At 59.8% G+C, this 46,282-nt stretch carries 45 protein-coding genes and 3 pseudogenes; 27 read left to right on the forward strand and 21 right to left on the reverse strand.

Annotated elements, in window-relative coordinates; translation table 11 throughout:
- Positions 1–113 precede the first annotated feature (113 nt).
- Positions 114–1,313: a hypothetical protein gene (locus NKJ91_RS26665; protein WP_352457904.1), complete on the forward strand. Its 1,200-nt coding sequence runs from the start codon at positions 114–116 to the stop codon at positions 1,311–1,313.
- A 106-nt stretch (positions 1,314–1,419) separates the two neighbouring features.
- Here the strand turns inward: NKJ91_RS26665 and NKJ91_RS26670 are convergent, their stop codons facing one another.
- The gene (locus tag NKJ91_RS26670) at positions 1,420–2,847 is read right to left on the reverse strand and encodes a Shedu immune nuclease family protein (protein WP_352457905.1); all 1,428 of its coding nucleotides are present in this window, start codon (positions 2,845–2,847) and stop codon (positions 1,420–1,422) included.
- A 105-nt stretch (positions 2,848–2,952) separates the two neighbouring features.
- On the opposite strand from NKJ91_RS26670, the gene NKJ91_RS26675 reads away from it, so the two are divergent.
- The 3 genes from NKJ91_RS26675 to NKJ91_RS26685 all read left to right on the forward strand — a co-directional run bounded on the left by NKJ91_RS26675 (position 2,953) and on the right by NKJ91_RS26685 (position 8,602).
- On the forward strand, positions 2,953–3,933 hold the full coding sequence (locus NKJ91_RS26675; protein ID WP_352457906.1) for a DUF4238 domain-containing protein: 981 nt from the start codon (positions 2,953–2,955) through the stop codon (positions 3,931–3,933).
- Positions 3,934–4,224: 291 nt separating this feature from the next.
- Entirely contained in the window at positions 4,225–7,968 is a 3,744-nt protein-coding gene (locus NKJ91_RS26680) for an anti-phage protein Upx-like protein (protein ID WP_352457907.1), read from the forward strand.
- A 352-nt stretch (positions 7,969–8,320) separates the two neighbouring features.
- The gene (locus NKJ91_RS26685) at positions 8,321–8,602 is read left to right on the forward strand and encodes a hypothetical protein (protein WP_352457908.1); all 282 of its coding nucleotides are present in this window, start codon (positions 8,321–8,323) and stop codon (positions 8,600–8,602) included.
- A 7-nt stretch (positions 8,603–8,609) separates the two neighbouring features.
- Here NKJ91_RS26685 and NKJ91_RS26690 read toward each other — a convergent pair whose 3' ends face one another.
- Complete coding sequence (locus NKJ91_RS26690) at positions 8,610–8,861, reverse strand: DUF6074 family protein (protein ID WP_352457909.1); 252 nt, start codon at positions 8,859–8,861, stop codon at positions 8,610–8,612.
- Positions 8,862–8,936: 75 nt separating this feature from the next.
- Here NKJ91_RS26690 and NKJ91_RS26695 point away from each other — a divergent pair.
- From NKJ91_RS26695 to NKJ91_RS26740, 10 genes and pseudogenes are all read left to right on the forward strand, one after another.
- Positions 8,937–9,134, forward strand: a pseudogene (locus tag NKJ91_RS26695) (transposase); the annotation flags it as partial.
- Between the two features lie 641 nt (positions 9,135–9,775).
- On the forward strand, positions 9,776–10,135 hold the full coding sequence (locus NKJ91_RS26700; protein ID WP_352457910.1) for a hypothetical protein: 360 nt from the start codon (positions 9,776–9,778) through the stop codon (positions 10,133–10,135).
- Positions 10,136–10,638: 503 nt separating this feature from the next.
- Entirely contained in the window at positions 10,639–10,866 is a 228-nt protein-coding gene (locus NKJ91_RS26705; protein ID WP_352457911.1) for a hypothetical protein, read from the forward strand.
- 274 nt (positions 10,867–11,140) lie between these two features.
- A complete protein-coding gene (locus NKJ91_RS26710; RefSeq protein ID WP_352457912.1) occupies positions 11,141–11,359 on the forward strand; it encodes a hypothetical protein in 219 nt (72 codons plus the stop codon).
- A 192-nt stretch (positions 11,360–11,551) separates the two neighbouring features.
- A complete protein-coding gene (locus NKJ91_RS26715; protein ID WP_352450353.1) occupies positions 11,552–11,794 on the forward strand; it encodes a DUF982 domain-containing protein in 243 nt (80 codons plus the stop codon).
- A 230-nt stretch (positions 11,795–12,024) separates the two neighbouring features.
- On the forward strand, positions 12,025–12,270 hold the full coding sequence (locus tag NKJ91_RS26720) for a DUF982 domain-containing protein (RefSeq protein WP_352457913.1): 246 nt from the start codon (positions 12,025–12,027) through the stop codon (positions 12,268–12,270).
- An 8-nt stretch (positions 12,271–12,278) separates the two neighbouring features.
- Positions 12,279–12,524 (forward strand): DUF982 domain-containing protein, encoded by a 246-nt coding sequence (locus tag NKJ91_RS26725; RefSeq protein ID WP_352457914.1) that lies wholly within the window; start codon positions 12,279–12,281, stop codon positions 12,522–12,524.
- 35 nt (positions 12,525–12,559) lie between these two features.
- Positions 12,560–12,772, forward strand: a complete 213-nt coding sequence (locus NKJ91_RS26730; RefSeq protein ID WP_352457942.1) for a DUF982 domain-containing protein — start codon at positions 12,560–12,562, stop codon at positions 12,770–12,772.
- A gap of 536 nt (positions 12,773–13,308) precedes the next feature.
- A complete protein-coding gene (ligD, locus tag NKJ91_RS26735; RefSeq protein ID WP_352457915.1) occupies positions 13,309–15,207 on the forward strand; it encodes a DNA ligase D in 1,899 nt (632 codons plus the stop codon).
- A 107-nt stretch (positions 15,208–15,314) separates the two neighbouring features.
- Positions 15,315–16,976 (forward strand): DNA polymerase/3'-5' exonuclease PolX, encoded by a 1,662-nt coding sequence (locus NKJ91_RS26740; RefSeq protein WP_352457943.1) that lies wholly within the window; start codon positions 15,315–15,317, stop codon positions 16,974–16,976.
- 21 nt (positions 16,977–16,997) lie between these two features.
- Here the strand turns inward: NKJ91_RS26740 and NKJ91_RS26745 are convergent, their stop codons facing one another.
- Positions 16,998–17,636, reverse strand: a complete 639-nt coding sequence (locus tag NKJ91_RS26745; protein WP_352457916.1) for a hypothetical protein — start codon at positions 17,634–17,636, stop codon at positions 16,998–17,000.
- A 1,861-nt stretch (positions 17,637–19,497) separates the two neighbouring features.
- Between NKJ91_RS26745 and NKJ91_RS26750 the strand changes: the two genes are divergently transcribed.
- A complete protein-coding gene (locus NKJ91_RS26750; RefSeq protein WP_352457917.1) occupies positions 19,498–20,367 on the forward strand; it encodes an MBL fold metallo-hydrolase in 870 nt (289 codons plus the stop codon).
- Positions 20,368–20,722: 355 nt separating this feature from the next.
- A complete protein-coding gene (locus tag NKJ91_RS26755) occupies positions 20,723–21,175 on the forward strand; it encodes a YidB family protein (protein ID WP_352457918.1) in 453 nt (150 codons plus the stop codon).
- An 83-nt stretch (positions 21,176–21,258) separates the two neighbouring features.
- Here the strand turns inward: NKJ91_RS26755 and NKJ91_RS26760 are convergent, their stop codons facing one another.
- Complete coding sequence (locus tag NKJ91_RS26760) at positions 21,259–21,585, reverse strand: hypothetical protein (RefSeq protein ID WP_352457919.1); 327 nt, start codon at positions 21,583–21,585, stop codon at positions 21,259–21,261.
- 241 nt (positions 21,586–21,826) lie between these two features.
- On the opposite strand from NKJ91_RS26760, the gene NKJ91_RS26765 reads away from it, so the two are divergent.
- Positions 21,827–22,414 carry an alpha/beta fold hydrolase gene (locus tag NKJ91_RS26765; RefSeq protein ID WP_352457920.1) on the forward strand — a complete coding sequence of 196 codons (588 nt, stop codon included), beginning with the start codon at positions 21,827–21,829 and terminating at the stop codon, positions 22,412–22,414.
- A 430-nt stretch (positions 22,415–22,844) separates the two neighbouring features.
- Entirely contained in the window at positions 22,845–23,765 is a 921-nt protein-coding gene (locus NKJ91_RS26770) for an ArsR/SmtB family transcription factor (RefSeq protein ID WP_352457921.1), read from the forward strand.
- Positions 23,766–23,999: 234 nt separating this feature from the next.
- On the opposite strand, the gene NKJ91_RS26775 is transcribed toward NKJ91_RS26770, so the two are convergent.
- The gene (locus NKJ91_RS26775; protein ID WP_352457922.1) at positions 24,000–24,923 is read right to left on the reverse strand and encodes a glycoside hydrolase family protein; all 924 of its coding nucleotides are present in this window, start codon (positions 24,921–24,923) and stop codon (positions 24,000–24,002) included.
- 399 nt (positions 24,924–25,322) lie between these two features.
- Here NKJ91_RS26775 and NKJ91_RS26780 point away from each other — a divergent pair, with 399 nt between their 5' ends.
- Positions 25,323–26,495 carry a glycosyltransferase family protein gene (locus NKJ91_RS26780; RefSeq protein ID WP_352457923.1) on the forward strand — a complete coding sequence of 391 codons (1,173 nt, stop codon included), beginning with the start codon at positions 25,323–25,325 and terminating at the stop codon, positions 26,493–26,495.
- Between the two features lie 2 nt (positions 26,496–26,497).
- Complete coding sequence (gene glf / locus NKJ91_RS26785; RefSeq protein WP_352457944.1) at positions 26,498–27,640, forward strand: UDP-galactopyranose mutase; 1,143 nt, start codon at positions 26,498–26,500, stop codon at positions 27,638–27,640.
- Positions 27,641–27,779: 139 nt separating this feature from the next.
- Here the strand turns inward: glf and NKJ91_RS26790 are convergent, their stop codons facing one another.
- From NKJ91_RS26790 to NKJ91_RS26800, 3 genes are all read right to left on the reverse strand, one after another.
- A complete protein-coding gene (locus NKJ91_RS26790) occupies positions 27,780–28,946 on the reverse strand; it encodes a glycoside hydrolase family 1 protein (RefSeq protein WP_352457924.1) in 1,167 nt (388 codons plus the stop codon).
- A gap of 206 nt (positions 28,947–29,152) precedes the next feature.
- Positions 29,153–29,614, reverse strand: coding sequence for a YciE/YciF ferroxidase family protein (locus NKJ91_RS26795; RefSeq protein ID WP_352457945.1), 462 nt, complete (start codon positions 29,612–29,614; stop codon positions 29,153–29,155).
- A 4-nt stretch (positions 29,615–29,618) separates the two neighbouring features.
- Entirely contained in the window at positions 29,619–29,834 is a 216-nt protein-coding gene (locus tag NKJ91_RS26800; RefSeq protein WP_352457925.1) for a hypothetical protein, read from the reverse strand.
- A 572-nt stretch (positions 29,835–30,406) separates the two neighbouring features.
- Between NKJ91_RS26800 and NKJ91_RS26805 the strand changes: the two genes are divergently transcribed.
- Positions 30,407–30,976 (forward strand): DUF2231 domain-containing protein, encoded by a 570-nt coding sequence (locus NKJ91_RS26805; protein ID WP_352457926.1) that lies wholly within the window; start codon positions 30,407–30,409, stop codon positions 30,974–30,976.
- Between the two features lie 13 nt (positions 30,977–30,989).
- On the opposite strand, the gene NKJ91_RS26810 is transcribed toward NKJ91_RS26805, so the two are convergent.
- From NKJ91_RS26810 to NKJ91_RS26820, 3 genes are all read right to left on the reverse strand, one after another.
- Entirely contained in the window at positions 30,990–31,373 is a 384-nt protein-coding gene (locus tag NKJ91_RS26810; protein ID WP_352457927.1) for a hypothetical protein, read from the reverse strand.
- Positions 31,374–32,372: 999 nt separating this feature from the next.
- Entirely contained in the window at positions 32,373–32,726 is a 354-nt protein-coding gene (locus tag NKJ91_RS26815) for a hypothetical protein (protein WP_023680319.1), read from the reverse strand.
- Positions 32,727–33,046: 320 nt separating this feature from the next.
- Positions 33,047–33,238 (reverse strand): hypothetical protein, encoded by a 192-nt coding sequence (locus NKJ91_RS26820; protein WP_023680339.1) that lies wholly within the window; start codon positions 33,236–33,238, stop codon positions 33,047–33,049.
- A 143-nt stretch (positions 33,239–33,381) separates the two neighbouring features.
- Between NKJ91_RS26820 and NKJ91_RS26825 the strand changes: the two genes are divergently transcribed.
- Positions 33,382–33,891, forward strand: coding sequence for a ferritin-like domain-containing protein (locus NKJ91_RS26825; protein WP_352457928.1), 510 nt, complete (start codon positions 33,382–33,384; stop codon positions 33,889–33,891).
- Between the two features lie 705 nt (positions 33,892–34,596).
- Here NKJ91_RS26825 and NKJ91_RS26830 read toward each other — a convergent pair.
- The 6 genes and pseudogenes from NKJ91_RS26830 to NKJ91_RS26855 all read right to left on the reverse strand — a co-directional run bounded on the left by NKJ91_RS26830 (position 34,597) and on the right by NKJ91_RS26855 (position 38,867).
- Positions 34,597–35,361, reverse strand: a complete 765-nt coding sequence (locus NKJ91_RS26830) for a hypothetical protein (protein ID WP_352457929.1) — start codon at positions 35,359–35,361, stop codon at positions 34,597–34,599.
- Entirely contained in the window at positions 35,358–36,242 is an 885-nt protein-coding gene (locus NKJ91_RS26835; RefSeq protein ID WP_352457930.1) for a hypothetical protein, read from the reverse strand. Before NKJ91_RS26835 ends, NKJ91_RS26830 begins: the two co-directional genes overlap by 4 nt.
- On the reverse strand, positions 36,239–36,634 hold the full coding sequence (locus tag NKJ91_RS26840; protein ID WP_352457931.1) for a phage holin family protein: 396 nt from the start codon (positions 36,632–36,634) through the stop codon (positions 36,239–36,241). The genes NKJ91_RS26835 and NKJ91_RS26840 overlap by 4 nt, the downstream gene beginning before the upstream one ends.
- A 4-nt stretch (positions 36,635–36,638) precedes the next feature.
- Positions 36,639–36,986 carry a hypothetical protein gene (locus NKJ91_RS26845; protein ID WP_352457932.1) on the reverse strand — a complete coding sequence of 116 codons (348 nt, stop codon included), beginning with the start codon at positions 36,984–36,986 and terminating at the stop codon, positions 36,639–36,641.
- A gap of 237 nt (positions 36,987–37,223) precedes the next feature.
- Positions 37,224–37,769: pseudogene (locus tag NKJ91_RS33885) on the reverse strand (transposase); the annotation flags it as partial.
- Positions 37,770–37,817: 48 nt separating this feature from the next.
- Entirely contained in the window at positions 37,818–38,867 is a 1,050-nt protein-coding gene (locus NKJ91_RS26855) for a YihY/virulence factor BrkB family protein (RefSeq protein ID WP_352457934.1), read from the reverse strand.
- 237 nt (positions 38,868–39,104) lie between these two features.
- Between NKJ91_RS26855 and NKJ91_RS26860 the strand changes: the two genes are divergently transcribed.
- On the forward strand, positions 39,105–39,962 hold the full coding sequence (locus NKJ91_RS26860) for an alpha/beta fold hydrolase (RefSeq protein WP_352457935.1): 858 nt from the start codon (positions 39,105–39,107) through the stop codon (positions 39,960–39,962).
- Positions 39,963–40,812: 850 nt separating this feature from the next.
- Here NKJ91_RS26860 and NKJ91_RS26865 read toward each other — a convergent pair.
- The 3 genes from NKJ91_RS26865 to NKJ91_RS26875 all read right to left on the reverse strand — a co-directional run bounded on the left by NKJ91_RS26865 (position 40,813) and on the right by NKJ91_RS26875 (position 43,324).
- Positions 40,813–41,292, reverse strand: coding sequence for a DUF982 domain-containing protein (locus NKJ91_RS26865; protein ID WP_352457936.1), 480 nt, complete (start codon positions 41,290–41,292; stop codon positions 40,813–40,815).
- A 114-nt stretch (positions 41,293–41,406) separates the two neighbouring features.
- Entirely contained in the window at positions 41,407–41,619 is a 213-nt protein-coding gene (locus tag NKJ91_RS33890) for a hypothetical protein (RefSeq protein WP_502895030.1), read from the reverse strand.
- A 1,366-nt stretch (positions 41,620–42,985) separates the two neighbouring features.
- On the reverse strand, positions 42,986–43,324 hold the full coding sequence (locus NKJ91_RS26875; protein ID WP_352457937.1) for a hypothetical protein: 339 nt from the start codon (positions 43,322–43,324) through the stop codon (positions 42,986–42,988).
- 176 nt (positions 43,325–43,500) lie between these two features.
- Here NKJ91_RS26875 and NKJ91_RS26880 point away from each other — a divergent pair, with 176 nt between their 5' ends.
- On the forward strand, positions 43,501–43,977 hold the full coding sequence (locus NKJ91_RS26880) for a hypothetical protein (protein ID WP_352457938.1): 477 nt from the start codon (positions 43,501–43,503) through the stop codon (positions 43,975–43,977).
- 313 nt (positions 43,978–44,290) lie between these two features.
- On the opposite strand, the gene NKJ91_RS26885 is transcribed toward NKJ91_RS26880, so the two are convergent.
- Positions 44,291–44,761 (reverse strand): KTSC domain-containing protein, encoded by a 471-nt coding sequence (locus NKJ91_RS26885; protein WP_352457939.1) that lies wholly within the window; start codon positions 44,759–44,761, stop codon positions 44,291–44,293.
- A gap of 20 nt (positions 44,762–44,781) precedes the next feature.
- Between NKJ91_RS26885 and NKJ91_RS26890 the strand changes: the two genes are divergently transcribed.
- The 3 genes and pseudogenes from NKJ91_RS26890 to NKJ91_RS26900 all read left to right on the forward strand — a co-directional run.
- A complete protein-coding gene (locus tag NKJ91_RS26890) occupies positions 44,782–45,015 on the forward strand; it encodes a hypothetical protein (protein ID WP_352457940.1) in 234 nt (77 codons plus the stop codon).
- Positions 45,016–45,306: 291 nt separating this feature from the next.
- Positions 45,307–45,540, forward strand: coding sequence for a GcrA family cell cycle regulator (locus tag NKJ91_RS26895; RefSeq protein ID WP_352457941.1), 234 nt, complete (start codon positions 45,307–45,309; stop codon positions 45,538–45,540).
- Positions 45,541–45,966: 426 nt separating this feature from the next.
- Positions 45,967–46,179: pseudogene (locus NKJ91_RS26900) on the forward strand (conjugal transfer protein TraG); the annotation flags it as partial.
- Positions 46,180–46,282 lie beyond the last annotated feature (103 nt).

Here is a 46,282-nt window from a genome sequence, read left to right on the forward strand (position 1 = left end):
CAGCTCCGCCTGATCGGGCGCTCCAAGTCGTGCCTCTCACAAGCCTCAAACCGGGGTCCCTTTTACGCGAAAATATGGGGTCCCGATTCCACGGTCATTGACACGCGCAGGATGTGCTGGCGGCCCGCGACGTCTTTGGCGCCTCACATTCTGCGCTCTACGGGGCCGATATCGGCGCGACCGCCAGGAGCGCTCGTGAGGCACTGCTAGGAACGGGTCCACATGACCTGCCGGTGGCGACCGGGGCCTACGAAGTTTCGCGAACGGCCCTCGCGCATATCGCGGATCTCGGCCTTCCCAGCAGCGCGGCGGCGCGCAATCTCGGAACGACGGCACGCGACATCGCACTGCTCGCTGCGGGAGGCGGGGTGTATGAGGTCGCGCTGCCATCGCATTCATTGCTTTCCGGTCGCTTCCTTCGGCCCGAACTCGACATGCTGTCGCAGATCGGCCGCACGCTTCAGGAGGACATCAAGGCGATCTACGGGCTGAGCGGGCCGGACCTGTTCGCATCCCTTCATGGCATTCAGCAGCCCTGGCTGGATGTACGGGACACGGCGAACTCGACGATGGGGTTCGCCAGGCTGCAAGGCATCGGCCATCTCATTGACCATACGCCGACCTTCGATGTGTCCGTCGCCTCGATCCTGCGCTCCGATCTGGGTGACTGGCGCGATCCGATCACTTGGCCGAGCGGGCTGGGCAGCGATGTCAGCCTTCGCGCCGGGCTGTATCTCGAGCGCGGGTTCAATCCCGCCCTCACCGAGTTCCCCGTCGAGGCGTTCGATGAGGGGCTCGAGGCGGCAGGGCTGCAGGATGATCGCCCCGCGCTCGTTATCGCGTACGGCGAGCTAGCGCCTGTCTCGGCCGATCCGGAGACCGAAACGGCGTTCGCGCGCAACAATCAGGTCCATGACTGGCTGCAGCGCTTCGAATCCCAGATCCGCCGATTCATCGATGATGCGATGACGCTGCTTTATGGCAGCGACTGGCCGCGCCACCGCTTGCCGAACGGCATGTATGACAAGTGGCTGGATAAGAAGCGCCGCGACAGCACCGGACGCGACTGGCCACTGATCAACTATGCCGATTTCACCGACTATGAGCTGCTAATCTGCCGCACCGACAACTGGCGAGGAATCTTCCACGCGCATTTCACCCGCCCCGAGCTGGTGCGCGAGTCGCTGCAGCGCTTGTACCCCACCCGCCTTGCGACGATGCACGCGCGGCCCCTGCTGCCGGAAGATGAGCTCTTCGCTTATGCGGAGATCAAGCGCCTTGTCGGCTGCTTCATCCTGAAGGGCACGGCGTAAGCGCTGCCGTTCGATCAAATGTCGGCCGAATGCATTGCGCAGGAATCTTTCGCAGGATTCTATGAGGAACAGGACGGCGAGCGGCGCCGGCCCTGCAGCATTGACGTCATCGCCGAGAACGGAGCAGCGCCCGCAGCGACAGCAGCTTGGCCAGGAGCTCGTCGAAGGTGATGACGGCGACCCCCGATAAGGTGCTGCGGAACAGCTCGAAGGATCGCTTCAGCTCGGGCGCGTCCGGAATCACGCCGACGACCAGCACGGCCTTGATGCCGTAGGATTCGAGACGGTGCTCGCAATTGAGGGACTGCAGCTGGAAGATCTGGCTTTGCAGCCTCTGGACCTGATCGAGCACCTGGGTGACGGCCCCTACCAACTCGAAAGACGGCCCATAGACTGCATCCCGGTACGAGCGCTTGCTCAGCAACGGGGTTGAGGGCGTCTTGATCTCGAGTACGGCCATGTTGTCGGTAAGCTGGTTGGCGAACAGGAAATCGGTGATCTTGTCGCCGGAGCCGTCCAGCTTCTTCCCCCCAACATGCGCCTGTCCCTGCAGGAAAAGCACCGGCACGCTGAAGGCCATGTCGAGGATGAACGGGTTTGCCTCGAACAGCGCCTGCCACCTGGCTTCGCTGAGGGATTTTGGCAAGTAGCTTTCGAGCTGGGCGATCAACTCGTCGAGCGAGGCCAGCTCGATCTCCTCATGCAGTTTCACGATCGCGCTACGCTGGGTCTTTAGCGAACTGCGCACGCTCGCCTGGGCGAGTTTTACGACCGCGCCGCGGTCGCGATCGGACAGTCGCGCATCGATGACAACCTCGCCGATCGCGTCGGCAACATCATCGGGGCTGCGGTCGATCGGCTTAGGTGGGAAGCGGGCTGCATCGAGCTTCGTGAGCAGGTTCACATAGGCCGATTGCTGTTTCTTCTTCAGCGACGACGTCTGCGCTTTCACATCCAGCCGGTTCGCGCCGCGGCGAAGTGCGTCGAAGAGGCTGTAGCTCATCTCGAAGGTGGAACCGCCTTCCGTCACCGCGACATCGAGATCGCGCTGTTCGGTCAGCCGCAAGGTCTTGACGCCCTCGATCTGAGCGAGGGCGCGCGGGATGAATCCGAGACGCCGTTCCAGCCCAAGCCCGTAGTTCGAGTCCTTGGTAAAGCCCGCCGGCACGCACTCCGCGAGATAGAGTTCGACATCCTCTACGGTGTTCGGGAGGACCTGGAAGGGCGTCTGATCGAAATCATCGACATCCTCGAAGATCCCGTTATCCGACAGCTCGATCGCAAGGATCGGGGAATGCTTGGGTCGCAGGAACCGGCTGGTCGGCATGGTATGGATCGGAAAGATGGTCGTCGTCTGGCTGCTGGTATCGAACCGAAGCAGCAGCCGGCGCGCCGTGGGATCATCTAGCCTGCCCGCCGCCGTGAGGCGAGCGTCCGATGGGCGGAAATAGACCTCGGCCAGCCCCGGACGGATGCGCTCGATCGACAGCGTTCCTTTGTCGTCCTCGCCGAACTGTGGTCCGAATGTTGTCATATCCTCCACCAGCAATGATGCGAAATCCTCTTTTCGCAAGAACATAATTGGACGCCGGACATATGTGTGCGAGTCTTGCGCGTATCAATCCGCGATGAAGCCTCTATGGCGCTCGATCACTATGTCTCGCAGGTACATCTTCGCAACTTCTACAGCGATGATGCGCGCGGCCGGCTGGTCGCGGTGCGCAAGGACGACCTCAAGCGTTTCTATCCCTGGTCGGAGGATGTATGCCGCATCGAGGATGGAAGCACCAACGCCTATCTCAACGAGCCGCGGGCGATCGAAGCGTTCCTGAAGCGGATCGAGCCGAACTATAACCGGGCACTCGCCGCTGTGCGGGAGCGGCGCATAGATGCCGAAGACGTCAATGTGGTCGCCGGATTCGTGGCCTATGTCGCGTCCTGCTCGCCGGCGGCGATGCGGCTGCATTCGGCGCCGATCACTGCCTCCACTGAAGCCGGAATGCAAATCCTCGACGCGCAGGGCCTGATGCCGCCGGCACCGAAGGAACTTGGCGAGCGCAGCATGAGTGAGCTGCTTGCGGATGGGGCAGTTACCATCAACATCGACGGGAAATACCCACAGGCGATCGGCATTTCGCAGATCGAGCAGCGAGTGCATGTGTTTGGCAATGCGCTATGGGACGTCATGCGAGCGGATCCCGGCGACGGCGCCTTCCTCACCAGTGATTTCCCGATCGCGCTTGGGGCCTCTTACGACAACCGCGTCGTCAGCAAGACCGTCACGCTCGCTCCGGATTTGGCGATCTGCATCCATCCGCAATTAAGCGAGCGGAGCAGAGAGCCGGACTTCACCTTCCCGTCCTTTCGCGCGAGGTTTCGCCGCCTGAAGCCCAGTGGGATCCGGGCGGTGAACCGCGAACTGGTGCGCAGCGCCGAGAATCTCGTGTTCGCAAGCCGCGATGAGCCATGGCTCACGCGCTTTGTCCGCCGCCACCGCGATTTCCGCGCCGATGCAGTCATTTCCACGCTGCCCATGCCGAACGGGGGAAGCATGATCGTCGCGCGACAGGCGATCGTTCCGTTCGCGCGTCCTGCGACGGTTTATGGCCTAGCACGCTGAACAGGGCCCCCTTCCTCGACCTCGCGCAGCCGCTTTATGTCGAAGCCATGATTCTGTCCTAATAGATTGAACCGCTACAGCAACGAAGTGATACAGGCGAGTCGATACTTCCAGCGCTCTCGCATGAGGAACGGTGAGAAATCTTAGTCGGAATCGTCAAAGCTCTTTGCGATACGAACGGATCTAACGATGCTACGGCGGAGTCGCATCACTTCTCAACGCAAACAATACACGAGCCTCGTCTTATCGCACAGGTGCGATTCAGCGGTTCGAGTGTTGAAGGATTAGATCATGGTCGCCAATGTCCCCATGATGGACGCACTGTCATCCTTGTTCGCCGCTGCGCGAGCGGGCGATATGTTTAGGTTGGACGAACTAGCTAAGCGTCAGGCGAAACTGTGCGCTCGGCTGGCGAAATTCAATCAGCGCCATGTCGTTGAAATCTTGGCGGGACTTCTTACCCAGCCAGAAAACCATGCAGCAACTTTACGCATCGAGGCTGTCATCCACCTCGCGGTCCTCCACTGCAAAGGCTCTGCGAAGCCCACGCTCCTGCAGATTAGGGAGTGGGTGAACGAGATTCTTCTTGCGGACGGCATAGGCGCTGGGGAAGACCCAGTCGAGGACGTGTTCAGTTCGGTAGTGCCGTCATCGTTCGGTAGCGCCACGATCCTCGAAGGAGCATGGCCGGATAATGGCTATCATCTGACGCGGATCATGGGTGCGCTGTTGCCGTTGCGCGAGGACGCCTGGGCGGGGGAGGCGATGCACTCCGTGATGTCACTGCTTCGACTGGGCAACGCAATGGCGCAGAAGGCCGGAGTGGCGCGCTACACCGTAGCGGACTCCCAGCCCGGCTCGCCGGTCAAAGTTGCACCCAGGAACGTCGAGGCAGGGGTGAAGGCTGTCACTTTCAACCTGCAAGAAATATTTGGGATGGGACTTATCGCCCGCGATATCGCGCCTTTCGTTGGCCACACGAATGACCTGGCCAATTTGGCAAGCGAGTCCCTGACCAATAGCTCGCTCGAACGGTTTCCACTGCTTAGACATGAAGACGGCTGGATGGTCATGCTTCCAACGGCAATAGGTGCGGCGGCGCGGCGCCTGATCCTGGACAGGGCGGCTGCCGCTGGCGCCTTCCCTAAGCTGCAGGCGGAGCTTAGGCGGGCCGAGTTGCAGGACTTGCGGGCGATACTGGCTGGAAACATGGGATTGTCCGGTCTCGCCATTCTGCCTCTTCCGGCCGAACCGAAGCTGATGGTCGTCAAGACGGAGTTCGACCTGGGCGGCCATGCATTGATCGTGCTCGTTGCCGATGAGCTTTCGGAGGCGATGGCGACCGGCCTCCAAGGAATGAACGACAAGGACCTGGATCGCGGCGCCTCGGCCGTCTCAAAGCTCGAAAAGCAGCTGGCGACCTCTCCCGACTATCGCCGGGGCTTGACGTTGATCGTCCATGGCGGCGTCGGGCGAGGCATCGCCATAGGGTTCGATGAAAGCCCTGCAGAATGGCACCGTGTCAGCATCGGGCTCGGCGATGCGCTTCGCATGAGTTGGGACGCAGATTTCGACGCCAAGCGCGTGTGGAAAATCCTCTCCCAGCAAGAACGGCTGCATGAGCGGGGATACGAGATCCATGGCGTCGGCGACTTCGTGAACCTTTACGGCTACCTCGAAACGCAGGGATTCGATCCCGTGCAGCCGGAGATATCCAAGGGGGCGTTGGCAATGTTGGCGACGGATTATGCGGCGGCGGTGCGCCATCGCATCCGCAGCGCACTGGACTACCATCTCGTCATCGATCCGACCGTTAGCCGGTTCGTAGAGGTGCAGCGGCGCTCCACGAGCTCGTACTTCAAGGAGATCAGCAATCTGCCGCTATACGTCGCGCCGCTCGAGGCGCTCAACGGCGAGTTCCTCGCGGTAGTGGAAACCCCTAGCCGCGCTTGGTGGGTCGAGCTGCTTATCGTCGATGGACCATACAGGGCGTTCTCTGCGAGGATCTGGGACGCGGCGCAGCGCTGGCTCGTACGGCTCGCTCCGAGGCTCGAGGAGCTCCTGCCCGGCCTGCCTGAACGGCCCATCCATTTCCGGCTAGAATTTCCTGAAATAGATCAGTTGACGGACGAGGCGATGATGGATGCAACTCCGCCAGAGCGCCCACAGTTCGAGCTGGTCAATGGCGTGATTGCCATTCGGTCTGGCGTCGCTTCACTGCGCGGCTATATGGACGCTACAAATATTGCGGAGAGGCAGCTGCTCGCCTCCATGGCGCTCGCGGGCTCGGAACTAGCCGGGACACCGCAAGACGCGGGGTGGGCGGACAGCCTCGCCACGGAGGTGACCCGTTCGGCCGATGCCCGTTTCGCGCATGCGATTCCGGCGAGAGATGCAACGGATATCGTCAGATCGTATCTGGACTTGCCGCCACCTCGTTTCGTCTGTGACGAGAACCGTGGTTGGGCTCATCTCGGACTGGCGTTCGACGCTGGAGCGAAGGCGGCAGGGAAGGTTCTTTCGAACGACGTCGGACCACTGCTTCGGACGGCGGTGGAGATGGTCTGGGAGCGGATCAAGGACAGGCTGGAGAAACTAGACCGGCGTTCGATCGTCCTCAGGGCGATGTTGAACCACGAGGCGATCGACAGGGATCGCCGGGAATGGCAGCAGACCGCCGCCGCCTTAAGGGCACTCCATCACGACCAGACGGATGTACTGGACGCGAGCAACACGGCCGAACTCAGAAGATCGGCTGCCGGCGTTGCGAGCCGTGCACTGGCCGAGATGGCGATCTGCACCTCACCGACGATGGGCGGCCGTTCGTGCACCGACATCGATCTCGATGACCTGATCGGCGAGGTCGCGGCGATGTTGGACTGTGCGGGTCAATGTGATGCCCATTTCTATGGGCTTGCCACTAGCCCACTCGGCGTTGCGCCGAACGGTGACTTCCAGTTCGACAGGGGCTTTGGGGAAATCACCCTGGTGCCCTACATGTTTGCCCAGGGCGACATCGCCTTCCACGAGGCCGCTGACTCATACGCAATGTCATTCGAGATTCCCGCTCCCGGCGCACCTCTGCCACCGGCGCCCGTGATCGATGCGGACCTAAAGATTGCGGTGAGGGCCGAGTTCGGGATGGATCTTGAACATCTCGTTGCAATCTCGCATGGCCTCGCCGAAACGGCGATTGACGCAGGACAAGCCTGTTTCTGCATGCGCAAGAGCGAGTTACTCGAATTCTTCCGCAAGATGGATGGCGCCGTTGACGCAGAGCGGGCGTTTGCCGCTCTCACGCTGGTGCCACGAGCGGAGTGGGGTGAACGAAATCCGAAAGGCGCGTTGGCGCGAGACTGGCAGCCTTGGCGAATGAACCGAAAGCTGTCGCTAACGCGGCGTCCGCTCATCCAAATCGACGAGGCCGACGACCCGGAAGTTCTTGTAGCCTCTGCGCTTGTCTCCAAGGTCATCTTTCGCCTTTTCAGTCTTGTCGACGGGCGGCTGGGTGCGGAGATGTTCGACACCAAGGAGGTTGATCGCTGGCTCGGCAAGATCGTCAACGAGCTTGGCCATGCCTTCAACCATTCCGTCGCGACGAAGCTGCAGGAAGTTGGTCTTAATGCAGAACCCGACCAACTGATGACGCTGTTTGGTGGTAAGAAGGAACTGGGCGACGTCGACGTGCTGGCCTGGGACAAAAACACCGGGGCAGTCTGGGCCATCGAATGCAAAAGGCTGCTTCTCGATCGGACAATCGGTGAGATTGGTGAGCGCCTCCTCGACTACACGACCAAGGGCAACCGCCACAAGAAACGCACTCCGATCCAGAAGCACCTCGATCGTGTCAACTTCCTCAGAGCCAACCGTTCGGCCGTAGCGGCGATAACCAAAATACCTGTCGCAGACATCAAGTTGAAAGCCGCACTTGTGACCGACGGGATCGTACCCATGCAGTTCACCAAGACGATGTCGACCTTGGTGGACCGAACGTGCACTTTCCGCGACCTCGCCAAGCAGTTTGGTTCGTCGTGAGGCGACGGCAGCCGAGGCGAGACAATGTCTCAGTGGATGGAAGCGCCTACTCCGCCGCACCACGGGTATGGGGTTCCTGACCCCTTTGGGTCAACATGCGGCCATCCTCGGCAAGAAGATTGGCCGCAAGGGCTCGAAAACTTACCACGCGAACTTCGCCCAATGATACAGAGTTAGAATGGCACCTTAGCGCCGAGCTTTGCCAGAACCGGACAGTCAGCAGACGGCCCCCTTCCGGTCATTCACAAGCTGGCCAATAGCCTAAGTGAGCCAGTGCTGGCTAAGTCGAAAACACATAGGCCGCCACTACATGTTCGCCTTTTGTGCTTCGAAAGTCGCATAAAAAGGCAGTGTGGAACTCAACGGCGGCTCATTGGTTTTGCGGGTTCAGCTCGTGGAAAAGGTCCGTCGGCCTTCCGTGAATGCGGGTTTCCGCATCGCCTACCTCGATTTGGTCGATGACTGCCGGACAGGCGAGGCGGAGCCGTATCTCGCCCGAGAGCACATTCGCGCGCATGATTTCGACGAACGCGCCTATCTTTTCATCCGCAGTGAGAAACCTGCGTTTGACGGATGCAGTGGTGCTACGCTTGTGGAGCCCGGGGCGTCTCTATGCGGCAATCCTTCATCGTGAGCCGATGCTATTGTGCAAGTTTCGCAGCACTGCGGGTGGCGATATCGCCCAAGACAGCATGAAGAAGCGTTCCAACTTCCTGTTCGGCGACCCCGGGTGCAATTCCTGATTCGGACAGTTGAACGAGAATTGCCTTGGCGGTGTTGCGCCAGAAGGCGTTCGCGTCCTTCCCGTTCTTGGATTCCAGGACCCGGGCGATCCCTTCGACCAACTTCCGCCGCCGATGCAGCGGAAACGCGCTTATGTTTGAATCACACATCGATCACCTCACCCCTTCAGTCGCGCGAATAAGCATTGGCGGGTGAGAAAATTTGGTTAACAGCGCTTTTGGACAATGGTCAGCAATGGAATAAAGCGTCTACCCAACAAGCCAAGAGGTGTGCCACGTGTTGATGATCGGCGCGTGCTGAACGGCATCTTCTGGGTGCTGCGCTCCGGTGCTCCATGGCGCGACCTGCCTCAACGCTATGGCCCGCGCACCACCTGTTGCAACCGCTTCGTCCGATGGCGAAAAGCAGGTGTGTGGCTGCGCAGTAACGAGTCTACGGCCTAAGGTTTGCGGAGCCTCACGCCGGCGCGGCTGCCGTTCTCCGGGATGAACTCGACGCCGGCGGCCTAGAGGGCGATGCGCAAGGCAGCAACGGTTCGCTCTTGTGTGGAGCCCTGTCGGGCCGCGACATCTACTTAATGTCTATTTTAGACAGTCGCCGCGACCATCATTGATAACAGGTCAGGGTCGCGGGATGCCGAGCCGCTTGAAATACCGGGTTACGTCCGGATGCTCGCGATCGTCCCGCCTCAACCGCGCAAGCGCGTCATCATCGCCGGCGAGCGCCATAGCCAAACCGGGAGCGCTTATTCTCCACGGAGCACCGGGCATTGTCTGGTTGTGAAGACGGTGCTTGATCACCAGCCGCCTGAGTGTGTCTTCGCTTACGTTGTAGTCGTACCTGAACAGATCAATGGCCCTCTGGACCGTGATCGCCTCTGCCCGTGGGATCTAGAGCGGCCGAAGCCGTTCGCCTGTTGCCGGCGCTGTTTTGACACGGCGCGCATTGGTCATTCGGCCCATCGCGCTTTTCTGCGGCCCGCCGTTTCGCCCGACATCAGGGAACGATATCGCCCCCCATGTATTAGAAACCCATGGACACTATGGAACCCCACGGCCACGGGATGGCGGCCGATCTTTTGACATCGGAAGTTGCCAATGCCAGGCAGCGCATCCACCAGACCGAGCTCGCGCTTCAACGCACTGAAGAAATGCTGGCCGAAAATCTCGCGCTGTGCAGCAGGATACGAACTGCGGTCGAGGCCGCAGACCGCTTGATGGAGATCGATCCCCCAGCTTTGAACGACGTCGCGCGGGTTGAACTGGGCCGGCGTTTCATTTTCGCGGCCTTGCGGCACCGTCCCGCAAGAGCCTGCCCTACATCACAGCGTGAGCAAACATCGGACAGAAGCATTCCAACATTCACGATGTGCAACACCGACGCTAGATCGACACGAATCTTCAGTTCAAAGAGCGAGGATTAATGCTGCGGCAAACGAAGGGGGCAGGGGGGTCTTCGCGCGAGCCAGTTATCCGATCTCCCGCTCAGAAATTTCTACCAAATATTCCGACCTCCTGATGGAACCCATTCGTTGCGGGCGAGTTGCGGCTCATTGGGACGGACTTCCCGAATATGACAACGGGCAACAAAGCAGACCATCAGTCTGTCTCCGAAGCGTTTCGGAAACTGATCCGTTCCGAAGGCTATCGTCATCACGTACAAACGTTCTTAAATCTGGAGATCGAACCAGACCTGCCGCCAACCCTACAGTCATTACTTGCGGCTATTGATGGGGCCAAACAGGGGCCGACGGAAGAAGGTCCCTAGCCGGCTGGCTGAGCGCCAAAGCGGAAGAGTACAGAGGCTCGCTCCGTACTTGTTTCTCTGGTTCCCGCTCAGAAATTCCGGCAAACATTTCTTCTTGATTTTTCCCGACAGAGGATCATGAATGTCCCCTTGGGTTCTCGCTGAGGTGGGAGGCCTTGTATGAACGTTTGGACGAACTGCCGACCCGACAAAGTGACTGCCAAACACCTTGTTCACGAGCTGATCCTACAAGCCCGTCGCGGCCAAATCATCTCCGTCAAAGAGACTATCGCAGCGGTGCGCCGAGACGGGCCACATCTGGCGGAAACTGACTGCGAGCTGGTGGAGTTTATTGTCAATGTTGCCCCAGCCTTTGGCCTGTTCGTCGGGTTCGATCTTCGCGAATAACCTCATGGCAACCCATTGGTTCTCGCCTGCGGTGTACGTCAGGACAGACCGACCTGGGATTGTGGGAGAAAGGCGGCTCGAGGCGCGTCAATAGGATCGAGGAGGAGCATGAGGGTCTTCGCGAGCTGGTGTCCGATTCCCACCACAGAAATTCTACAAACATTCCTGACTGTCGCGGCCTAGCACCGTGCCAATTTGTACGATTCGTACATGGCGTTGATGTCCGTCAGGAAGTGAGTAGATTCCCCTTCGGCGTGTCCCTGGGGAGGGCTGGATGAGCGTCGCGCAAAGGGTCGGTCCGCTTCTAGAGCAAGCAATCACTGTACTCCTCAACAGGGCGGACCGTCGCGATACGGTCTCGATCAAAGCGGCACTACGCGAAGCGCGGGAGGCTGCGCCTTATTTGGTGGCCTCCGACGAAGAACTAACCGAGGCAATCGTCGAGGCAGCAACTGCCATGGGCCTCTGCGTGGCTTTCGACGCCCAGGAGTAGCTGTCAGCCAACTTCAGTCACTGTGGCATCGCAACGGAAGCGCGCCGTCCTGCGTCATTTTCAATAGTCAGAGGTAATCCGCAATTACCGTCGCAAGCTGCTAAATCTGCCTGTAGAACTGTAGAAGGGAAGCTCCCGGCTGAGCAAAGGTATTTGCTGGAGAAACTTGATCGGGCCGACAAAGAGTGACGTATGGCTCTCCACTGGTTCAACCCTCCGGTCCCGGTCAAGACCGAGCGTCCCGGGATCATCCACAATGTCAACAACGCCGAGACAGCCGGCGAGGAGCTGATGAAGTGGACCAAGCGTGGCCCTTGCTGGGACCTCGCGGTGCGCGTTTGCATGGCTGTGATTTTCGACGAGATGGAACCTGAGGAGGCCCGCAAGGCATTCCTGGCTGCTGCAAAAGAGGAGGGGACATTACTCCCCCAATGAGAACTAGCTAAATTGGATGCGGTATAAGGTTCTAGGTGTCTATTACCAACACCGCCTTCGCGAAAGGAGCCCGCCGCCGGTGAGGGAGAGGCGACGGACCCCCCACAGCGGCTGCACATCCACGAAGAATCCCGCTGCCACCTCTAAACCCGCGAGGGCCTACATCGTTCCCTTAGCTGCGGCTAAAGCGGGGTTGGTCGGCGGGCTCTTGCCGCTCTAAGTTCCCCCTTATGGGTCCTCTCTGGTTCTCTCCACCGGTCTACGTGAAGACGAAACGTCCGGGCATTCGCAATGGGGTCAGCCACGTCGAGGGAGCCGCCGAGGAACTCATGGGGTGGGACACAAACGGCCCGAAGTGGACCAAGGCGGTCCAATCCTGCGTCGATGCGTTCGAGGGCAGAGCCTCCCCCCAAGAGGTCCGTGAAGCCTTTGAGGCGGCTGCCAAGGAGGCCAACATGTATCTCTCCCCTGAGTAGGAGGTATCATGGCAACCCATTGGTTCGTCCCTCCGGTGTTCGTGAAGACTGAAACCGGCGTCAGGCATGGCTGCAACAATGCGAGGGTAGCCCTTGAGCAGCTCAAGACGTGGACCCGGCGAGGGCCTCGCTGGCACAAGGCGGCGACCCTCTGCCTGTCAGATCTGGAGGGCGATCCGATTGACCCTCAGGTCGTCCGAAAGGCCTTTGAGGCTGCCGCCAAGGAAGCCAAGATGTATCTCTCCCCTGAGTAGGAGGTGTTGTGGCAACCCATTGGTTCTCCTCTCCGGTGTACGTCAAGACTGACCGACCTGGGGTCACCTACGGGTGCAACAATGTCGAGGGTGCCGCCGAGGAACTCATGAAGTGGACCAAGATGGGACCTAAGTGGAGGAAGGCTGTGCAACTGTGCGCCGACGCCCTTCAGGACCGTGTGACTCCGGAAGAGGTCCGTCAGGCTTTCGAGGCTGCTGCCAAGGAGGAGAGGGTGCTGCGTGAGTAGCAGGCCGGTGCCCATGGCTATGTTGGGAAGGACCCGTTAGGCTGTCTAATGCTGACCAAGTCCGCGCTGCTCGAAATAGACCCGGATACGAGAGCATTCACTCTGGTCGGCGCATTCATGGGCATTTTGCACTTCTTGAAACTGGCATCGGAGCTGCTCTGGGCGAGGTACTTGGCCTCAATGGGGCACGTCGAGTAATCATCAATCGTAACATGGGGTTCGACGAGAAGATCAAACCGTACCCACAGGGGACCGGAACCGGAATGTCAGGCTTCTAAAGCCGATGCCAGAAACCGGATACGCTGTGGCGGCATTTGAGGGCACGTTCCTGCTCTTGATTATTGCCTGTGAGCTGTGCGCGAAAATCGGGAATGGAAGGGCCGGAGGCAGGAAGCACGGCCTCAGGCCGAGGCGATAATCAAGCGGGTCGGCAATGATCGCGAAAGCTCAACTCGGCCGACAGCGAAACTAAAGAAGTAGTCGCGCGTTGGACGGCGGATAACGCTGTTTCGTCTCTGAGCATGGTTTAAGTCAGAGTGGTCAAGCCAACATCGCATAAGGCAATCAATGCGTCGAGCGCTAGTCAAGCGAAGTCGCCCGCTCGTGACGAGGTCACTTTAGCGACGCCCGCTTTCCGGCCGGTCCAACTCGCAACGCTCGTGGACACGGTCCCTGCCGGCGATCGTTGGATCCATGAAATGAAATACGACGGCTATCGTATTCTCGTTGCCGTCGGCGGTGGCGAGGCGCGAGCCTACACACGATCTGGTCTGGACTGGTCTAGCCGTTTTCCCTCGGTCCTCTCCGAGGCTCGCAACCTCAAGGTGCGCTCCGCCCTGATTGACGGCGAGGCCGTGGTTGTCGATGCGGAAGGAAGATCTAACTTCCAGGCGCTTCAGAATGCATTGAAGGGTGCCCCGGCGACTATCGACTTTTATGCGTTCGATCTGCTGCAGCTCGACGGCGAAGATCTGACAAGGCTTCCTCTTGTTGAGCGCAAGGCGAAGCTGGAGGCGATCTTGCCTGCGAAAAATCCGGTCCTTCGTTACTCCGACCATATCCTCGGCCGCGGAGAAGAGCTGCTTGATCGCTTCTGCGCTGCCGGCCTTGAGGGCGTCATCTCAAAGCTCGCGGATTCGAATTATGTGGCGGGCCGCGGCGCAAGCTGGCTGAAGATCAAATGCATCAGGCGGCAGGAATTTGTGATTGTCGGCTGGACGCCGTCCGACAAGGTCCGCGCGTTTCGGTCCTTGATCCTTGGCGTTCATGACGGCGGCAAGCTGCGTTACGCCGGGAAAGTCGGCACCGGCTTCGATACCGCTGAACTTCTTCGTCTCTTGAAGATCATGGCGCCTCTCGAGCAGAAGGCCGCCACCGTCGACGCACCACGCGCCGAAGTGCGCGGCGCACACTGGCTCCGTCCGAAACTGGTCGCTGAGATTGCCTTCACCGAAATGACAAATGAAGGGACGTTACGACATCCGAGCTATCTTGGTCTCCGTGAAGACAAGAAGCCGGAGGCGGTCGTGCTCGAGACGGAACGTCATGCAGCCGATCTCGCCGCGTCTGGGACAACCACCAACGCCATAAGTAACCGTGACCGCGTCATCTATCCGGAGTCCAACATCACCAAGGGACAGCTCGCCGACCATTACGCAGCGGTCGCGGCGATCATGCTTCCTTGGGTTGGCAGCCGGCCGATCAGTCTGGTTCGATGCCCACAGGGCCGCGCGAAGAAGTGCTTCTTCCAGAAACACGACGCCGGCAGCTTTGGCGACAAAGTCCACCACGTCGGCATCACAGAGAAAGACGGGCACGAGGAACCATATCTCTATGTCGACGATGCCGACGGACTGATGACTTGCGTCCAGATGGGAACGATCGAGCTGCATGGATGGGGGGCTCGGATCGAGGATGTCGAAAAGGCCGACCGCCTCGTGTTCGACCTCGACCCCGATGAAGGCCTCGATTTTGAGGCCGTCCGCGCCGCTGCCTTTCAGTTCCGCGCTATCTTTAAATCGCTGGGACTTACGACTTTCCCGATGCTGACGGGAGGCAAAGGAGTGCACGTCATCGCGCCGCTCACCCCTGGCGCCGAGTGGCCACAGGTTAAGGACTTCGCGTCTCGCCTGGCGCAGGCGGTCGCCCGGAGCGATCCGGCCCATTTCACGGCCGTGTTGTCAAAGGCGCGCCGCAAGGGTCGCATCTTTGTGGACTATCTACGCAATCAGCGCGGGGCGACCGCGATCATGCCTTACAGCGCGAGATCACGTCCGGGCGCTCCTGTCGCGGCACCGATCACGTGGGCGGAGATGAAGACAATAGACGCGCCCTCTCATTTCCACGTGGGCGATGCTCCTGAATTAAAGAAACGCGCAGTCTCCAAAACTCTGGCTGGATGGGGTCGCGCTGACCAATCCTTGCCCAATCTGTAGCGTCCGACGCGGGAAGAGGCAGTAAAGCCGGGATTCAAAGGGCAACGCGGCGCTCATGGCCTTGCCTGATTGGAACCTGCGGAGATCGGCCTCGTTTGGCTGAAGCCATGGCAAAAATCGATCCGAGGACCGCCGCCAGTCTTTTGAGGGAATACGCGCAACGGGCGTCCATGCGCGGCGACAATCCCTATCGCATAAAGGCATACTTGCGCGCGGCAGACAGTCTGACGGCGCTGTCGCAGCCGCTTGATCGGATCATCGCCGCCGGCGCCCTCACCAAGATCCCGGGGATCGGTGACGCGATCGCCGACATCGTGACCAAGCTTTACCAAACCGGCACGCACCCAAGCCTTGAGAAGCTACGCGAGGATGTTCCAGCGGGCGTGATGGAGCTGTTTGCCATACCCGGCCTTCGTCCCGATAAGATACTGAAGCTTCATCAGGCGCTCGGCGTGAACTCGCTGGCGGAGCTCGAGGCCGCAGCAAAAGAAGACCGGATACGTCCAGTCAAGGGCCTCGGCGCCGCGCTTCAGACAAAGCTCCTGCAGAACCTGGCCATCGTGCGAAGCGGCGAAACGCAACTTCACCTGCACAAGGCCGCCGCTCTTCTCGAACATGCGGTCAAATCGGTAAAGCAACAGCATCCAGAGTTTTCGCGCGTGGAAATTGCAGGTGACTTCCGACGCGGTTGCGAGCTCGTTTCCGACTTCGCCCTGGTAGCGCAGGCCAGAAAGTCGACTGGAATCGAGGATATGGCCCTCAGGCTTGTTGTCACGGACAGGAAGCACTTTGGCGCGAGCCTGCTCGAGGCAACCGGTTCGGCAGACCACCTTGAGCAACTGAAGACGTTCGCGGCCGACAAGGGGTTCACCCTAGACGCCGACGGGCTTCATCGCGGGAGAAAGCTGATCGCGTCAGCGACAGAAGAAGAAATCTACCAAGCTCTAGACTTGCAGTTTATCGAGCCTGAATTGCGCGAAGGCAGCGACGAGATTGAGCGAGCGGCAAAGCAGAAGCTACCCGCCCTCATTCGGGATGAAGATCTGCATGGCATCCTGCATTCTCACACGACCGCATCCGATGGCACCGAAACGCTTGAGGCAATGGCTGAAGCCACGCGCAAGCGCGGTTTCGACTACTATGGTGTCGCCGATCATTCGCAGTCCGCTCACTACGCAGGCGGGCTTTCGTTGCAGGAGATTGCTGAACAGCACCGCGAAGCTGACCGGCTGAACAAGGCATACAATGGAAAATTTCGCATACTGAAGGGCATCGAGGCGGACATCCTGGCGGATGGCTCGCTCGATTACCCGAATGATATCTTGGAGACGTTCGATTTCGTCGTCGCGAGCGTGCACAGCCGCTTCAAGTTGCCCAAGAAGGAACAGACGGAGCGTATCATTGAGGCGATCGGAAATCCTCGGACGACAATCATCGGGCACATGACCGGTCGCCAGCTGTTGCGCCGGCCCGGTTATGATCTCGACGTCGACAAAGTCCTCAAAGCGTGTGCGAAACACGGCGTCGCTGTCGAAATCAACGCACATCCTTGGCGACTCGACCTCGATTGGCGCTGGCATCAAAAGGCACTCGATCAGGGCTGCATCTTCAGCATCAATCCGGACGCTCATTCGATCCGCGAGCTCGACCACATGCATTGGGGTGTCGAGATGGCGCGCAAGGGCGGTGTTCCTGCGAAGCGGGTCCTGAACGCGATGCGTTTGACGGCTCTCCTTGCGCATCTCGCACGGCGCAGCCAAACGGCCTAACCTGCTTGTGCGCCCGGCCTATCAGTGCAGGAGTCCGTCCTTCTCAAAATCTTCCCAGCCGCGCAAACTGGAGTGCGAGTTCTCATCGTGGCCATAGCCACCTGAAGCTGCAGTTTCGCGACCGCTTCTTTGAGCACGTTTCATAGCGGCCTTCCCCGCGGCTCGCCGCCTATTCTCTGCAGCTGTCGCTGCGTCCTGTTCGCGCCAGACCGTTACCAGGTCGCGGTCAAGCACATCCTCCACGTGCTGCGGGTCGAACACGTGAAAGGTGATGTTCCTTGCCCGCCCGCGGAGTTTCACCGTTTTCGTCCCGGCGCTCTGCAAGCGACCATCTTTCAGCCAGCGGTGCCGTTCGGCCGTCGAGATCGTCAGAATGTCCTCGATTTCACGGGGGATTACGGGCAGGTCTTCGATATTCTGCAGTGCTTTGGATACGATCCCGAATACCACCTGCACATCATTCTCGGCGCCCTGAGACACGCGCAGGGTAAGCACGCGGGACTCGATATGGAGCAGTTTCCTGAAGTCCGTTGGAAGGCGGGCGCGTATTTCGAGAAAAATACCCCTCGCTCTGACGGACGATCCAACCGTTGCAGCCGGGGTTAAAGGCCACTCTCCAATCAGCTTCGCTGTTGCATTGATTTTACGGCGCGTGGACATGCCCCTTTATATAGGTCCCCGATAGTCGGCAGCGATGAGCCGATCGCAAAGCCAACAGAGTTCTAATCCGCCAGCGGTCTGAACCACGATGCCCAAAGGCGCAACCACGATTGTGAGCGGGGCCGTTTGCAACTTCGGCTAACAGGAAACGGCAGAGTTGATCTCGAAGTGCGATATCAGGCGCGTCGCCGCCTGGCGGCTTTTTGGGGGCCGTTTGCTGTCCGTCCGGTTATTGCCGAGGGACCAGTTAAAGCCGCCGTTCGGCTCACGACCTCTTCGCGGAATACAAGGCAAGTTCAGATCCCGCGGAAGCCGACATTGAACTGCCTCTCCGTTTACACGTTTGGCAAATGTTGCGAATGGAGGGAGTTGCATGTTTTGAAGGTTTCTCGCTGGAGCAGATCAAACTTCCGGAAGCGACGCTCAGAGTGCGGGTTGGTGGAAGGGGCCACCGCTTCCTGATGCTGCACGGTCATCCTCGCACCCATGCCACTTGGCATCGCGTGGCGCCGATTTTGGCTGAGGAATACACCGTAATTTGCCCTGGTCTTCGGTGCTCGCCCTTGCGGTGTGTCGCAACACAATCAGCGCGTCCGGTTTGCCGTGAACAGATCTTGCTGATGCACCAGTTCGTCCGCGACGGGCTGACGGAGGCGGCGTGTGCCATTCGGGTGGATGGCCGAAAATAACCCCACCTCTGCATGACGCGAATTGTCCCAGCCCGGGTAGGCCGTTATCGGGTACAGGCAAATACCCTCGGATCGATGCTCCGACACCCATAGCGGCACGCACCTCGTCGCGGCATACATAGTGGAGCCAAGCCGGCCCGCCGGATCCCTCTGAGCCGGTCTGGGCAATGAACATCGGCTTACCGTACCGATGAGCAACCTCGAGCAACATTTCCGACAAAGCGCGGTACTCATGGTGTCCCATCGATATCGTCGGCCCGTTTATTTACCATTGATTGTGCGGCTAGAAATTCAGGCCCACGACATCGACAACATCTTCGCTCCCGCCCAACTCAGGTTCGACGCGGCCCAGCAACATGTCGTAAGCTTCGAACTGCCCCTGACGGGCGTTTTCGGCCCGACCCCGTTCGCTGCGGGTCCGGTCACGAGGAGCGATTTGGATAAGGGGCTCGGCCCAGACAAATCTGCAGGCGGGGTCGATCTCCCGCATTGCACGAACACCCGCGATGGCAGCCTTCACGAGATGCCGCTTGAACCATCCACGTTTGTTCGGCCCCACGCGGGAAATAGCCGATCTCAACAGCCCATGCGAAAAAGGAGATCTAGTCGATGGGACACAACAGAGGCGGTGTTCCGGCGATCGAACGCTGTACGCTCACGGCTTCTGCCGCGAACGAGGCATAGGCATCGATGAAATGCAGCGATCGCTGATCGACATGGTCTGGAGATCCGCAATGGAAGATGTCCCAGATAACCTGGACACCTGCCGATCGGGCCGCCTCGACCATTGGCGCCCAACTTGACCAGTCATAGGCGAAGCTTGCGGAACCGGAGCCTCCACCTGGTGCTCGTCCATACGCCCCACTTCGCTCATTCGAAGTCTTCTTTCAGCAGTCGGCTTCGAACTCGGCCGCCTTGTTAGGACCGGGAACCGCGTTGGCGAAATACCGCATCCAATGGGGCGCGCGCCATCTTCGTTGCTCAGTCCAGCTCGTCCTGGCGCGACCGGGTAATGCCGAACCGATTTGGTCGAGCCTTTGTTCCTGTGGTGGACTGTCCGGAGCTGGGTGGCGAAGGAGGAACAAGGAGGGCCGTGCCAAGTTCGGGGCGATATACCACCGCCGCCGATCGACTCGAGCGGCTGCTCAGCAACAAGAGAGGCACGGGATCACATGACCGTTCAGATTCGACTTTCCGAGATCGACCACGCCAGGCGCGAGGATCGTGGCGACGGCGCTTGGAGCATCGCACCGGACTTGGGCTATTTGCGCCTAGCAATCGTCAATGTCGTGTTCTTCGGCGCACCGGGCAGCGGAGATCGGAACTGGATGCTGATCGATACCGGGTTGCCGACGTCCCGCGGCAGCATTCTTGCGGTCGCGGAAAAGCGGTTTGGCACGAACGCACGGCCGGCCGCGATCATCCTGACCCACGGCCATTTCGACCATGTGGGAACGGTTCTAGACCTCGCGAATAGGTGGGACGTGCCTGTCTTCGCGCATGCACTCGAGCGCCCCTATCTGGACGGAACCGCGTCCTATCCGCCACCGGATCCCTGGGTCGGGGGTGGACTGATGGCGCTGCTTTCGCCGCTTTTTCCACGGGGGCCAATTGATCTTGGCAACCGTTTGGAACTCTTACCTGCCGACGGATCGATCCCCGGAATGCCCGGATGGCGATGGGTACACACACCCGGGCACGCTCCTGGGCATATCTCGCTCTGGCGCGAGGAGGACCGCTCGCTGATCGTAGGGGACGCTTTCATCACCACCGGTCAGGAGTCAGTCTACGAGGTCGCCGTTCAGGATCTTGAGATGCACGGTCCGCCGCGCTACTTCACGCCGGACTGGGATGCGGCGGAAAGATCCGTGAAGCACCTGGCAGCCCTGAACCCGCAGATGGTCATCAGTGGACACGGTGCGGCTGCTGCGGGAGTGGGCATGCGTCAAGCTCTTGATAGCCTGGCTGAGCGGTTCACGGTGTTCGCCGTCCCGCCGAAATTGAAATTCGTGCGCGAGCCGGCGGCAGTCCTAGGTAGCTGAGGCTAACTGAGCCGCCGTCGTTCTGAAGTATGATCAAGTTGGGCAGACTCTATCTCTCGAGCCGGTAGAGTTACCCGTCGGGTCGCGCTCTCCATCGTCGCCGACAAACTCTGACAAGCGGAACAAACCCGGGAGGCGCCGGGTTAGGGTCGCTCGATCGGTGCAGGGCGACTGCGGCCAAGCGCCCCGAAGTTCTGCGTCAGGAGAAGACGTCAGATGGAAAACGAGTACCCCGAAGGACGCGTCCTCTCCGCCGGTGAGCCGACCGGCAAGAAGTTGTTCGAGCACACACGCGTCGGCATCCGCCAAGACTTGGCTTCGTTTCGCTCATCGGCCAAACCGTGGAGGAGACCAAATGGCAAATCTGGGAAGATTGGCGATCGCGATGCTTGGCGTTCTGGCATACCAAAATCGCGACAAGCTCTGTGAATTGATTCCGGGAGCGGGGTATCTTAACCCAAACGACCCGCAACGCAGAATTCTGGCTCAGATAACGAATGGCGTGTCGAGGGCTGACCTTGGTGAGATCCTCGACCGGTTCAGGGAGGTGGGGGCAGGATCGAAGGTCGACTCGTGGGTTGGCAGCGGGCCAAACCAACCGATCGAGCCAAGGGACGTCGAAGCGGCAATGGACGAAGGTACACTCACGTCCATTTCGATGCAGACGGGCCTTTCGCGCGAGGAGCTAATCAGAAGGATTGCGCGGGATCTACCCGAGGCAGTCAACGAGATGACGCCGAATGGTGAATGGCCGCCTGAGCCGAGACAAGGCTTGGATGAGTCGACCCTGCTCGACAATGTATCCTAGGAGACACAGCCAGGAATGCAGCCGGCCAAGGCGAGATCCGGGGTGGCAACTCTACACTCGGGGACGCTCCTGCGCGATCGCCTTCATCCGCTCGGGAACCAAGGATCTGGTTCGAGCGCGCCGAACGCGCAACTGGCCGCCATCCTGAAAATGCGGCACCGCTGCATCGCGGCGCCCTCGCGCTCGCGTATATCGGTGAGCGGAAGAAGGGCGCGTTCCTGGCTGGCCAGAGCGCTGGCGATCGATCCGGACGACTTCGTGACGCAGTACAACGCCGCTTGCATGTATTCCGTGCTCGGGGAAGTGGAGCAGCGGTGCGGTACCTGGAAAGAGCCGTCGGAGGAAGCATGAGTCAGAACGTATTGGAACGAATCCGTCACGAAGTCGATTTCGACGCCATTCGCGATCACCCGCGGTTCGTGCAGCTTCTTGGTTCACTTGGCTTGTGACGCACAGCTGTACTTGCACAGGCTTCGGCCTGCCTAGCAGCCGCGTTCGCGGCGCGTCCGCTTTGGGTGGCGGATTCAACGGATCGCAGCAACACACGCTCTTTTCTGAAAGTGGAGTGTGAGCCATGAAGCAGCGAAGTCACATCTACTACTCGGCCGCTCAGCGGCCTGAGTTTGGGTTCGATGGCAGGCGGGCGAGTCGATGAGCTCGATCGGACGACGATTCGATCGGAAGTCTTCATCGGTGCCGCCGCGCCTGGGCCTTGCACTGGCGGGCTGCCACCCTTGCCTGTCGCCGGTGGTGTTTTCCCCCACATTTTGCTGCCGCTGCTTGTGCTGCTCACCTGGCCGCTCGCCATGGGCAAGTATTTCGCCCCGGCATCGTCTCTGCGGGGTTTGCTTCGTCGGCAAAGGACATCGCCAGCTGGCCTCACAGCTGCGGTCGATCGCGGCCGAATCGGGATTGATGCTGGCCGACGCGCTGGCCGGCGGCCGCTTCACCCGCTACAATGATCTGTTGATGCCTGCCGGCATTATTGCCGGGGCCGGCGACCGGTTGTTCGATGCGAAAGCCGAGGCTCTTAGACTACAATCGGAGATTCCTGGTTCCTTTGTCGATATCATCCCGCAGGCCGGCCACATGGTCCACCACACCGCACCGCTAGCTGTTCTCGCCATGGTGGACAGGGTCGCTGCCGCGGCCAGCAGTGAAGTAGGCCGGCACTGGCGCGATCCCGAAGAAGTGGAATCGCGATTTTCGGAAAAGATCATGCTCAAAAGCAATAGGTAGAACCCCGTCCCGACTCTATCGGGTGGCGAATCCGATGATTTACTTCACGGAGGCACGCACTTCAGCGAACCGCATCCTGTGCATCCATCCGCGCCGGTTCGGCTAACATCGACGTCGAGGTCCCGTATCTTGGGGATTTGGCCAGGGGAACGGCCCCAATTCCGTGTTCGGCTTCTGCCTCTCTTTGTGGCTGCCAGTATCTAGTCGTCTGCAAATCGAGGCCACGGACTGACAAGCACCCCCGCACTACAAGGAGCTGGCGGTCGGAGAACAAATGTAGACATGTCGCACCATCCTTGCGGGTACGGCTTGCGATGCATACTGACGGTCGAGGGCTTAATGTAACCAAATCAACGGCTCGGCGTTTCGGTCAGCGCCGTTGCAATGAGCGAAGCCATAAACTCTGTCACGAGCATAGACTGGCGATTTCATGAGTCGCAATTTTCTGGTGATTGAACCTGAGGAAGGCATTGCCGTGCTCAAGGGGCTTGCCTCCTCGGCGCGGATCTCGATGCTGAAACTGCTGCATGAGAAGGGGCCGATGAATGTCAACGAAATCGCCGCCGTGCTGTCGCTACCGCAGTCGACCGTCTCGACCAACATCCAGGTGCTGGAGGATGCGGGGCTGATCCGCACCGAGAGAGCGAAGAAAGGCAACCGGAAAATCTGCTATCCGACCGCCGAAAAAGTGCTCGTCGTGTTCAAGAGCGAATATCGTGCGGTCAAGAACGACGCGATCGAAGTGTCGATGCCGATCGGGCTTTATACCGGCTTCGAGGTTACCGCGCCCTGCGGCCTTTGTTCGCCGGACGGCATAATCGGTCTGCTCGATGTGCCGAACACTTTCCTCGATCCGGACCGCATGAAAGCCGGGCTTCTATGGTTCACCCGCGGTTTTGTCGAATACCAGTTTCCCAATAATGCCAAGCTCGCTAATGCCGAGATCACCGAGCTCGAAGTGGCGATAGAGCTGTCTTCGGAAGTGCCGGGCACCAGCGCCGATTGGCCGTCGGACATCACGCTGACGATCAATGGCGTCGATGTCGGCACCTGGACGTCGCCGGGGGATTTCGGTGACAAACGCGGCGTCTTCACGCCCTCCTGGTGGAAGCTCAAGGGCTCGCAATACGGTAAGCTGAAGAACTGGCGAATTGCCAATGACGGCACCCATGTCGACGGCCTCAGGATTTCCAAAACCGGCCTCGCCGCACTCGATCTGAAGAGCCATCATTCAATCCGCGTCCGTATCGGCGTCAAGGACGACGCCAAGCGCCCCGGCGGGATCAATATTTTCGGCAAGGGCTTTGGAAATTACGATCAGGACATTGTGCTCAGGATCAAAACCGCGTGAATCGACTGGCCGCGTTGCTGCGCTCAGTTACAGTTCATTGCTAGGCTAGGCTTGCAGCTGGCACCGCCGTCCATGAGGCGACCGGCTTGCCTGACGTGTATAGATCTCTCGTCGCAAGCTTTGCCCACTGGCTGCGAATCCCCTGCTACCCTCAATCACCAGTACAAAGGGATCCGTCCCACCAACCAACAGCCAGAGCATCCTCCGTTCCGGCAAAATGCCGGAACTTACCATCTAGGCAACTCTCGAAAGTATATGCCGATCCAGGTCACACTTAGCCAACCCGAACCGCCAGCGATGGTTCGTAGCCTCACGCCTGCTCTGGTAGAACAAGGTCAGTTGCCGGCCGTCGATCATCACCGTCGAATGGCCATTCTCGCCGGGCTCACCAGGGTCGAGAACGGGGCCAACGGAGACGTAGGGACCCTTGACGTCATCGGCGATGGCGAAGAAGACGCGCTGCCGGCTGCCGCGCGGACCTTCGGGGAGGAAGCAGGTGGCGTTGAGAAGCACACGACCGTCCGGCAGCGCGACGAGCTGCGCGCCTTCGATCCCCCATTCGTAATCGGGGTGCTCGCGCGCATTGTGATGTGGCACGTCGAGATGATCGAGTATCTTGCCGAGACGTTTCCATGGCCCGAACCAGGAATCGGATTGGCTGCGCGCCAGATAGACATCAGGCTGGGGCACCCTGGTGAATTTGGGCATGCCTGAATAGACGATATAGCGCTTGCCTCCGACGATTGCGGGGTGGGGATCGTAGATGCCGTCCTCATCGGTGTCGGGCAGCGACAATATCGCCGGATTGAGCACCACCCAATGAAAGCCGTCATTGGACACCGCGTGCTCGCAACGTCCGCCGGACTTCATGAATTCGGTCTGGATAAACATGTGGAAGACGCCGCACTCATGAATGACGCCGGGCGCCGCAATGCCAGATCCGGTTACCGGCAAAACGATCGCCTCGTGCTCTGTCCAGGGTCCATAAAGATCCGGCGCTGTGGCGTGGAGGATTTTCCAGCTCTCTGTTGTGACGGTGCCGCTGGAGCCGAAGACGTGCCAGAGCGTGCCGTCGAACACCGGACAAGGGTCCTTCAGATCATCCACAACCTGCGGGTGAAACAATGGAAAGACGTTGGTTTCAAAGTCGATCTTCATTCGCCAGCCATCCCTCGATTCGTCTCGGTCTCCATTCAAATGAACCACCGGCGCGACTCAGATGAATCGATTCCAAGCGTATTTATAGCTCCGCTGATGAACGGTTGTTGAACGATTGAAGGATTTGAACCGCTCTGTGGCAAAGGGCCACATTTGGGGAGCCCGACCTGACGCGAGGGGCTTCATCATGTGGATCGAATGGGGGCGGCCGGCTCGCCCCTTCTCTGTCGAGCCGTCGCAAGTGGAGCGGACGGCTGGTCTCGCCCGAGACAGTTTGGAGCTATGGAACAACTTATCGGGATGGAAGTTATATAGAAGGCTGCGAACTTCATGTCAAAGCTGCCTCGATTGACTTTTGTTAGTCGAGGCATTTTGTAACTATATCGAAGGATAATCTACATGGAAATGGCGGCGGGCCGGGCCAAAACACCAAAAAACCCTGTACAACCGTCTATTTTAATTTGCTTTTCACACCTCCGATGGAACTTCGTATATCAGAGACCACAACACATTCTGACCCTGGCGTCAAAACAGCAACAGCTAATTTACTTCGAAGAGCCGATCTTCGATGAGAGGCGCCACCCTTCGATGCGGGTGCACAATATTACCCCCAAGATCAGAATAGTGACGCCGCTGATCCCAGTTGGTACTTCCGCGACCAGGGCGGACGCAATCCAGCGCAGGTTCGTCGATCAGATCCTCGCCTCCACGCCGCATGACCGATTGACGACCTGGTATTACACGCCCATGGCGCTACGCTTCAGCGATCATCTCGCCTGTGACGTCTGCGTCTACGACTGCATGGATGAACTCTCCGCGTTCAAAGACGCTCCCGCAGAGTTGACGCAGTTGGAAAAGGCGCTGTTGCAACGTGCCGATGTCGTCTTCACGGGCGGGCAGAGCCTCTACGAGGCCAAGCGCAGCTTGCATCGGGCGATCTTTCCCTTCCCGAGCAGCATCGACGTTACCCATTTCCATCAGGCTAGGGCGCCAGGTGAAGACCCGTTCGATCAGGCCGACATACCTCACCCGAGGGTGGGGTACTTCGGGGTCATCGACGAACGGCTCGACCTTGAACTTATCGCGCATGCGGCTGCGGCAATGCCAGACGTGCATTTTGTCATGCTCGGCCCTGTCGTCAAGATCGATCGGGCGAGCCTTCCCACGGCAGGCAACCTGCATTGGCTGGGCGGCAAGTCCTATGCAGACCTGCCGAACTATCTCAGGCATTGGAGTGCCGGCTGGATGCCGTTCGCGCTCAACGATGCGACCCGCTACATCAGCCCGACCAAGACTCCCGAGTTTCTTGCGGCAGGACTGCCGGTGTTGTCCACGGCGATCGTCGACGTTGTGCGTACCTACGGCGTCGAAGGCCTTGTCGAGATTGTCGAGGCGGAGGACATCGAGGCCAAGCTTCGCTCGATCCTGGCCCACCCCCGCGATTTCCTGGTGAAGAAGGCCGACGCCTACCTCGCCGACATGTCCTGGGAGAAGACCTGGAGCGCGATGGCTGCCCACATCGAGCGCGCCCATGCGATGAAGAGCGTCGTCCCATTCCTGAGGAGGGCGTGAGCGTGTTCGACTGGTTGATCGTAGGGGCCGGTTTCGCCGGCAGTGTGCTGGCCGAGCGTATCGCATCGCAACGGCAGGAAAGCGTCCTGATCATAGACCGACGAAATCACGTCGGCGGCAATGCCTATGACTGCTACGACGAGGCGGGAATACTAATTCACCGTTACGGGCCTCACATCTTTCACACCAACGCCCAATCGATCGTCGACTATCTGTCGCAATTCACGCAATGGCGGCCTTACGAACATCGTGTGCTGTCGCTTGTCGATGGAAAGCTGCTGCCGATACCGATTAATCTCGACACCATAAACCGCCTCTACGGCCTTGAATTGACGTCCGAGCAGCTGCAGGACTTCTTCGCTTTCCGACGCGAAACGGTCAAAGAAGTCCGCACCGCCGAGGACGTCGTGGTGAGCACAGTAGGCAGAGAGCTCTACGAGAAATTCTTCCGCGGCTACACGAGGAAGCAGTGGGGTGTTGACCCTTCCCAGCTGAGCAAGTCGGTGACGGCGCGAGTCCCAACCCGGACCGATCGGGATGATCGCTACTTTGGCGACACTTTCCAGAAAATGCCGGCAGGCGGGTATACGCGCATGTTCCAGCGCATGCTGGATAATCCCAAGATCAAGATCATGCTGCAGACCGACTACCGCGAAATTCGCGACAAGATCCCCTTCCAGCAGATGATCTATACCGGTCCGATCGACGAGTATTTCGACTGGAAGCTTGGTCGCTTGCCCTACCGTTCGCTGCGCTTTGAGCACACGACGCTTGATTGCGAGCAGTTTCAACCGGTCGCCGTCGTCAACTATCCGCAGACGGAAAAATACACACGGATCACCGAGTACAAGCATCTGACCGGTCAGCAGAGTCCGAAGACCAGCCTCACCTACGAATACCCCACCGACGTCGGAGATCCTTATTACCCGGTGCCGCGGGCCGAAAACGAGGCTTTGTACAAACGATACGAAGCTTTGGCCGCGGCGTGCCCGGAGGTCTGGTTCGTCGGACGTCTTGCAACATATCGCTATTACAATATGGATCAGGTGGTCGGCCAGGCATTGGCTACGTTCGGGCGCATTCAGACACGCCTGCCAGCAAACGGGATGCTCGTCACGCCGACGCAGCGCGAGGCGGCCGAGTGAATGATGCGCCGGCCTGACCGGCGTCGGGCGACCCACGGCCAAAGAGACCAACGATGTTTCTCGGCTTCTCGGCGAACAGCTCTAGATATGCTGTGCTGTTGATGCAGCTGAAAAGCGCGCACTGTTCGTATCAGCGAGGCTATAGCGCGCTTGCTTGTTGTTCCTCAAACGCCAAGAACGATTGGCGCTGGCGCTCCAACTCGTCCGCAAGTGGCTTGCGAACAGTGCGCGAGCCGTCCGCATGAATGGTGGAGAACAAGCCGACTTCGGCGTGGCGCGAATTGTCCCAACCTGGGTAGGCCGTCACCGGGTACAGGCATATACCCTGAACAGGTGCACCGAGGCTCGTCGCATCGCGCACTTCGTCGCAAACGTAGTGAAGCCAGGCTGGCCGCCCTGAACCTTCGGCGCCGGTCTCGGCGATGAACATTGGCTTCTTGTATCGTTCGGCGACCTCGACCAGCAATTCCGAAAGTGCACGGTATTCGTGGTGCCCCATCGGTATCGTTGGGCCATTCAAGTACCATTGGTTGTGCGGATAGAAGTTGAGGCCGATGACGTCGACAAGGTCCTCGCTGCCGCCCAACTCCGGTTCCACGCGCCCGATCAGCATGTCATACGCCTCGAATTGGCCCTGGCGAGCATTTTCGGCGCGCCGCCGCTCGGGGTGAGTACGGTCACGAGGAGCAATATGGATCAGCGGTTCAGCCCAGATGAACCTGCAGCCGGGTTCGGCCTCCCGCATGGCCCTCACGCCGGCGACCGCTGCCCTGACAAGGTGTCGTTTGAACCATCCACGCTTGTTCGGCCCGACGCGGGGGAAATAGCCGACCTCCACAGCCCATGCAAAAAACGAAATCTCGTTGATCGGGCACACCAGGGGAGCCACCCCGGTAGCGGAGCGATGAACCCGAACAGCTTCCGCGGCGAAACGGACGTAGGCCTTGATAAACCCCGGGCCACCTTGGTCGATATGGTCTGGCGAGCCATAGTGGAAGATATCCCAGATAATCTGCACCCCGGCCGCCTGGGCTGCTTCGATCGCCGACGTCCAACTCGACCAGTCGAAGACTCCGGGCGCTGTTTCAATCAGGTGCCAGCGCAAGCCGTCGCGGATCGTGCGAAGCCCAAGCTCGGCACAACGGCGATAGTCGGCATGTGCATGGATGTCATGTGAGGTCGCGCGGATCAGATCAAGACGGGCCCCGTCGGCGCGCCTGTGGGAGGAACACTCGAAACCAGCCATGAAAAAGCTGTCGAACCCGGAAGAGCCTGCCGTGGGCCGACGAGCGGTATCCTCGTTCATACCAACATCCTGTCGCCCAAGGCGTGGGCAAGTAATCGCATTCGCAGTCCCCCATTGTCAGTTCCGGTGGCCTAGTCGAAACCGGTCGGCCACCACCACGTCGACGGCTCGGCGGCTGCGGTGTACACGTGTGCCTGGATTGGCGAATACAACCAAGCTCCAATCCAGTCTGCCGGGGGCCGCGGTCGCGTCGATTCGATCCGAAGTTATGCGGCCTGTTGCATCGCCCGTTCGTTGACGCCTGTTTCGCCTAGTCGGGTGAGCGCCTCATCGGTTGCTTTTTCTTCCTTGAGCGTCTGTTCGAGTAGCGGGACGGCGTCTTTCAAGCCAAGTAACCCGGCCCATGTGACAAGAGTCCCGTAGCGCGCTATTTCATAATGTTCGACGGACTGGGCTGCAGCCACGAGACCCGCGTCCAATGCCGGAGCCTCCTCGAATTCCTCCAAAATCTCCTGTCCTTCTTCGATGATGCCGTCGATCGCCGGGCACGTTTTCCCTTGGGCTCTCTTGCCAAAGGCGTCGAAAACTTGCTGCAGGCGCTCGATCTGCCCTTCCGTCTCGTCACGATGTTTTTCGAACGCCGCTTTCAACTCTTCGGACTCCGCGCCCTTTGCCATTTTCCGGAGCGCCGTCAGAATCTTGCGTTCGGCGTAGTAGATGTCTTTCAGACCATCATAGAAAAAGGTCTTCCAAGCCCTTGGAGCTGCCCTGAGAGCTTTTTTTCGTCGCCATTGTCATCTCCTCTTTCATTTCTATCGACGCATGCATGGCTCTAACTGGACCAGTCTCTTGTTGTTCCTTCGGCGACGGCACACCGGCAGCCAACAGCGAGCGACGGTCGGGTTGACCGCTGATTTCAGTCCGCCGCGCCAGCAGCGGCTTGAGCATCTCGGCTGCGCTCCATTGCGGAAGTTCCGGAATGAGGATCGTCTGCCTGAAGGGTTTCCGCTGTCATCGAGTCCTTGCGGCCGCATTTTTCGCAACGGACCTTTGCCCGCACCTGATCAAGGTTCCCGATCTCTTCTCGGAGTCCGAGAGGGTTGGAGAAGCGCTTAAGGCGTTGGCGTCCCGGATCATTGCAAATTACATGGCCGGACTAGTGGACGAGGAAGAACTACTGTCGGCTTCCCGGCAGGCGCTTGGACGGCAAGTGCAGACCTGAGCGAATCCCCTGGCTAGAATTGGTCCGGAACCGTACAATAGCAAATCGTCAGCAATACAACATGGCCGCTGACGCTTGGGAGCGACTGTCGCACTCTTGGCCCAATACGAGGCATTGGTGTAATGGCGGAAGAACAAGGGCGGCTCGGCCCGAAATCTGAAATCGTCAGCGAGCTCGCGCGAGAGTCAGGCGTATCCGAACACCACATACGCGAGATAATGTCGCTGGTCGGCTTCGATCGCGGCTCAATCCTGAGGGAAGCTCGTCTCCTCAAAAAGAACAAGTAGGGCCGGCGGTTTTGCACGGCGTCGGCGGCATCTGGTCCACCGGAAATGCATTCTGGGCCGAAGCATCCTTCTGGTTGCTCGGCTTTGTCCTGTTGATGAGCGCTGCCGCGGCGCTGGCCGGCTTTACCGATTTTCTTGGAAATTCAAGGGTGCGGTCCATCAATGCAGCGAGGCACCATATGGTCGGCAATGTCGTGGCCATGGTGCTGGCGCTGGCCAGCTTCATGCTGCGCCTAAGCGCCGGTGCCGCCGAGGGCGCCTTGCCCTGGGGCCTGGCGCTATCAACGATTGTCGTTCTGCTGCTCGTCTACACCGGCTGGAAAGGCGGAACGCTTGTCTACGAACACAGGGTAGGCCTCCATCCCGAAGAGGGTGAGGATCTCAACTCCCGCCCGGAACGTTGCCTTCGCAATCTGGTGTGCGTCTTTTTTCGAAGCATACGGCCCCAAACTGATTCATCCTGTGGGGAAGCCAAGCGGTATCGACGCTGCCTGAAAACTTACGCGCAAGCGCTCCACACTTTCGGGGCGGCGCTTTGTCGATCGCCCAGAGTAGCTAAGCACCCCTTCTTTATCCCATAGTATTCGTCTTCGCCTATTGCTCCGGAACGGCAGAGGTTTGCGGACGATTTCGTGCTGCTTCGGCAATTTCCGGGATGTATTTCGTCGCGGTGCAGCTTCGGTTCACATTGGCGCGTGCGTGGAATACCTCTTTCTCGCAGACCCGCTTGGCGAGCTCGATAGGCACATGAACTGCCAGAGGCACTTCCACCTCGGAGATTCCAAGCTCCCGTGCGATCTGCTGTTTCACTTCGTGCCTGCCAAGCGAAACGTCGACGCCGACATCCTCGGCATCTTCGGTTGTCGATGATGCGCCTTGCCCCGGAAGATCTTGCTGCTCGGTCTGAGCAAATGACTGCACGGCAAAGAGTTGCAACGCGAACACGGCGAGCGGCAAAATTCGTTGGAATACTCTCATGCCTGGCTCCTGCAGGTGCCTTTAACAACGGCAAAGTGTTTGAAGCGTTCCAGAGGCGGGGATGCGCGCGCTTAGCGGCAGTCGAGGCGGGTTTTTTCTGTTGGCGTGGAATACGATATGGCGACCATGGTTGGGTGCCGACAGCCGACTGTGCTGGCACATCGGAGTGTAGGAAGTTGCCTACCGAGAAAGAAAGACAAGCCAGGAGACGAGCGCGCCTCGGATGCTGCACGAGGATTGACCGACATTGAGCCTGCGGCACGAGACGCAAAGACCGCGGCTTCGGGAGCAGCGCCTGAAGGCCGCACTTGCTGTGACGTCGGCCCGCGGCATCTAAACCGAAGAGGACACCAAAACCGCGAAAGCCTAGCAGTCACTTGCACCACACGGGAGCTTGCATTCAACCCCACGGTGCTCAAGATCCAAGTAGGCTCTGCAGCTCTCTAGGCTCAGAACGTCGTGCACCCAAGTTAGATCCTGCTGCAGCAGTCAGGACTACCCCAGAACGAATATGGCCAGCAGGGCAACAAAGAGAACAAGGGCGATCGCGGCGCCCCAGATGAGGACCTTTCCGGTGCCGCGTTGCTCTTCCTCGCGAGAAACGTCTTTCGCCATTCCATGCATCCTTTGCGAAGGTCCAAACTGAGCAACGTGCCGTGCCAGGCTGTTCCCAACGCTCTCGGAGCCAACTTGGTGTCAGTCCAACTGCCGGTTGCCGTAGGGCTTCTTCGCTCCAGCGCTATCGGCAATACAGCGCGGCTCTCCTCTGAGCGCGACCGCAGCTCCCTTCAGGCAAGATGCGCGAGCAGACGGACATCTATCTGACCGAAAGCAAAAGAAACCACGCGTGCCCCACTGAAAGCACAAGCAAGCGCAAAGGTTCCTGAACTGATGCTCGGCTGGCGGGAACTTGCTCGCCAGCCGAGTTGAGTTCAGGCGGTGGTCGGGGGAGATCAGCCAGCCACACGCTGGTGATTCCAACCTGAGCCGATGTGCCAATCAGCAACCTTCGTCGGTCTTTTTCACCTGGCCCGGCGCGGCGGTGTTGGCTGCCGTGTCCTGCTGACCAGGCGCCGCCTGCTGAGCGCTGCCAGTCTGCTGGCCGGGCGCGCAGTCCCTGGCCGAGTTCGGATTCGTGGTGCCGCTGGTGGTCGTCGTGTCGGTGCCTTGATCGCCGGACATGTTGGTCCCGCTGCTCGTCGTGCCGGTGCCCTGATCCGTCGTGCTGGGCATGGTCGTCGTGGTCGAGGTTCCGCTCGTCGAGGTTCCGCTCGAAGTTCCGCTGGTCGTCTGGGCAAAGGAAAGCCCGGCCGACACCGCCAGCACGGCCGAAGCCAAAAGGATGCGTTTCATCTTCTTTCTCCTGTCTGAATGCGCGGGATGCGCCTGGCAAATTGAACAGGCAGACAGAAGGAGTGTTCCCCGATGACGTTCAACTTTTGTAACTCTGGTCGTAGGTCAGCCTTAGGATGGCCGGCGTATATTAGAACCTCATGACGGCGGCTCGAGTCGAAAAGCAATCAACGAGCGGAGAGGCCGTCGCGTTCCTTGTGACTGCGGTGGCGCGGTGAGGCACAAGGCTCAATGCGGAGCGCCAGCGGCCGCGATCAGCGCCTCGTCGAGAATCCACTTCAGCTTCGCCGAGCGCTGGTAGCTTCATCTGCTTGCCGTTCTTACTTGCCGGGAACGACATGCAGCGGTCGCAGTATGCCATGCGGGACCTTCAATATGTCGCCGTATGTCGCCGCGTCGGATGGCCAGGAAGCGGCCAGTGCCAGTTGGACTTTGTGATGGAGCGGCGCAGCGGCGAGCGTCCACGGGCCGTTTTCCTTGCGCCGATCTTCCGCGATCTTGGCCTTTTCCACGCATCGCTGCAGGATTTTTCGCGAGGTGAATTGAGACCCGCCACGACGCTGATCTCTGCGACGGTCAAGGCCCGTTCGGCGGGCTCTACTCCGGAACAATGTCCTCTTCTGAAAGTTTCCTTAGATCGCAAAGGAGATTCGAGATGTCAGAAAGCCGCGAATGGTTTGTCCAATGGCTTAGAGATGCCCATGCCATGGAAGAGCAGGCCGAAACGATGTTGAACGGGCAGTTGGGTCGCATCGAGAACTATCCCGAGCTGAGCGACCGGATCCGACAGCACCTCGACGAGACGAAGCAGCAGGCTGCCCGGCTGAAGACTTGTCTCGATCAGATGGACGAGGGTTCATCCACGATGAAGGACGCTGGCGGTAAGCTGACGGCGATGGCGCAATCGCTGAGCGGCGTCTTCGCTGGAGACGAGGTGATGAAAGGATCGCTCGCGAGCTACACGTTCGAGCACATGGAAATCGCCTCCTACACGATCCTGATTGCCGCTGCTCGATCGCTCGGCGAAACGGAGGCTCTTCGGGTTTGCGAAGAGAATCTGCGAGAGGAAGTCGCGATGGCGGATTGGCTGAAAACCCGTCTTCCCTCGACGACCGAGCAGTTCCTTGCGCGGGCCGAAGCGGACAGCGACAGCGCCAAGCGGTGATCGGGTAGGAACGTAGTGACCGTGAACTGGGTGATCGGGATTCGTCCGCTAGCGCGTCCCCTTCGTGAACGCTGGGCAACGAACACGCCTAGCAGGCGGTCCCGAGCTGCGCATTTCGAGAAATTGCAACGACGAGCGATGCTAATATTGCGGCGTCGTCACTTAGAGAGTTGAAGCGTTCGTCTGCGCAAGCCTGGTCGAATACGCATTGGCACTAGCCAAGATCGGAAGGGCTAGCGCAGCGCTCGGCGAGATCAAGCTTGAGGGGGCGTGTTAAAACGTTCGAAACGAGGTCGCGATAGCGGAATGCCCGAGAACACTCGTCCCTGATCACTGAGCAGTGCGTGCGCGGGCACCGGCAGCGCCAAGCCGGATCGAAGAAAGTTCGTCCTGACAGCGGACAGAGCGCGCCGTTGCGCTCACGTTATGGGGTCGGCAGCACTTGCACGGTTCGGGGTGAATTCCGCTTCAGCCGGTCGCTGGCGGTTTCGCTGAAGGCCGTGACCGACCGGCCGACGATCATCATGCTCGAAGGGGTTGACCGCTTTGTCCGATCTTCTCCGCCGTGCGCATCGTCATCGCGCCGTCCGTGGTTCCAGAATATGCAATCCGATGGCTGAACTCGTCGGGACTCGATAAATGTGAGCGCGGCATCATACTTTGCCTTCAGGACGACTGTTTCTCTGCAATGACCTCTGTCTACGCTCATCCAGTTCGGTCGGTGTCCATCCGGTCATTCAGACGTCGTTGATAGGCAAAGCCGACAGCCGCGGCGACTGCCAAACCCGCCGCCGCCAGAAGGAGTTTGTCCTCGGTATGCTCATTGCCCGATGCGTCTTGAACAGCTAACGAAGCTTCATCGAAGGGTGCGGATGCTTTTGCGACAGTCTCGCCCTGGTGCGGCCCAACGCCGCTATGGCGGATACCCGCAGCCAGACGTTCTGTCTTCTCTTTAACAGTTTCCTTGGCCACGCCGGTCAACTCGGCAGCTTCGCGTTTTATTTTGCCAGCCGTTTCAAGAGCGAAATCACTGACGCTTTCCGCCAAATCGCTAGATTGCTCCTTCAGGCGCTCCTTGGCGTACGATAGGTGATCAATCTGCTGCTCGCCGGGTGGCCGGGCTGAATTGGTCCGCAATAAGCTGATCAATCCCGCTCCGACGAGTGCGGTTGCGATCGGCGGATGGCGGAGGAAACGCCACCCCAAACCGGCCCCTATCGCCAAAGCAGCGCTCGGATTGGCAGCCGCCTTGGCCTTGAGATCGTCAATAATCGCCTGCGCCACCGATTGCATTGAGGATCTTGCTTTCTCCACCAGCGCATCCTTTGTCTCAAGCGCTTCGTGTTTCAAATCATCGGTAAACTCGGACAGCATGTTTGGCGACCGAAGTGTCGACAAGTCGTCGGCGAGCTTAGCCCGGGCAGCCTCAACTTCGTATTCAAGATGCTCAAGTTGCGGATCCGCCATCATAAATCTCTCTTGCCACCGGGGCGGGCAGGTTTGCTCGACCGAGCGTTGCCCGCCCGCTGCGATTTGGCCGTTATTCCTTCCGAAGGGGTGGCGCTGCCCGGGTGCAGCTTGGCGGCCGGACTGGATGGACCGCTAGATCCACGTGGGCTTGGCGAAGACGGCTGCACGGATTCACTTGATTGCTGTTCTGATAAGGCGCTTCCAAAGGTGCCCGCAACGTCCTTTGCGACCTCCTTGAGGCCGTCCGAATTCAGCCCATGTTCCTCGGCGGCGCTTTTGAGCCGTTCGCCCGCCTTTGCTGTCGAGGACTTCAAGCGTTCCCCAGCTTTTTCAGCAGCATCCGTCAATCGCTCTCCTGCTGGGCCGAGCGTGCGCCTCTCGACATCGCTGGCCGGCAAAGCAGCAGCTATAGCGGCACCAGCTGCGAAGCCGGCCAGAACAAAAGCCAATGGCTGTTCTTCCACCATGCGGCCAATCGTGTCTTGCAACGTTGATTGGGCTTGCTGCACCACGCGCCCTGACTTCTCGGATACGGAGCGACCGGCCTGTTCTGCGTATGACGCGGCGGATGATGCGTACTGACTTGCGGTTTCACTCACCTTCTCCCCAATGCCGGCTAAATTGTCGCGCATGGCCTCTGCTGTCTCGCTAGCCTCTTCCTGCGCTTTGGACGCCCCGCCGCTGGCGGTGCGTACGTGCGGAGCATTTTGGCGCCCGTCGGTTGCACGGGATTGCTCGCGATGCCCGGCACTTGAACTGCGGCTGCGCATTAGCAGCGCGCACCCTGCTGCGACGAGCAGAAGGCCTTCGGGATTGTTCCTAGCGGAGCTGAGAAGCCATTCTTTCGTTCCAAAATCCTGGACCTGTGAATTGCGGCTCATGTTAATTGCTCCTTGGTTGTCGCAATATCCTGCTTTATTTGGCTTATGGAGTGTGTCGGCAGAAGTTCTTTTTGCGCATCAGCGCGGCCCCGATAGTAGGCGAAAGCAGCGGCGAGGGCCGTTGCGGCCGCGACGATCAGACACGACCAGTGCAGGGCCATCCCTAAGCTGGCTATTCCAAGTACGAGGGCTTGCACTAGAAGCAGAGCGGCGACCACTCCCAGCACGCCAGCAGCAGACATCCACACACCTGCTTGGAGCTTCGTTGAGACGTTGGCGGACAGCTCCGCATGCGCCAGGCGCAACTCTTTTTGAAAGAGGTCCGCGACGTCCGCCAACACTGCCGACAGTGCTTGAGGGAGAGGCGAATTCTTCAGTTGTTCCTGTGCCATCAGATCAGTTCGCTCCCTGCCGCCTTCCCTTGTTGGACTCTGGTGCGGGAGGCGCGCTCTTCAGTGTGCGGAACGTCAAAAAGCCCGCTACGGCGGCCAGCCCAAACACCAAACCCGGCTTGCGCCTCGCCAAATCGGACGCTGCAAGAACCAGCTGATCGACGGACCTGTCTCGCAGGTCGTCTGCGTATCCATCAAGCCTATTCGCGAAGGTGCGCACGACCCCAGCGACTATCGGTGCGTTTGCGTCGAGGTCCTCGGCCGCACGCTTGGTCGAACTCGCCAGTTGGCCCATCACCTCGGCGCCGCTGCCGACCTGACGGTCCAACATCTCCTTCACCTGATTGGTCACGGTGGACGCGCCACCAACGGCCGCCCGTTTGGCGGTTTCCGCTGCCCCTTGCGCTATGTCGGACGCTTTGGATAACGTGCCGCTTACGGTCGCTCCTATGTCTTCCGAGGTACCGTCACCAGCTCTTACCGCAGTCGGGGGACGCCGTTCAGAATTCCGGTTGTTCATGGTTTCCTCCATTCGAGGAGCAAACGGAGGTAAGGCCCGTTGGTTCCCAATGAGTGACTATCTGGGGTGTCAAGTTGCGTTTGCGAACTCGTGGCGCGCATCGCGTGCTTTTGCATTGGGAATGATGGGTAGCTTGCGGGCGGGCGCAATGCGAATAGTCATCTTTTCCTTTCCTGTCTGAAGGCGCGGGGGGATCATATCTGGCGACGGTGAGCGCGATGAGGAAGAGGCTGGAGCGCGGACCTTTACGGCCGCCGCGCACCGGTCTTCGACCGCTGCGTCTGCCGCTGTCATTGGCGATCGGCGCCAAGCCCACGAGTTTGGCGATGGCCTTATTGGAAAGGTGTCAATCTCGGACAACTCGGCCATCAGGAGTACGCGGGGCCCTTGACCGAACCGAAGGCCTGATCGAGACAGGCCCACAGCGGATCGTCGTCGAGTAGCGAGGCGATCTCGCCCTTCAAGTCGGCGGCTCTGACGCTTGAGCAGAACAATGAACCTCGTCGAGGCTGGCGAGGTTTCGGCATCGGCGACGATGCTTTTGCGTTGCTTCTGGATGGTGAGATCGCCAGTCACCTGGGCAAGCCGGGCGACCAGCGCCTTGAGCCGTTGCTCACGCTCGGCTGCAGCCGCTTGACGATGGCGTGCAAATTGATCTGCGCGCTACGCGTTGCGCTCGTCCAAACGCGACTGCTGGTCGGCGGCATCGGCCGGTCCGCCCAGTGTGTCGGCGACCGTGGCACCTCGCGCACCCATCGGCTGCTGCGCACCTGTGGTGGTGTCCATCGCTGTCTGATGCTCCATCTCGGAATTCAGCTCCGCACCTACAACCAGGATAATCACAGAAATCCAAGTCCACATCATCAAGCCGATGACTGCCCCAAGAGCTCCATACGTGGCGTTGTAGTTGGCGAAGTTTTCAAGATAATAGGAGAAGCCTATCGAGACTGCGATCCAGACCACAGTGGCAAGGAAGGCGCCCCATGTCGCCCATTGCCCCTTTGCCCTTTCCCGGCTGGGTCCGTAGCGGTAAATCAGCGTGATCCCGACGCCCACCATGATCAGCATCATCGGCCACCGAAAGATCCGCACAAGGGCTTCGGTCCAGCCGCCGAGGTTCAGCAGCACAAGCATGGCCGGCACAATCCCCACCGAGATGATAAAGCCGATACCAATGAGGATGGCGCCAAGTGTGAAGCCCAAGGCCAGGAGATTCAGGTGGATGAAGCCGCGCTTTTCACTCTCCTCGTAGGCGATGTTCATGGCTTCGAATAGCGTCTTTATGCCGTTACTGGCGCTCCACAGTGCGACGGCAAGGCCGAAGATGAAGCCGAAGCTGAGCGCGCCAGCCTTCTGAGCGGCCAAGGACGCAAGCTGAGATCTGATAATATCCAGACCTCCCGAAGGCAGTACGCCGCCAAGGAACGCAATGTGCTCAGCGATGGTCTGAGGGTCGGCGACGAAACCATAGATGGACACGAACGCGGCAAGCGCTGGAAAGAGGGCAAGAAGCAGATAGAATGCAGCCCCCGCCGCGATCAGCATAACACGGTCCTCGGTTATCTCAGCAAAGACCCGCCACAGCACGTCCTTCCAGCCGCGGCTGGGAATCTCTGACGGCCATTCGGCATTGCGTCCGCGGCTCTCCCGTTCGGCCCGCCGCTCAAGTTGCACTTGACCTTCGTAAGCGTCCTCGGTTGGTTTCTTCGACATGGCCGCCGGTCCGGAGCATCTTCTTCGCGGGGCAAACGTATAATAGCGCCAAAGGATGCAGGTGCAGACCTGCGCTTACAAATAAACATCCGCCGCCTGCAGCAACACCTGCGCCATCCCCACTTGGCCCTTCGGCTCCCATGCCCATCGGCTGAGCGTGCATGTTGTCGGGACGACGCAGCCTGATCTAAATCCTCATTGCGCTGGATCACTTTAACGACACCCACGTTACCAGCCATGATCTCACTCGCGCCTGAACATCAGTTCGTCAACGCCGGAAGTATTCGGCTTCATGTCGTTCAGGCCGGGCCTGCCGAGGGTAAGCCGGTCATGCTCCTGCACGGCTTCCCGGACTTCTGGATCGGCTGGAGACGGCAGATCGGTACGCTCGCTTCCGCCGGATATCGGGTCATCGTTCCCGACCAGAGGGGCTACAACACCAGTGACAAGCCAGAGGGCATCCGCGAGTACACCCTCCCCAAGCTCCTCGGCGATGTCGTCGCCCTGGCCGACGCGCTCGGCATCGGAAGGTTTCACCTCGCCGGCCATGACTGGGGCGGCATCGTCGCTTGGGCCGCCGGGGCAAAGTTGCCTCATCGCCTGGACAAGCTCGTCATCCTGAATGCGCCCCATCCCGAGGTGCTGTTTACCCATGCCCTGCGATCTCCGACGCAGTTTCTGCGGAGCAGCTACGCGGTTTTCTTCCAGAGCCCCTTGCTGCCCGAAGCCGTTTTGGGTGCGCGCCGCTCGGCCTTGCTCGCACGAGCACTCAGGACATCCAGCCGGGAAGGCGCCTTCGAAGAAGAGGAGATTGCAGAATATCGGCAGGCTTGGGAGCGGCCGGGGGCGCTGACCAGCATGCTCAACTGGTATCGCGCCTTGCGCTTTCGCCCGAGCCTGAAGGAGCGGATCACGACGCCTACTCTTGTTATGTGGGGGATGCAGGACCAGGCTCTGGAATCCGGGCTGGCCAAGCGCAGTCTCGCCCTTTGCGACGATGGCCGCCTGCAGACTTTCGAGGAGGGGACGCATTGGGTTCAACGCGAAGAGAGCAACGCGGTGAATGCGGCGCTTCTGGCGTTCCTGGAGGGCTGAGGAACTCAAAAATGGATAGAAACTGGGGGCAGCGTCAGATGGAGCCGGAGGAGGCCTGCAGGGCATTCCTGGCTGCTGCAAAAGAGGAGGGGACATTACAACTAGCTAAGTTGGATTGCGGTATAAGGTTCTATTATCTCCGACCAACACCGCGCTTTGCGGAGCCCGCCGCCAGCAAGGAGAGGCGACGGACCCCCGCCACAGCGGCTGCACATCCGAAGAACGACCGCTGCAACCTCTAAACCCGCGAGGGGCCTACATCGTTCCCCTATCCGCGCCTACAGCTGGGTTGGTCAACGGGCTCTTCCCGCCTAAGTTCCCCCTCATGGCACTCCACTGGTTATCCCCTCCGGTCTACGTCAGGGCCAACCGACCTGGGCTCACCTACGGGGTGAGCCACGTCAAGGGAGCCGCCGAGGAACATGAAGTGGCCGAAGAGGGGACCGAAGTGGAAGCTGGCGATCCAGTCCTGCGCCGACGCATTTTAGGGGCGGCTGACCCCGGTGGAGGTCCGTCAGGCCTTCGAGCCTGCTGCCAAAGAGGCCAAGACGTTCCTTCCTGCTGATTAGCCATCGAGAACGATGCAGAGTGCCCCTCTTTGCGAATGCCGACGCCGGCACAGTCCCGGTTATCTTCGGTTCTCGTGCCGACCTGGCTGAACCATCTGACGGCCACCACCAGATTAGTTGCCACCGCCGCGACTTGGGTCCTGGCTGTCCCGGACGAAGCCAGGGCCTTCTCACGTCCAGGCTAATAGCCCGTTTGAGGCGGTTTCGGCTGCCGCGGGAGAAGGCAGTATTTCGGGCTTCAAGTGGGGCGGCTCTTCAGTGTTAGCGAGGCCGGCATGACCTCACATCAGATCTTCAACCATCCGCGCAATTTTCCCCAGACCTGCGGTGGTCCCTCTTGTTCTAAGGAGTCCCTGTTCAGCCGCGGCCGCCTTGAAGGCCTCGAGCGCAGCTTGCTGGCTGCAATGCCCGGCGAGGGACTCCTCGACCATTCGGATCGCGTTGAGCCGCCCCGGCTTTCCCATTCTAGGCCATGGTTGCTGAAGCACCTTCATTGCGTCGGCTATGGACGCGACCACCGTCAGGTTGCGATTGAGGCAGATTGTAATTGGACTGAAGGCCCGCATTCTTGTCGCTCCCCACGATTGAACGCAGCTAAACGCGAAGACAAGGGCAGTGGTTGCATGAATGTGGATTACCGCGAATTCAAAGAACCGCTGGCCGATGCGATTGAGGCTGAGCAGGCTCTCCTTGGGCCCGGCTCTTTGCCTCGCCGGACCATCCTTCTCGTCGAACAACAGGACCCGACCGGCAAAAAGCATCTGTGCACCGTCCGACGCCGCGAACTATTTTTCGAGCTCGTCACGCCGCTTGCCCGACGGCTTCTCAAGCACACCGCGACGAATTCGACGGCTGTGAGGGAGGAGATGAAAAGATTATGGTCGTTTCGTTGGGCCGTCCTTTAGAGCAGGGGCTCCGAGGCGGTTTGTATCGAGCAGATGTCGCATCAGATCTTGACCTGGAGATCGGCTCCGGCAGCGGGATCGGCGCAGCGCGGCAAGGATGCCACGTTCCTTCGGCGGCTCACCGGCGATGGTCTGGCTGACGGCCCCGCGAAGGCGCGAAGCATCGAGGCCTTCTTCTGCCAGTCGGGCGAGCCAACTTTCTTTGGCTGGGAGGGCGGTGCAGTGCTTCGGCTCGGAACTGTTGACACATGCGCCAGACTGGCAGACCGGAAGCGGCGGCGTGCCCTGACGTCATGGAGACTAGCCTCGCTTCCGAAGCCGCAGATTGTGATCTCGTTGACTATGCAGAGCATCCAGCCGTCGTTTTGATCCGTTTCCGTCATCCAGAGCCAGCGACCATCCATGATCCGTCTCAACCGCTTAAAAGCCGGTCTTGCCCCGCCGCGACTGTGTGGAAATCAGCCATGTTTCAAAGTCGGAATGCTGGACGAACTCGCCAAGGAACTGGAGCGACGCAAGCACTGCTTCGTTCGCTACGCCGACGACTGCCCTCTATGTTCGCAGCGAGCGTGCGGGCGCACGGGTGATGGCCAGCGTCGAACACTTCCTCGACAGGCGTCTGAAGCTGAGGGTCAAGATACGGAAGAGCGCGGGTCAGCTTAGGCGAGGAGCGTTTCATAGTCTGGTGGGGCCTAATTCGCCTCGTAGTCCTAGTGGTCACCTATAGGCGCTCACCGGTCCCCTGAAGCGCCGGATAAACGCTCCGCTCACTGACCCCCAGTTCCTTTGGCTATCGCTGTTCTGGTCATGCCCTCGGCATCCAACTTCACGATCTTGTCGCGCTTCCCCATCGCTGCTGGCTTCCGTCCTGGGTACTTGGTCTTGTCGCCTTTGACGGCATCGATCCCGATCCGTTGGCGCTCCAGCATGACGCTACGCTAAAGGCCATCCGCCAGTATCTGGCGCCCTTCTACAAGTGGCGGCAGGCCGAGATCGTGGCGACGGCCGAGCCGCTGATGCCTGGCCCCCAGGCCTTTATGCGCATCATCAGCCGGCGCGATCAGGCCAGACCTTTGATACGCCTGTTCGTGGCCTCCACGCTCATATCGGCGCAGCGGGCGCTCGACATCACTAGAGCTCATTGGCAAGCAGCCCGCCGATATACACTGGCCGTGTCCAGGCGTGGGCGTGGCCTTTCCGCTTGGGTATAGGGTGCGGCCTGCCCGGTCGGCCGTCCCTCGATCGACCCTGAGTTGCTGATCCGCATGCGGATCGTCGGCAGCTCGTCCTCGACTCGATGCGCGAAGTCGTCGACGCCGTGCGCACCGGGAAGACAAGCCTGGAGCTGTAGCGGCCCCGCCTGTCCCGCCCCGGTGTCGTCGCTTCGCTGGCGCTAACGGTGAGACCGCATAGATCTGGTCCAGTATTTTCAGCATCAGAACGTTGAGCTGGCGGGAACTTGCTCGCCAGCCGAGTTGAGTTCAGGCGGTGGTCGGGGGAGATCAGCCAGCCACACGCTGGTGATTCCCAACCTGAGCCGATGTGCCAATCAGCAACCTTCGTCGGTTTTTTTCACCTGGCCCGGCGCGGCGGTGTTGGCTGTCGTGTCCTGCTGACCAGGCGCCGCCTGCTGAGCGCTGCCAGTCTGCTGGCCGGGCGCGCAGTCTCTGGCCGAGTTCGGATTTGTGGTGCCGCTGGTGGTGGTCGTGTCGGTGCCCTGATCGCCGGACATGTTGGTCCCGCTGCTCGTCGTGCCGGTGCCCTGATCCGTCGTGCTGGGCATGGTTGTGGTGGTCGAGGTTCCGCTCGAAGTTCCGCTGGTCGTCTGGGCAAAGGAAAGCCCGGCCGACACCGCCAGCACGGCCGAAGCCAAAAGGATGCGTTTCATCTTCTTTCTCCTGTCTGAATGCGCGGGATGCGCCTGGCAAATTGAACAGGCAGACAGAAGGAGTGTTCCCCGGTGAAGTTCAACTTTTGTAACTCTGGTCGTAGGTCAGCCTTAGGATGGCCGGCGTATATTAGAGGCCTCTTGAAGAAGACACTGCCCGCACCAGAATCCATGGCATGGCTCGGAGAATAGGCATTGGTGACCAGGTGGCGATTACGGCCAGGGTTCTGACGCGGGTAACAGAGGACCGCGTAAGGGTCTCGATCCCAGGTTACGACTTCCCACATTCCATCATCGACCACACCAAGGTGAACCGAGGCCAGCAAATCGACCTGAAAGGCGAGGTCACGCGCATCGACGAGGACACCGTGACTATCGGCCTCGGGCCGCTGGTCACGGTCGACCGTGACAAGGTCCGGCTAATGGAGAAATATCGGCCGCCAAAACGACGTAAGGCACTGTCGTTGCCCCGGATTAGAACCGACAACATCGCGACAGGCTATGAGGGCAGGCCGCATGACGGGCCGGTAGAGGACGAGTCGAAGCACTTGGTCTACTGCCCAGTCTGCGGCCAAACGTTCGACGCGCGCGATCTTGGACAGGTCTTCCACCACGCTGAGCCGCAGCACGAGCCGCTTCCGGTCGAGCAATAGTCCAGCTAGTTGAGTTCCGGCGGCAGACCGTCATTGAGACCCTTCAGCGCGCCACCGACGTACGTTGGATGAGAAAAGGGTGCTGCGTGCACCGCGCCTTCCCCGCGCGCCGATGCTCCACCTGGACCGCAAAAAAGTCCCGCCGCACTGCCAGAACGGCGGGACCGATCAAACGCTTTGCACCAGGCGGGGGGATGCGGGGTGGGCTTGCCAAGTGAGCGCGGACCGTAACCAACCCTAAGCGCAACGGCGGCAACGCGTCCACCAACCGCCGGTTGGAGCGACAGGACGATTGAGCCGCCGGCAGGTCAGGTCATCCCGGGTCGCTATCGCTCGCAACCAGACGGTAGCGGAAATTGTTGCGGATGTGGTCGTTGAAATAGCGGCCCTTGGCGAACGCGGCCCGGAACGCGGCAAAGGTTTCCGGCGGTACCCCCTCAAACTCGTACCGCTTGCCGCTGGCGACGAACCACACCGAGAGGGTCCTTCTATCCAGATCATATTCCATCTTGCGGATCGAAGTAGATGGCATGAGCACCACAGGCCGAGGCCCGCGCCCTTGCGGGGAGCGCGGGCCGATCGGGATACCGATCTGCAGCAATACCTGGAGGGGAGGAATGGCTGCGTGCACCGAACTTGCGCGGCGGTCCCGTGTTCCAACCAGGATACACAAAAAGCTAGCCGCACCTTTCGGCATCATGCGGACGTTGGATTTCTGAGAAAGCGGGAGCGTCAATACCAACTTCTGGCGATGGAATTTTCCCGTGAGATAGGCACGCTCCACGGCGAAAGGAGTGCCCCGCCATGGCCGTCCTCGCCTATAACCTTGCCAATGACATCAAAGGATCGTGGAGGGTCGTCTTCGTGCCGGACGAACTGCATCTGTATGTGGAATTCAGCCAGCCAGACGCCGACACAAACCCGGCTGATTGGATGAGCGTTGATGATTTCCTTGCATGGCGGCCGAAAGGCGCACTCCACGAGCGAGCGCGCGACAGCTTGGTTTCGCTCATTTGCAAGGCGCTGACAGGGCGATGAGACACGGCAAACCCGCACCGAGATCGAGTGCGAGCGCCGCGAGTGGGCCTAGGGCCCCACCCGGCAAACCGCGGCGGGCGAGTGCCTCGGGGACACGATGGTAGATTGCTAATGCGTCCGCGTGTGGCCTTAAGTCGCAAACTATTGGCTTCAGAAGCAGGGCGTAGGGCTTCATTGATGGTGCTACCAACACCATATGGTGATCCATAGCCTCCCAAACGAGAGAAGCTCGCCCCTGACGGGTCGCACTGCGGCCGTCACCCGGCAATTGCTACGAACTAGGAAACCATCATGCCTGAAAATATCAGACCAACTTCGAGAGATGTCCCCCTCATTCAGCTAGGCCTCTATCAATGCCGCTTCCCGGTGAGCGAAGACCCGTCAGTACCCGGCGGTTATCGTTTTTGTGCTGGGCCAACTTCGCCGGATCGCGTCTACTGCGATCACCACCACAACATTGTGACCGCCGTGGACCCTCGTCGAGCCCGTTCGGGTCTCCACCTCGCTCAACGACGCGCTGCGTAAGTCTGGCTGGCGGCGGCCCCCCGGCCAGGCGCTATGCGCTCCAAGGCCTTGGCTACGACCATTCCGTCGGCTCGGTCTGGCGCATCCTCCCTTATGCCGTCTTCGCCGATGTATCCCCCGTCGCCCGATTGAGAACGACGACTTCTCGCCGAGCCCTTCAGCTCGCTAATCGCACAAACGCGTCGGCTCCAAAGGTTTGTCTGTCAGCACATCTTCAATGTGCCCGCGCCTGAAGCCCCAACATCTTCTGCGACCAAACCGCGTACCTGGCACCGCCGATCGGTTGCTGCGGCGGATTTTTGCTGTTCGCAGCTGAACAATGCCTATCAACCTTGTCATCGCACCTAGTCGCACGTAGCGGCCGTTCGAATTCTCATCGCTCGGCGCGATGTTTGGTCCGTCTGCCCAGAAGAGCGGAGCAAGCCATTGACACCCACGAAGTTGCTGATTGGGCAGATCGCTGTCGTATTCGCAATTGTCATTCTTGGCGTGTGGACTGCAACCCAATGGTGCGCCCACATGCTCTCCTATCAGCCGCCACTGGGCGCGCCATGGTTTGTGACAGTCGGCTGGCCGATCTACCAGCCGTGGAAACTGTTCGAATGGTGGTTCCAATTTGACGCCTATGCGCCTGAAGTCTGTAGCAGCTAAGTTAAAATGTCCGGATCTGGCAAAGTAGGAATGTCGCTCCTGCCTTGCCAATCTGCCCGCATTTGAGAGCGCGGGAGATTGCAGATTGGGA

Source organism: Mesorhizobium sp. M0040 (genome assembly GCF_040323505.1).
Classification (GTDB): Bacteria; Pseudomonadota; Alphaproteobacteria; order Rhizobiales; family Rhizobiaceae; genus Mesorhizobium.

What these genes read in the sequence shown, in the direction of transcription:
- NKJ91_RS26790 (WP_352457924.1), bottom strand. Translation starts at nt 28,946, where the DNA reads ATGAACGAGGATACCGCTCGTCGGCCCACGGCAGGCTCTTCCGGGTTC.
- NKJ91_RS26725 (WP_352457914.1), top strand. Translation starts at nt 12,279, where the DNA reads ATGGCAACCCATTGGTTCGTCCCTCCGGTGTTCGTGAAGACTGAAACC.
- NKJ91_RS26770 (WP_352457921.1), top strand. Translation starts at nt 22,845, where the DNA reads ATGAGTCGCAATTTTCTGGTGATTGAACCTGAGGAAGGCATTGCCGTG.
- NKJ91_RS26705 (WP_352457911.1), top strand. Translation starts at nt 10,639, where the DNA reads ATGAACGTTTGGACGAACTGCCGACCCGACAAAGTGACTGCCAAACAC.
- NKJ91_RS26755 (WP_352457918.1), top strand. Translation starts at nt 20,723, where the DNA reads ATGGCAAATCTGGGAAGATTGGCGATCGCGATGCTTGGCGTTCTGGCA.
- NKJ91_RS26895 (WP_352457941.1), top strand. Translation starts at nt 45,307, where the DNA reads ATGCCTGAAAATATCAGACCAACTTCGAGAGATGTCCCCCTCATTCAG.
- NKJ91_RS26810 (WP_352457927.1), bottom strand. Translation starts at nt 31,373, where the DNA reads ATGAGAGTATTCCAACGAATTTTGCCGCTCGCCGTGTTCGCGTTGCAA.
- NKJ91_RS26720 (WP_352457913.1), top strand. Translation starts at nt 12,025, where the DNA reads ATGGGTCCTCTCTGGTTCTCTCCACCGGTCTACGTGAAGACGAAACGT.
- NKJ91_RS26740 (WP_352457943.1), top strand. Translation starts at nt 15,315, where the DNA reads ATGGCAAAAATCGATCCGAGGACCGCCGCCAGTCTTTTGAGGGAATAC.
- NKJ91_RS26675 (WP_352457906.1), top strand. Translation starts at nt 2,953, where the DNA reads ATGGCGCTCGATCACTATGTCTCGCAGGTACATCTTCGCAACTTCTAC.
- NKJ91_RS26670 (WP_352457905.1), bottom strand. Translation starts at nt 2,847, where the DNA reads ATGACAACATTCGGACCACAGTTCGGCGAGGACGACAAAGGAACGCTG.
- NKJ91_RS26840 (WP_352457931.1), bottom strand. Translation starts at nt 36,634, where the DNA reads ATGGCACAGGAACAACTGAAGAATTCGCCTCTCCCTCAAGCACTGTCG.
- NKJ91_RS26750 (WP_352457917.1), top strand. Translation starts at nt 19,498, where the DNA reads ATGACCGTTCAGATTCGACTTTCCGAGATCGACCACGCCAGGCGCGAG.
- NKJ91_RS26865 (WP_352457936.1), bottom strand. Translation starts at nt 41,292, where the DNA reads ATGCTTTTTGCCGGTCGGGTCCTGTTGTTCGACGAGAAGGATGGTCCG.
- NKJ91_RS26860 (WP_352457935.1), top strand. Translation starts at nt 39,105, where the DNA reads ATGATCTCACTCGCGCCTGAACATCAGTTCGTCAACGCCGGAAGTATT.
- NKJ91_RS26700 (WP_352457910.1), top strand. Translation starts at nt 9,776, where the DNA reads ATGGCGGCCGATCTTTTGACATCGGAAGTTGCCAATGCCAGGCAGCGC.
- NKJ91_RS26890 (WP_352457940.1), top strand. Translation starts at nt 44,782, where the DNA reads ATGGCCGTCCTCGCCTATAACCTTGCCAATGACATCAAAGGATCGTGG.
- NKJ91_RS26815 (WP_023680319.1), bottom strand. Translation starts at nt 32,726, where the DNA reads ATGAAACGCATCCTTTTGGCTTCGGCCGTGCTGGCGGTGTCGGCCGGG.
- NKJ91_RS26780 (WP_352457923.1), top strand. Translation starts at nt 25,323, where the DNA reads ATGGAAATGGCGGCGGGCCGGGCCAAAACACCAAAAAACCCTGTACAA.
- NKJ91_RS26680 (WP_352457907.1), top strand. Translation starts at nt 4,225, where the DNA reads ATGGTCGCCAATGTCCCCATGATGGACGCACTGTCATCCTTGTTCGCC.
- NKJ91_RS26745 (WP_352457916.1), bottom strand. Translation starts at nt 17,636, where the DNA reads ATGTCCACGCGCCGTAAAATCAATGCAACAGCGAAGCTGATTGGAGAG.
- NKJ91_RS26800 (WP_352457925.1), bottom strand. Translation starts at nt 29,834, where the DNA reads ATGCTCAAGCCGCTGCTGGCGCGGCGGACTGAAATCAGCGGTCAACCC.
- NKJ91_RS26835 (WP_352457930.1), bottom strand. Translation starts at nt 36,242, where the DNA reads ATGAGCCGCAATTCACAGGTCCAGGATTTTGGAACGAAAGAATGGCTT.
- NKJ91_RS26710 (WP_352457912.1), top strand. Translation starts at nt 11,141, where the DNA reads ATGAGCGTCGCGCAAAGGGTCGGTCCGCTTCTAGAGCAAGCAATCACT.
- NKJ91_RS26690 (WP_352457909.1), bottom strand. Translation starts at nt 8,861, where the DNA reads ATGTGTGATTCAAACATAAGCGCGTTTCCGCTGCATCGGCGGCGGAAG.
- NKJ91_RS26765 (WP_352457920.1), top strand. Translation starts at nt 21,827, where the DNA reads ATGAGCTCGATCGGACGACGATTCGATCGGAAGTCTTCATCGGTGCCG.
- NKJ91_RS26830 (WP_352457929.1), bottom strand. Translation starts at nt 35,361, where the DNA reads ATGATGGCGGATCCGCAACTTGAGCATCTTGAATACGAAGTTGAGGCT.
- NKJ91_RS26875 (WP_352457937.1), bottom strand. Translation starts at nt 43,324, where the DNA reads ATGAAACGCATCCTTTTGGCTTCGGCCGTGCTGGCGGTGTCGGCCGGG.
- NKJ91_RS26855 (WP_352457934.1), bottom strand. Translation starts at nt 38,867, where the DNA reads ATGTCGAAGAAACCAACCGAGGACGCTTACGAAGGTCAAGTGCAACTT.
- NKJ91_RS26880 (WP_352457938.1), top strand. Translation starts at nt 43,501, where the DNA reads ATGGCTCGGAGAATAGGCATTGGTGACCAGGTGGCGATTACGGCCAGG.
- NKJ91_RS26825 (WP_352457928.1), top strand. Translation starts at nt 33,382, where the DNA reads ATGTCAGAAAGCCGCGAATGGTTTGTCCAATGGCTTAGAGATGCCCAT.
- NKJ91_RS26775 (WP_352457922.1), bottom strand. Translation starts at nt 24,923, where the DNA reads ATGAAGATCGACTTTGAAACCAACGTCTTTCCATTGTTTCACCCGCAG.
- NKJ91_RS26715 (WP_352450353.1), top strand. Translation starts at nt 11,552, where the DNA reads ATGGCTCTCCACTGGTTCAACCCTCCGGTCCCGGTCAAGACCGAGCGT.